The 56317-nt window shown below is 51.4% G+C and carries 55 protein-coding genes, 1 tRNA gene and 4 pseudogenes (2 of these 60 cut by a window edge); 27 read left to right on the top strand and 33 right to left on the bottom strand.

All coding sequences use genetic code 11. From position 1 onward, the window contains the following. From ACLJNW_RS12240 to glxK, 5 genes are all read left to right on the top strand, one after another. Window positions 1-554, top strand: partial view of an MFS transporter gene (locus ACLJNW_RS12240; protein ID WP_024154514.1) — the 3' end only. The gene continues 694 nt to the left of window position 1, outside the view; the window shows 554 of its 1248 coding nt (coding positions 695-1248); the start codon falls outside the window, past its left edge; its stop codon occupies window positions 552-554. Window positions 555-649: 95 nt separating this feature from the next. Then, complete coding sequence (locus tag ACLJNW_RS12235) at window positions 650-2104, top strand: allantoin transporter (protein ID WP_017441717.1); 1455 nt, start codon at window positions 650-652, stop codon at window positions 2102-2104. Between the two features lie 78 nt (window positions 2105-2182). After that, window positions 2183-3544, top strand: a complete 1362-nt coding sequence (gene allB / locus ACLJNW_RS12230; protein WP_000006865.1) for an allantoinase AllB — start codon at window positions 2183-2185, stop codon at window positions 3542-3544. A 58-nt stretch (window positions 3545-3602) separates the two neighbouring features. After that, entirely contained in the window at window positions 3603-4901 is a 1299-nt protein-coding gene (locus tag ACLJNW_RS12225; protein WP_000484505.1) for a uracil/xanthine transporter, read from the top strand. 22 nt (window positions 4902-4923) lie between these two features. Continuing rightward, the gene (glxK, locus tag ACLJNW_RS12220; RefSeq protein ID WP_000706331.1) at window positions 4924-6072 is read left to right on the top strand and encodes a glycerate 3-kinase; all 1149 of its coding nucleotides are present in this window, start codon (window positions 4924-4926) and stop codon (window positions 6070-6072) included. A 79-nt stretch (window positions 6073-6151) separates the two neighbouring features. Here glxK and allE read toward each other — a convergent pair whose 3' ends face one another. The 3 genes from allE to allD are packed head-to-tail and all read right to left on the bottom strand — an operon-like array spanning window position 6152 to window position 9254. Next, a complete protein-coding gene (allE, locus tag ACLJNW_RS12215; protein ID WP_000540981.1) occupies window positions 6152-6937 on the bottom strand; it encodes a (S)-ureidoglycine aminohydrolase in 786 nt (261 codons plus the stop codon). A gap of 10 nt (window positions 6938-6947) precedes the next feature. Then, a complete protein-coding gene (gene allC, locus ACLJNW_RS12210; protein WP_000589769.1) occupies window positions 6948-8183 on the bottom strand; it encodes an allantoate deiminase in 1236 nt (411 codons plus the stop codon). A gap of 21 nt (window positions 8184-8204) precedes the next feature. Then, window positions 8205-9254, bottom strand: coding sequence for an ureidoglycolate dehydrogenase AllD (allD, locus tag ACLJNW_RS12205; protein WP_024154513.1), 1050 nt, complete (start codon window positions 9252-9254; stop codon window positions 8205-8207). Between the two features lie 315 nt (window positions 9255-9569). On the opposite strand from allD, the gene ACLJNW_RS12200 reads away from it, so the two are divergent. The 4 genes from ACLJNW_RS12200 to ACLJNW_RS12185 are packed head-to-tail and all read left to right on the top strand — an operon-like array spanning window position 9570 to window position 14221. Further along, a complete protein-coding gene (locus ACLJNW_RS12200) occupies window positions 9570-11234 on the top strand; it encodes an acyl-CoA synthetase FdrA (protein WP_134938888.1) in 1665 nt (554 codons plus the stop codon). Window positions 11235-11243: 9 nt separating this feature from the next. Next, a complete protein-coding gene (locus tag ACLJNW_RS12195) occupies window positions 11244-12503 on the top strand; it encodes a DUF1116 domain-containing protein (RefSeq protein WP_000495330.1) in 1260 nt (419 codons plus the stop codon). 11 nt (window positions 12504-12514) lie between these two features. Beyond that, on the top strand, window positions 12515-13324 hold the full coding sequence (locus ACLJNW_RS12190) for a DUF2877 domain-containing protein (RefSeq protein WP_000821192.1): 810 nt from the start codon (window positions 12515-12517) through the stop codon (window positions 13322-13324). Window positions 13325-13327: 3 nt separating this feature from the next. Further along, window positions 13328-14221: a carbamate kinase gene (locus ACLJNW_RS12185; protein ID WP_000855337.1), complete on the top strand. Its 894-nt coding sequence runs from the start codon at window positions 13328-13330 to the stop codon at window positions 14219-14221. 40 nt (window positions 14222-14261) lie between these two features. Here the strand turns inward: ACLJNW_RS12185 and purK are convergent, their stop codons facing one another. From purK to ppiB, 4 genes are all read right to left on the bottom strand, one after another. Next, the gene (gene purK / locus ACLJNW_RS12180; protein ID WP_000815601.1) at window positions 14262-15329 is read right to left on the bottom strand and encodes a 5-(carboxyamino)imidazole ribonucleotide synthase; all 1068 of its coding nucleotides are present in this window, start codon (window positions 15327-15329) and stop codon (window positions 14262-14264) included. Then, window positions 15326-15835 (bottom strand): 5-(carboxyamino)imidazole ribonucleotide mutase, encoded by a 510-nt coding sequence (gene purE, locus ACLJNW_RS12175; RefSeq protein ID WP_000098736.1) that lies wholly within the window; start codon window positions 15833-15835, stop codon window positions 15326-15328. The genes purK and purE overlap by 4 nt, the downstream gene beginning before the upstream one ends. Window positions 15836-15952: 117 nt before the next feature. After that, window positions 15953-16675 carry a UDP-2,3-diacylglucosamine diphosphatase gene (gene lpxH, locus ACLJNW_RS12170; RefSeq protein WP_000212284.1) on the bottom strand — a complete coding sequence of 241 codons (723 nt, stop codon included), beginning with the start codon at window positions 16673-16675 and terminating at the stop codon, window positions 15953-15955. A 2-nt stretch (window positions 16676-16677) separates the two neighbouring features. Further along, entirely contained in the window at window positions 16678-17172 is a 495-nt protein-coding gene (gene ppiB, locus ACLJNW_RS12165) for a peptidylprolyl isomerase B (protein WP_000255991.1), read from the bottom strand. Between the two features lie 172 nt (window positions 17173-17344). Here ppiB and cysS point away from each other — a divergent pair, with 172 nt between their 5' ends. Then, complete coding sequence (cysS, locus tag ACLJNW_RS12160; protein ID WP_000912377.1) at window positions 17345-18730, top strand: cysteine--tRNA ligase; 1386 nt, start codon at window positions 17345-17347, stop codon at window positions 18728-18730. A gap of 43 nt (window positions 18731-18773) precedes the next feature. Here the strand turns inward: cysS and ACLJNW_RS12155 are convergent, their stop codons facing one another. The 5 genes from ACLJNW_RS12155 to folD form a co-directional block, all read right to left on the bottom strand. Continuing rightward, window positions 18774-19598 (bottom strand): DUF2145 domain-containing protein, encoded by an 825-nt coding sequence (locus tag ACLJNW_RS12155; RefSeq protein ID WP_023203763.1) that lies wholly within the window; start codon window positions 19596-19598, stop codon window positions 18774-18776. Next, the gene (locus ACLJNW_RS12150; protein WP_001038574.1) at window positions 19595-20032 is read right to left on the bottom strand and encodes an STM0539 family protein; all 438 of its coding nucleotides are present in this window, start codon (window positions 20030-20032) and stop codon (window positions 19595-19597) included. The genes ACLJNW_RS12155 and ACLJNW_RS12150 overlap by 4 nt, the downstream gene beginning before the upstream one ends. Further along, the gene (locus tag ACLJNW_RS12145) at window positions 20025-20570 is read right to left on the bottom strand and encodes a metal-dependent hydrolase (RefSeq protein ID WP_001143571.1); all 546 of its coding nucleotides are present in this window, start codon (window positions 20568-20570) and stop codon (window positions 20025-20027) included. The genes ACLJNW_RS12150 and ACLJNW_RS12145 overlap by 8 nt, the downstream gene beginning before the upstream one ends. A gap of 126 nt (window positions 20571-20696) precedes the next feature. Next, the gene (ybcJ, locus tag ACLJNW_RS12140) at window positions 20697-20909 is read right to left on the bottom strand and encodes a ribosome-associated protein YbcJ (RefSeq protein ID WP_000190280.1); all 213 of its coding nucleotides are present in this window, start codon (window positions 20907-20909) and stop codon (window positions 20697-20699) included. 1 nt (window position 20910) lies between these two features. Further along, complete coding sequence (folD, locus tag ACLJNW_RS12135; RefSeq protein WP_000729165.1) at window positions 20911-21777, bottom strand: bifunctional methylenetetrahydrofolate dehydrogenase/methenyltetrahydrofolate cyclohydrolase FolD; 867 nt, start codon at window positions 21775-21777, stop codon at window positions 20911-20913. Window positions 21778-22323: 546 nt separating this feature from the next. Between folD and fimA the strand changes: the two genes are divergently transcribed. From fimA to sfmF, 6 genes are all read left to right on the top strand, one after another. Next, a complete protein-coding gene (gene fimA / locus ACLJNW_RS12130; RefSeq protein WP_023238705.1) occupies window positions 22324-22878 on the top strand; it encodes a type 1 fimbrial protein subunit FimA in 555 nt (184 codons plus the stop codon). 74 nt (window positions 22879-22952) lie between these two features. Further along, window positions 22953-23486, top strand: coding sequence for a type 1 fimbrial protein subunit FimI (gene fimI / locus ACLJNW_RS12125; RefSeq protein ID WP_023203762.1), 534 nt, complete (start codon window positions 22953-22955; stop codon window positions 23484-23486). A 43-nt stretch (window positions 23487-23529) separates the two neighbouring features. Then, the gene (fimC, locus tag ACLJNW_RS12120) at window positions 23530-24222 is read left to right on the top strand and encodes a type 1 fimbria chaperone FimC (RefSeq protein WP_001519112.1); all 693 of its coding nucleotides are present in this window, start codon (window positions 23530-23532) and stop codon (window positions 24220-24222) included. 30 nt (window positions 24223-24252) lie between these two features. Then, a complete protein-coding gene (locus ACLJNW_RS12115; protein ID WP_024154511.1) occupies window positions 24253-26859 on the top strand; it encodes a fimbrial biogenesis usher protein in 2607 nt (868 codons plus the stop codon). Between the two features lie 14 nt (window positions 26860-26873). Beyond that, window positions 26874-27881, top strand: a complete 1008-nt coding sequence (gene fimH / locus ACLJNW_RS12110; RefSeq protein WP_023203759.1) for a type 1 fimbria D-mannose specific adhesin FimH — start codon at window positions 26874-26876, stop codon at window positions 27879-27881. 9 nt (window positions 27882-27890) lie between these two features. Next, the gene (sfmF, locus tag ACLJNW_RS12105) at window positions 27891-28409 is read left to right on the top strand and encodes a fimbria assembly protein (RefSeq protein ID WP_000603405.1); all 519 of its coding nucleotides are present in this window, start codon (window positions 27891-27893) and stop codon (window positions 28407-28409) included. A gap of 45 nt (window positions 28410-28454) precedes the next feature. On the opposite strand, the gene fimZ is transcribed toward sfmF, so the two are convergent. The 4 genes from fimZ to fimW all read right to left on the bottom strand — a co-directional run bounded on the left by fimZ (window position 28455) and on the right by fimW (window position 31501). Further along, window positions 28455-29087: a fimbria biosynthesis transcriptional regulator FimZ gene (gene fimZ, locus ACLJNW_RS12100; RefSeq protein WP_000801273.1), complete on the bottom strand. Its 633-nt coding sequence runs from the start codon at window positions 29085-29087 to the stop codon at window positions 28455-28457. 603 nt (window positions 29088-29690) lie between these two features. After that, complete coding sequence (gene fimY, locus ACLJNW_RS12095) at window positions 29691-30413, bottom strand: fimbria biosynthesis regulator FimY (RefSeq protein WP_001258119.1); 723 nt, start codon at window positions 30411-30413, stop codon at window positions 29691-29693. A gap of 18 nt (window positions 30414-30431) precedes the next feature. Then, window positions 30432-30743, bottom strand: coding sequence for a hypothetical protein (locus ACLJNW_RS12090; protein WP_000226492.1), 312 nt, complete (start codon window positions 30741-30743; stop codon window positions 30432-30434). 161 nt (window positions 30744-30904) lie between these two features. Next, window positions 30905-31501, bottom strand: a complete 597-nt coding sequence (gene fimW / locus ACLJNW_RS12085; protein WP_000948629.1) for a fimbria biosynthesis transcriptional regulator FimW — start codon at window positions 31499-31501, stop codon at window positions 30905-30907. 254 nt (window positions 31502-31755) lie between these two features. Between fimW and ACLJNW_RS12080 the strand changes: the two genes are divergently transcribed. Further along, window positions 31756-31832: transfer RNA gene (locus ACLJNW_RS12080), tRNA-Arg, on the top strand. 21 nt (window positions 31833-31853) lie between these two features. Here the strand turns inward: ACLJNW_RS12080 and ACLJNW_RS12075 are convergent. The 7 genes and pseudogenes from ACLJNW_RS12075 to ACLJNW_RS12045 form a co-directional block, all read right to left on the bottom strand. Beyond that, window positions 31854-31979 (bottom strand): annotated as a pseudogene (locus ACLJNW_RS12075) (integrase); the annotation flags it as partial. Beyond that, a pseudogene (locus ACLJNW_RS12070) lies at window positions 31948-32362 on the bottom strand (IS3 family transposase); the annotation flags it as partial. The pseudogenes ACLJNW_RS12070 and ACLJNW_RS12075, both read right to left, overlap by 32 nt. A gap of 34 nt (window positions 32363-32396) precedes the next feature. Then, window positions 32397-32615 carry an IS3 family transposase gene (locus ACLJNW_RS12065; protein ID WP_001541675.1) on the bottom strand — a complete coding sequence of 73 codons (219 nt, stop codon included), beginning with the start codon at window positions 32613-32615 and terminating at the stop codon, window positions 32397-32399. A 386-nt stretch (window positions 32616-33001) separates the two neighbouring features. Next, entirely contained in the window at window positions 33002-34654 is a 1653-nt protein-coding gene (gene gtrC1, locus ACLJNW_RS12060) for a putative glucosyltransferase GtrC1 (protein ID WP_077910351.1), read from the bottom strand. Next, window positions 34635-35561, bottom strand: a complete 927-nt coding sequence (locus ACLJNW_RS12055; RefSeq protein WP_023193457.1) for a glycosyltransferase family 2 protein — start codon at window positions 35559-35561, stop codon at window positions 34635-34637. The genes gtrC1 and ACLJNW_RS12055 overlap by 20 nt, the downstream gene beginning before the upstream one ends. Further along, window positions 35558-35920, bottom strand: a complete 363-nt coding sequence (locus tag ACLJNW_RS12050; RefSeq protein WP_000915524.1) for a GtrA family protein — start codon at window positions 35918-35920, stop codon at window positions 35558-35560. The genes ACLJNW_RS12055 and ACLJNW_RS12050 overlap by 4 nt, the downstream gene beginning before the upstream one ends. 867 nt (window positions 35921-36787) lie before the next feature. After that, a pseudogene (locus tag ACLJNW_RS12045) lies at window positions 36788-37207 on the bottom strand (ATP-binding protein); the annotation flags it as partial. On the opposite strand from ACLJNW_RS12045, the pseudogene ACLJNW_RS12040 reads away from it, so the two are divergent. After that, a pseudogene (locus ACLJNW_RS12040) lies at window positions 37166-37405 on the top strand (efflux RND transporter permease subunit); the annotation flags it as partial. The pseudogenes ACLJNW_RS12045 and ACLJNW_RS12040 overlap by 42 nt on opposite strands. 50 nt (window positions 37406-37455) lie before the next feature. Here ACLJNW_RS12040 and rclR read toward each other — a convergent pair. Continuing rightward, on the bottom strand, window positions 37456-38310 hold the full coding sequence (gene rclR / locus ACLJNW_RS12035) for a reactive chlorine-specific transcriptional regulator RclR (RefSeq protein ID WP_000339621.1): 855 nt from the start codon (window positions 38308-38310) through the stop codon (window positions 37456-37458). A 215-nt stretch (window positions 38311-38525) separates the two neighbouring features. On the opposite strand from rclR, the gene rclA reads away from it, so the two are divergent. The 3 genes from rclA (at window position 38526) to rclC (ending at window position 40817) form a co-directional block, all read left to right on the top strand. Continuing rightward, window positions 38526-39851, top strand: coding sequence for a reactive chlorine resistance oxidoreductase RclA (gene rclA / locus ACLJNW_RS12030; protein ID WP_000195929.1), 1326 nt, complete (start codon window positions 38526-38528; stop codon window positions 39849-39851). Between the two features lie 156 nt (window positions 39852-40007). Further along, window positions 40008-40244 (top strand): reactive chlorine resistance periplasmic protein RclB, encoded by a 237-nt coding sequence (rclB, locus tag ACLJNW_RS12025; RefSeq protein WP_000922170.1) that lies wholly within the window; start codon window positions 40008-40010, stop codon window positions 40242-40244. A gap of 12 nt (window positions 40245-40256) precedes the next feature. Beyond that, window positions 40257-40817 carry a reactive chlorine resistance membrane protein RclC gene (gene rclC, locus ACLJNW_RS12020; protein ID WP_000362181.1) on the top strand — a complete coding sequence of 187 codons (561 nt, stop codon included), beginning with the start codon at window positions 40257-40259 and terminating at the stop codon, window positions 40815-40817. Window positions 40818-40895: 78 nt separating this feature from the next. Here rclC and ACLJNW_RS12015 read toward each other — a convergent pair whose 3' ends face one another. Next, window positions 40896-42071, bottom strand: coding sequence for a DnaJ family molecular chaperone (locus ACLJNW_RS12015; protein WP_001033456.1), 1176 nt, complete (start codon window positions 42069-42071; stop codon window positions 40896-40898). A 325-nt stretch (window positions 42072-42396) separates the two neighbouring features. Here ACLJNW_RS12015 and pheP point away from each other — a divergent pair, with 325 nt between their 5' ends. Continuing rightward, on the top strand, window positions 42397-43791 hold the full coding sequence (gene pheP, locus ACLJNW_RS12010; protein WP_000786288.1) for a phenylalanine transporter: 1395 nt from the start codon (window positions 42397-42399) through the stop codon (window positions 43789-43791). A 41-nt stretch (window positions 43792-43832) separates the two neighbouring features. On the opposite strand, the gene ACLJNW_RS12005 is transcribed toward pheP, so the two are convergent. Further along, entirely contained in the window at window positions 43833-45080 is a 1248-nt protein-coding gene (locus ACLJNW_RS12005; protein WP_001156969.1) for a mechanosensitive ion channel family protein, read from the bottom strand. A gap of 310 nt (window positions 45081-45390) precedes the next feature. On the opposite strand from ACLJNW_RS12005, the gene ACLJNW_RS12000 reads away from it, so the two are divergent. Then, entirely contained in the window at window positions 45391-47358 is a 1968-nt protein-coding gene (locus tag ACLJNW_RS12000; protein WP_071624334.1) for an autotransporter outer membrane beta-barrel domain-containing protein, read from the top strand. Between the two features lie 266 nt (window positions 47359-47624). Here ACLJNW_RS12000 and nfsB read toward each other — a convergent pair whose 3' ends face one another. From nfsB to ACLJNW_RS11985, 3 genes are all read right to left on the bottom strand, one after another. After that, a complete protein-coding gene (gene nfsB, locus ACLJNW_RS11995) occupies window positions 47625-48278 on the bottom strand; it encodes an oxygen-insensitive NAD(P)H nitroreductase (protein WP_000355879.1) in 654 nt (217 codons plus the stop codon). A 96-nt stretch (window positions 48279-48374) separates the two neighbouring features. Continuing rightward, window positions 48375-48743, bottom strand: coding sequence for an MmcQ/YjbR family DNA-binding protein (locus tag ACLJNW_RS11990; RefSeq protein WP_000348989.1), 369 nt, complete (start codon window positions 48741-48743; stop codon window positions 48375-48377). Then, window positions 48743-49324 carry a TetR/AcrR family transcriptional regulator gene (locus tag ACLJNW_RS11985; RefSeq protein ID WP_000113609.1) on the bottom strand — a complete coding sequence of 194 codons (582 nt, stop codon included), beginning with the start codon at window positions 49322-49324 and terminating at the stop codon, window positions 48743-48745. Before ACLJNW_RS11985 ends, ACLJNW_RS11990 begins: the two co-directional genes overlap by 1 nt. A gap of 288 nt (window positions 49325-49612) precedes the next feature. Here ACLJNW_RS11985 and ACLJNW_RS11980 point away from each other — a divergent pair, with 288 nt between their 5' ends. Next, window positions 49613-49954 carry a RamA family antibiotic efflux transcriptional regulator gene (locus tag ACLJNW_RS11980; RefSeq protein WP_000155633.1) on the top strand — a complete coding sequence of 114 codons (342 nt, stop codon included), beginning with the start codon at window positions 49613-49615 and terminating at the stop codon, window positions 49952-49954. Between the two features lie 5 nt (window positions 49955-49959). Here the strand turns inward: ACLJNW_RS11980 and ACLJNW_RS11975 are convergent, their stop codons facing one another. The 4 genes from ACLJNW_RS11975 to ACLJNW_RS11960 form a co-directional block, all read right to left on the bottom strand. Continuing rightward, window positions 49960-50208 carry a DUF1158 family protein gene (locus ACLJNW_RS11975; protein ID WP_000682497.1) on the bottom strand — a complete coding sequence of 83 codons (249 nt, stop codon included), beginning with the start codon at window positions 50206-50208 and terminating at the stop codon, window positions 49960-49962. A 66-nt stretch (window positions 50209-50274) separates the two neighbouring features. After that, entirely contained in the window at window positions 50275-51393 is a 1119-nt protein-coding gene (locus ACLJNW_RS11970; RefSeq protein ID WP_001196918.1) for a YbdK family carboxylate-amine ligase, read from the bottom strand. 11 nt (window positions 51394-51404) lie between these two features. Next, on the bottom strand, window positions 51405-52109 hold the full coding sequence (gene entD, locus ACLJNW_RS11965; protein ID WP_023204211.1) for an enterobactin synthase subunit EntD: 705 nt from the start codon (window positions 52107-52109) through the stop codon (window positions 51405-51407). A 45-nt stretch (window positions 52110-52154) separates the two neighbouring features. Beyond that, a complete protein-coding gene (locus ACLJNW_RS11960) occupies window positions 52155-54410 on the bottom strand; it encodes a TonB-dependent siderophore receptor (protein ID WP_001034949.1) in 2256 nt (751 codons plus the stop codon). Window positions 54411-54598: 188 nt separating this feature from the next. Here ACLJNW_RS11960 and fes point away from each other — a divergent pair, with 188 nt between their 5' ends. The 3 genes in view from fes to entF are tightly spaced (at most 30 nt apart) and all read left to right on the top strand, a layout consistent with a single transcriptional unit that may run on beyond the window. Continuing rightward, on the top strand, window positions 54599-55813 hold the full coding sequence (fes, locus tag ACLJNW_RS11955) for an enterochelin esterase (RefSeq protein WP_023204212.1): 1215 nt from the start codon (window positions 54599-54601) through the stop codon (window positions 55811-55813). A 30-nt stretch (window positions 55814-55843) separates the two neighbouring features. Continuing rightward, entirely contained in the window at window positions 55844-56062 is a 219-nt protein-coding gene (locus ACLJNW_RS11950; protein ID WP_000396006.1) for an MbtH family protein, read from the top strand. Continuing rightward, window positions 56059-56317 carry the start of an enterobactin non-ribosomal peptide synthetase EntF gene (gene entF / locus ACLJNW_RS11945; RefSeq protein WP_023204213.1) on the top strand. Its footprint extends 3626 nt past the window's final position, so 259 of the gene's 3885 nt are visible here — the first part of the coding sequence; its start codon is at window positions 56059-56061; its stop codon lies beyond the right edge, outside the window. Before ACLJNW_RS11950 ends, entF begins: the two co-directional genes overlap by 4 nt.

The following is a 56317-nucleotide window of genomic DNA, read 5'->3' as shown; positions in this document are numbered from 1 at the left end:
TCTGTACCTGCTACGGTTATTATTTGATAGTGACCTGGCTGCCCTCTTATCTACAGACTGAAAGAGGATTTGATGGCGGAGCTATCGGGCTGGCATCAGCGCTGGTGGCGGTGGTTGGCGTACCGGGGGCGTTATTTTTTAGCCATCTGTCAGATAAATTCCGTAACAGTAAAGTTAAGGTTATTCTCGGTCTGGAAATTGTGGCGGCAGCAATGTTGGCGTTTACGGTTTTGTTCCCGAATACCACGATGCTGATGGTCAGCCTGACGCTATACGGCTTGCTGGGGAAAATGGCGGTAGACCCGATCCTGATCTCCTTTGTATCTGAACAGGCTTCGGCAAAAAGTCTGGGAAGAGCTTTCAGCCTTTTTAATTTCTTTGGCATGAGCTCGGCGGTTGTCGCCCCAACGTTGACCGGATTTATTTCGGATGTAACGGGGTCGAAGGAGATCAGTTTTGTGATTTCAGCATGTTTAGTGGTCACCGGAACGCTGATCTTTGCTGTCGTCACTTTATATAAAAAGAAAGCAACGCAACGTATTGCTTCAGCTTAAAAATAATTATATCTACTAATTCTTTATTTTATATTTATTTGTTCCTCATAGCTAAACCCATAACAACGTTATCCGATGCGTGAAAAGAGGGATTTATGGAACATCAAAGAGAGCTATACCAGCAGCGCGGTTATAGCGAAGACTTATTACCTAAAACAGAAACCCAACGAAACTGGAAGGCATTTAACTATTTCACCTTATGGATGGGATCTGTACATAACGTGCCAAATTACGTTATGGTCGGCGGTTTTTTTATACTGGGGCTATCAACATTTAATATCATGTTGGCCATTATTATCAGCGCATTATTTATTGCGGCGGCGATGGTAATGAATGGCGCGGCAGGCAGCAAATATGGCGTTCCTTTTGCTATGATATTGCGAGGTTCTTACGGTGTCCGCGGCGCGCTATTCCCTGGATTATTGCGAGGGGGAATCGCGGCAATTATGTGGTTCGGCTTACAGTGTTACGCGGGATCGCTGGCATTTCTTATTTTGATTGGGAAGATCTGGCCAGGATTTCTGACATTAGGCGGAGATTTCAAGCTGCTGGGTCTTTCACTGCCAGGACTAATTACTTTTCTAATTTTTTGGATTATTAACGTTGGCATCGGTTTTGGCGGTGGTAAAGTATTAAATAAATTTACCGCTATCCTCAATCCATGTATTTACATTGTCTTTGGCGGCATGGCTATTTGGGCAATATCGCTGGTCGGCATTGGCCCGATTCTGGACTATCTGCCTTCAGGCGTGCAAAAAGCAGAGCACAGCGGCTTTCTGTTCCTGGTGGTGATTAACGCCGTAGTCGCCGTCTGGGCTGCGCCAGCGGTAAGCGCGTCCGATTTCACGCAAAACGCGCATTCATTTCGCGCTCAGGCATTGGGACAAACACTGGGGCTTATCGTAGCGTATATATTATTCGCCGTAGCCAGCGTGTGCATTATTGCCGGAGCCAGTATTCATTATGGTATGGATACCTGGAACGTGCTGGATATTGTGCAGCGCTGGGACAGCCTGTTTGCTTCATTCTTTGCGGTGCTGGTGATTCTGATGACGACAATTTCAACCAACGCCACCGGTAATATTATACCTGCGGGGTATCAAATTGCGGCGCTTGCCCCGACAAAGCTTAACTATAAAAATGGCGTAATGATTGCCAGTATTATCAGTCTACTGATTTGCCCATGGAAATTAATGGAGAATCAGGACAGTATTTATCTGTTCCTCGATATTATCGGCGGTATGCTTGGCCCGGTAATCGGCGTAATGTTAGCTCATTATTTTGTGGTAATGCGTGGAAAAATTAATCTTGATGAGCTGTACACCGCCAGCGGTGATTACAAATATTATGATAATGGATTTAACCTGACTGCATTTTCAGTCACCCTGGTCGCAGTCATTCTGTCATTAGGCGGCAAGTTTATACCATTTATGGAGCCTTTATCCCGCGTGTCCTGGTTTGTAGGCGTAATAGTTGCGTTCGTTGCTTATGCGCTATTGAAGAAACGCACGGGTTTTGAAAATACAGGAGAGCAAAAACTCGTAGGTTAAATATTGAAAAAGCATTAAGCGTATTTAATGAAGTGTGCGCTATTTAAAAACTATCTGTATCCATACAAGGAGTTTGTTATGTCTTTTGATTTAATTATTAAGAACGGTACTGTCATCTTAGAAAACGAAGCGAGAGTTATCGATATCGCCGTCCAGGGCGGAAAAATCGCCGCGATTGGCGAGAACCTGGGGGAAGCGAAAAATGTGCTGGATGCGACGGGATTGATCGTTTCGCCGGGCATGGTTGACGCGCATACCCACATTTCTGAACCGGGCCGTACCCACTGGGAAGGCTATGAAACCGGTACGCGCGCGGCGGCGAAAGGCGGTATTACCACGATGATTGAGATGCCGCTCAATCAGCTGCCGGCGACGGTCGATCGTGAGACGATTGAACTCAAGTTTGACGCGGCAAAAGGTAAATTGACCATCGACGCCGCGCAGTTGGGCGGTTTGGTTTCTTATAACCTGGATCGGCTGCATGAGCTGGACGAAGTGGGCGTTGTCGGCTTCAAGTGCTTTGTCGCCACCTGCGGCGATCGTGGCATCGATAATGATTTTCGCGACGTTAATGACTGGCAGTTTTACAAAGGCGCGCAAAAACTGGGGGAAATGGACCAGACGGTACTGGTACATTGCGAAAATGCTCTGATTTGCGATGAGCTGGGCGAGGAAGCTAAACGCGAAGGTCGCGTAACGGCGCATGATTATGTCGCCTCACGTCCGGTATTTACTGAAGTGGAAGCCATTCGTCGCGTGCTGTATCTGGCGAAAGCGGCAGGTTGCCGTCTGCACGTTTGCCATATCAGCAGCCCGGAGGGGGTAGAGGAAGTAACGCGCGCGCGTCAGGAAGGTCAGGATGTCACCTGTGAATCGTGCCCGCACTATTTTGTCCTCGATACCGATCAGTTCGAAGAGATTGGCACCCTGGCAAAATGTTCTCCGCCAATTCGCGACCAGGAAAACCAGAAAGGGATGTGGGAAAAACTGTTTAACGGCGAAATCGACTGCCTGGTATCCGACCACTCTCCATGCCCTCCGGAAATGAAAGCAGGCAATATCATGCAAGCATGGGGTGGAATTGCCGGACTGCAAAACTGCATGGACGTCATGTTTGATGAAGCGGTGCAAAAACGCGGTATGTCGTTGCCGATGTTTGGCAAATTAATGGCGACCAACGCTGCCGATATTTTTGGTCTGAAACATAAAGGACGTATTGCCCCCGGCAAAGATGCTGACCTGGTCTTTATTCAGCCTGACAGCAGCTATGTTCTGAAAAATGAAGATCTGGAATATCGCCATAAAGTCAGTCCGTATGTTGGCCGTACTATTGGCGCGCGTATTACCAAAACGATTTTGCGCGGCGATGTTATTTATGACATCGAGCATGGCTTCCCTGTGCCGCCAAAAGGTCAGTTTATCCTTAAACATCAGCAGTAATCCGGTGTGATTTAATGCCCGTCGTCACGACGGGCATTCTCTATTTTAAGGTGTGGATATGTTCCCTGTTATTAACCGCGAAAGTGTATTGTCCGGCTTTCAGTGGTTTTTCTTTATTTTCTGTAACACGGTTGTGGTTCCCCCTACCTTGCTGTCCGCTTTTCATCTTCCCGCTGATAACCTGTTAATGCTCACACAATACGCTTTTTTGACCACCGCGTTGGCCTGCCTGGTTCAGGCATTTTGCGGCCATCGCCGGGCCATTATGGAAGGGCCGACAGGGCTGTGGTGGGGCGCTATTCTTACGATTACGCTTGGCGAGGCGTCTCGCGGCACGCCGCTGAACGATATCGCCTCCAGCCTGTCGGTCGGGATCGCGATCTCCGCAATGGTGACGATATTTATCGGCATTAGCGGCTTAGGACACCGTCTGGCTCGCCTGTTTACTCCGGCGGTAATGGTTTTTTTCATGCTGCTTTTGGGCGCGCAGCTGACCTCAATATTTTTTAAAGGCATGCTGGGGCTGCCTTTTGGCATTGCCGATACCAGCGCCAGAATCAAATTGGCCCCCTTTGGGCTGGCGGTCGCGGTGATGTGTTTTATCCTCGCGATGATTATTTTCCTGCAGCAGCGTATCTCCCGTTACGCGTTACTGGTAGGGACCGTGGTCGGGTGGGGGCTATGGCGGTTATGCTTTCCTTCATCACACTTACCGCCGGGTGAATTAAGCTGGCGATGGTTTCCGCTGGGCAGCCACGGCACGCTGATGCCGGGTATTATTGTGACGGCGGTGATGACGGGGTTAGTCAACATCAGCAACACTTACGGCGCCATCCGCGGTACCGATATCTTTTATCTGCATCAAGGGTCGGGCAGTTCTCGTTATCGCCGAAGCTTTATGATTTCCGGACTGATGACGTTAGTGACGGTGCCTTTTGCGGTCGTGCCTTTTTCGCCTTTTGTATCTTCCATTGGTTTATTAACGCAAACCGGCGACAGTTCTCGCAAATCCTTTATCTGCGGTAGCGCGCTGTGTCTGCTGGTTGCCATTATAACGCCGTTAACCCGCTTATTTTGCGCTATTCCACTGGCGATCAGCAGCGCCGTTATGCTGGTCTCTTATTTACCTTTACTTTATTCCGGTTTGGTTTTTAGCCAGCAAATTACGTTTACCGCGCGGAATATTTATCGCCTGGCATTACCGCTTTTTGTCGGCATTTTTTTGATGGGGCTTCCTCCGGTCTATTTACAGGATCTTCCACTGATGATTCGTCCTCTGCTTAGTAACGGATTACTGGTGGGAATCTTACTGGCAGTACTTATGGAAAATCTTATTCCGTGGGAACGCATTAAATAACGTGAGAAAACAAGGAGACATGATGAAGATTGTAATTGCGCCAGATTCATTTAAAGAGAGCTTAAGCGCTGATAAATGCTGTCAGGCTATTAAAGCGGGATTTTCAACCGTATTTCCTGATGCGCGCTATGTTTGTTTACCGATCGCCGATGGTGGAGAAGGAACCGTGGACGCGATGGTGGCAGCGACCGGCGGGAAACGGGTTTCTGTGGACGTTAGCGGGCCGATGGGGGAAAAAGTAAACGGATTTTATGGCCTGACCGGCGACGGCAAAACGGCGATTATTGAAATGGCGGCGGCGAGCGGATTGATGCTGGTGGCGCCCGAGGCGCGTAATCCGCTGCTGGCATCCAGTTTCGGCACCGGCGAATTGATTCGTCACGCCCTGGACGCGGGGATTCGCCATATTATTCTGGGTATCGGCGGCAGCGCCACGGTGGATGGCGGAATGGGAGTAGCGCAGGCGCTCGGTGTGCGTTTTCTGGACGCGCAGGGAACGCCGCTTGGCGCCGGAGGGGGCAATTTATCGCGCCTGGCGAGCATTGACCTGCAGGGGTGCGATCCGCGAATTTCAGAGTGTCGTATTGAGGTCGCCTGTGATGTTGATAACCCGTTGGTGGGGCCACGCGGCGCGGCGGCGGTATTCGGTCCGCAGAAAGGGGCGACGCCTGAAATGGTTGAGACGCTGGAAAATGGATTACGTAATTATGCCCGTGTTTTACATGCCCTGACCGGACGCGACATGTCTCAAATACCGGGCGGTGGAGCGGCCGGAGGAATGGGGATTGCTGCTATCGTCTTCCTGGAAGCGGAAATGAAGCCCGGTATTGAGATTGTTATGCAGGCGGTGAAGCTGGAGGAGGCGGTAAAAGAGGCCTCGCTGGTGATTACCGGAGAAGGGCGAATCGACTCGCAAACGGCGGGAGGAAAAGCGCCGATAGGCGTTGCGTCAGTGGCGAAACGGCATCACGTCCCGGTTATCGGCATTGCCGGCGTACTGGGCGACGGCGTGGAAGTGGTCCATCGCCACGGTATTGATGCCGTATTCAGTATTTTGCCGCGGCTGGCGCCTTTGCCGGAAGTTCTGGCGAACGGTGAACAAAATCTCTACCACAGCGCCTGTAATATTGCCCGCGTCATCAAACTTGGCCAGGATATCGGGACTCGTTAAGCATAAAAAAAGCCACGGTTCTCACCGTGGCAAAATCCAACATAGCTAAATTAAAAATAATCAGGAGGGCTGCCCGCCGTTAAATCATAACGTCGCGGTTACAGTCTTTGGAGTAGATGTAGCTGAATGCTTCGCCACGACCTACACCGTATCCGGCCTGCAGGGAATAAGCGCCCATGAAGATGTAGTCGCCTTTTTTCACCGGCACCCAGTTGTTGTCGAGGTTATAAACTCCCTGGCCGGAAAGGATATAAGCGCCATGTTCCTGGACGTGGGTTTCAATATAGCCGTGGCTGGCGCCCGGTTCGAACGACAGAATATGCATATTCATATCGAAGCCCAGCTCTTTAGGCAGGAAATCCAGCAGAATAACATCTTCCATGCCTTCATAATGAATACGCTCCAGCTGGCTGGCATTGCCGGAAACCAACCACGGGGCATGCCCCTCGACAGGAGTATAGCGGCGTTTATATAAAAATAGCTGGCTGTCTTCCGTTTGAGCGTTGCTAAAGGTCATCATCTCGCCCGGTGGACAATAGAGGTATCCGCCCTGGGTTAAAGAGAATGTTTTTCCTTCTGCTTTAGCTTCAATATTTCCCGCAATGACATAGAGAAAAGTTTCAATCCCCTCGCCGCCAAAGCCCTGCTGGTTGCCGCCATTCTGATGTAAGGTGACCAGATAATCGACGAAAGAAGCACCCAGCTTCGGCGTCGAAAGGATGGTGACGTCACAGTTTTCAAAGCCGGGAATAATATTTTTCACCAGACCGTCCGGCGTTAAGAGCGCATAGTTACCGTGTTTCACAATGGCGCGGTTCGCCAGTAAATCATCGCGGTAACCCGTGACGTTATTCAGATATCCCATTGATGGCTCCTTATTTTTGCCAGGCAAGTTGATGCAGCATTAATGCCAGAGTTTTGACCCCTTCAGCAAGGTCATTAATGTTGGTACGTTCCGCCGGGTTATGGCTGATACCATTAATGCTGGGGACGAAAATCATACAGGTAGGGACGCGCGGCGCGAAAATTTGCGCGTCATGACCTGCGCCGCTATGCATTATGCGATAGTTCAGTTGTTCGGTTTCACACAGCCTGGTGAGGGCCGCGACCAGTTCGGCGTTCATCGGCACCGGCGCTTCGTCCATCCACAAATCGATATCGATGCTGATATCCATTTCATCGCAGATGGCGCGCATATCGTTTTCCAACTGTTCGGTAAATTCACGAAGTACGGCGGCGTCCGTATGCCGGCAATCGATTGTAAATGTGGTTTTTCCAGGGACTACATTGACCGTATTCGGCTGCGGCTCAACTTTGCCGAACGTTAATACCAGGGGATCGCCATGCTGTTTGGCTTTTTCAATGGACTGACTGCAAATACGACTGAAGGCGTGCACCGTATCGCGACGATAGCCCATTGGCGTTGTGCCTGCATGGTTGGACTCGCCGTTGAGCGTCACCGTGTAGCGACGTTGCCCGACGATGGCGTTGACGACGCCAATCGACTGTCCGTTGCTCTCCAGAACGCAGCCTTGCTCAATATGCAATTCAACAAAGGCGCGGATATCGGTTCGCGCAGCGAGCGGCGCGGCGGGAAGGGTAAATCCGCACGCCTGCATAGCGTCGACAAAGCCTGTGCCTTTGGCGTCCTGGATATGGCGTACCTCTTCAGGATTCGCCAGGCCAAAAATGTTCTTGCTGCCCCAAAAAACGTAAGGGAAACGGCTGCCTTCTTCCTCTGCCATTGACACTACCTCGACGGTGCGCAGCGGCGCGCCGTAGGTCGCTTTTAGCCAGTCGAGCGCCAGCCAGGCGGCAAGCGCGCCAAATTGCCCGTCCAGATTGCCGCCGTTGACGACCGTATCAATATGCGAACCGCTTAAAATCACCTGCTCCGGAAATTGTGTGCCGCAAAGGCGGCCATATAAATTTCCGACGTCATCAAAGCGTGTTTCCAGACCGCTTTCTGCCATTCGCTTTTTAAACTGCTGCTGTGTTTCCAGCCACTCAGGCGAATAAAGTAAACGCGTCATTCCACCCGTTGGATCGGCTCCAATGGAAGAGAGCCAGGGCAATGTTTCTTCTATCGCGTGGCGAAAATGCTTTATCATAGAAAATTCCTGTTTCAATAATTATTGGGCAAAGGGATTTTTTGTTTCGTATGACTTGAGATAGAGGGCATCGGAAATCAGATATTGATAAATATCATCAACAATATCGATACCATTCATATCGGCATTTTTCTGTTTAATATCCTGATCCTGTCCAGGATAATAAACCTGTTTAAAACCGGGAGCGGGCTTCACGGAATTGAGTTCCTGCATAGTCTGACTAATATGTTTGCGGAATAATTCACAGGAAGAAAAGAACGCCGGATTAATGACCAGATGAAGTTGTCCTAAATTGCGTCCGGCGTGTAAATCTTCATACATCGAACTGACCTGGCGGCCAAACGGCAGCCCCAGCAGAATGCCGGACAAAATATCGATCATCATCATCAGGCCGTAACCTTTCGGGCCTGCGGCGGGTAATAACGCATTGACGGCAAAAGGATCATGTGTCGGCGCGCCGTTTTTATCGACGGCCCAACTCTCCGGAATGGACTCATTGCGAGACCGTGCATCGAGGACTTTTCCCCAGGCCTGCACGGTGGTGGCCATATCAAAGGTAATGATGTCATCGCCTTCGCCCGGCGCGGCAAAGGCCAGCGGATTAGTGCCATAGTAAATATCCGCCCCGCCAAACGGCACGACCATAGGATCGGACTGACAGATAGACAGACCGATCAGGCTTTCGCGAGCAGCCTGGCGGACGAAATAAGAGATGGCGCCGCTATGGCCCATTCTGCTAATGCCGACAACCGCGACGCCATTTTTTTTGGCTATTTCAATAGCATGCTCCATTCCCATTTTGGCTGCGACCTGTCCGGCAGCATTATCGGCATGCAGTATCGCCGTACAGGGACCGGTATTCTCAATGCGGAACGTAGGCTCCCGGTTGGTGCCGCCTTTTGAAATTCGTTCGGCATAATATTCAACACGTACGGCGCCATGTGAGTGAATACCTCTGGCATCTGCATAAACCAGTACGTCGGCGACGATGGCGGCGTGCTCACGTTTTAGTCCGGCTTTATAAAGCTTATTTTCGATAAGCTGATGGAGTGTTTCCCGACTGATTTTCATCTGTCTTCCTTTTTAACGACGGTGTGAAGCATGACTGCGATTAACATACCGGGAAAATAAAATGATTATGTGATCCAGACAGGCAAAAAAATATAATTAGAATTTATTTGATAATCAGGCGGGTTTTATCTTTTTGCTTAAATAAAAAGCTTTTTTAGAAAATCATAACTAATCCTTTAGCCGTTGTTTGAATTCTTTTGTTAATAAATTTGATGTGACGTTAATCACTCTATTTACCCTCCCGGATATATACCGTGAAGCGCACATTAACACTGCTCGTGCAATTGCAATGGGTGCAATTATTAAGGAGTTGTTATGATCCACGCCTTTATTAAAAAAGGGTGTTTTCAGGACTCTGTCAGCTTAATGATTATTTCTCGAAAGCTGAGTGAGTCCGAAAATGTTGATGATGTATCGGTAATGATGGGAACGCCTGCGAATAAGTCGCTGCTGGAAACTACCGGTTTCTGGCATGACGATTTTCATGGCGCTACGCCCAATGACATTTGTGTGGCGATTCGTACCGAAGCGGTAGATGACGGCATTACGCAAGTGATTGTGCAACAGCTCGAAGAAGCATTGCAGCAGTTGGCGCAGGGAAGCAGCGGCAGCCAGTCGTTAATCCAGGTCAGACGCTGGGAAAGCGCCTGTCAGAAACTGCCAGAGGCGAATCTGGCGCTGGTATCGGTGGCCGGCGAATATGCGGCGGAACTGGCGGAGCAGGCGCTGGATCGTTCGTTGAACGTGATGATCTTCTCCGATAATGTCACGCTGGACGATGAAATCAGACTAAAACGCCGGGCGCGTGATAAAGGACTGCTGGTCATGGGGCCGGATTGCGGCACCGCTATGATCGCCAATACGCCGCTGGCTTTCGCTAACGTCATGCCAGAGGGCAACATCGGGGTGATTGGCGCTTCCGGCACCGGTATTCAGGAGCTCTGTTCACAGATTGCGCTGGCGGGGGAAGGGATTACCCATGCCATCGGGCTTGGCGGACGCGATTTGAGCGCCGAGGTCGGCGGGATCAGCGCGCTAACGGCACTGGAGATACTCAGCGCGGATGAAAAGAGCCAGGTGCTGGCCTTTGTCTCCAAACCGCCTGCCGATGCGGTTCGTCAGCATATTATCGCGGCGATGAAAGCCACCGGGAAACCCGTTGTAGCGCTGTTCTTAGGGTTTTCCTCTCCCGTTGCGCGTGAGGGAAACGTCTGGTTTGCCTCGACGCTGGATGAAGCCGCCCGCCTGGCATGTTTATTGTCTCGCGTGACGTCGCAGCGTAAAGAAATGGTTTCAACAGGCGGCGTGATTCGTGGCCTCTATACCGGCGGAACGCTGGCGGCGGAAGCGGCGGGGCTGCTGGCCGGCTATCTGGGCGTCGCGGCGGATACGGAACATCACCATGGCATGATGCTTGACGCTGACGGCCACCAGATTATCGATCTGGGCGATGACTTTTATACCGTTGGGCGACCACATCCGATGATCGACCCGGCGTTACGTAATCAGCTTATCGCCGGGCTTGGCACGCAGCCGCAGGTACGCGTGTTATTAGTGGACGTCGTTATTGGTTTTGGCGCGACCGCCGATCCCGCCGCATCGCTGATTCAGGCCTGGCAGAAGGCATGTGCCGCATGCGCCAGCGATCAGCCGCTGTTCGCCATCGCAACCGTCACCGGAACGGAACGCGATCCTCAGTGCCGCTCGCAACAAATCGCCGCGCTCGAAGATGTCGGCATCACGGTAGTGGATTCTCTTCCCGAAGCCACTCTGTTGGCCGCGGAACTGATTCGACCCACTCTCTCTTCTACTCATCCATCAGCTCCCCGGTTACTGGAAGCGGTAGCGGTGATTAATGCCGGGTTACGTAGCTTTGCACTGGATTTACAGGCTGCCGGTATGCCCGTGGTGCACTACCAGTGGGCGCCTGTCGCTGGCGGTAATAAAAAACTGGCTCGTCTGTTAGAACGTTTGCAATAAGGGGTTCCCATGTTTACATCAGTGGCGCAAGCCAACGCTGCAGTCATCGAACAAATTCGTCGCGCACGTCCGCACTGGCTGGATGTGAAGCCAGCTTCTTCATTAATTAGCGTGCTCAATCAAGGGAAAACGCTTCTTCATGCCGGCCCGCCGATGCGCTGGCAAGAGATGACCGGCCCGATGAAAGGCGCCTGTATCGGCGCATGCCTGTTTGAAGGATGGGCCAAAGATGAAATGAGCGCGCTCGCGCTGTTAGAGCAGGGAAAGGTCAACTTTATTCCCTGCCATCACGTTAACGCCGTGGGGCCGATGGGCGGTATTACCTCAGCCAGTATGCCGATGCTGGTCGTGGAAAATATCACCGACGGCAATCGCGCGTACTGCAATCTCAACGAAGGGATCGGCAAAGTGATGCGTTTCGGCGCCTATGGCGAGGATGTTCAGCAACGTTTGCGCTGGATGCGTGATGTGCTGATGCCGGTATTAAGCGCGGCGCTGGGACGTCTGGAGCGGGGGCTCGACCTGACCGCAATGATGGCGCAGGGCATTACGATGGGAGATGAATTCCACCAGCGCAATATCGCCTCTTCCGCATTGCTGATGCGCACGTTGGCGCCGCATATCGCCCGTCTGGAACACGATAAGCAGCAGATAGCGGAAGTGATGGATTTTCTGAGCGTCACCGATCAATTCTTCCTTAATCTGGCGATGGCCTACTGTAAAGCCGCCATGGACGCGGGCGCGCAGATTCGCGCCGGCAGTATTGTGACGGCGATGACCCGTAATGGCGATATGTTTGGCATTCGGGTTAGCGGTCTGGGCGACCGTTGGTTCACCGCGCCTGTTAATACGCCGCAGGGGCTATTTTTTACCGGTTTTTCGCAGGATCAGGCCAACCCGGACATGGGCGACAGCGCCATTACTGAAACGTTTGGTATTGGCGGCGCTGCGATGATTGCCGCGCCTGGCGTAACGCGTTTTGTCGGTGCCGGGGGAATGGAAGCGGCGAAATCTGTTTCTGAAGAGATGGCTGAAATTTATCTCGAACGCAACATGCAGCTACAAATCCCCGGCTGGGATTTTCAGGGGGCCTGTCTGGGACTGGATATCCGCCGCGTGGTCGAGACCGGAATTACGCCGCTGATTAACACGGGTATTGCGCATAAAGAGGCGGGGATTGGACAGATTGGCGCGGGAACCGTCCGTGCGCCGCTGGCCTGTTTCGAGCAGGCGCTGGAAGCGCTGGCGGAAAGCATGGGCGTAAGTTAAGAGAGCGTCTCATGAAACGTATCCATCCTCTTATGGCAAGCCGACAATCGGCGGATTATCGGCAACCCTGGCAGATGTCAGGGGTATGGCGTCGCTCTATTAATTTTGTGGCGAAAAGCGGTGAGTTATTAACGCTTCACCGTCGGGGGAGCGGCTTCAGTCCGGGAGGGTGGATACTGCGCGGCGGCGATTTTGACGCCTTGCGCGATGTGCTCACCGATGGCGAAAAACCGCAGTCAACCGCTGCCGGTATTCAGATTGGCGAGTTTCTTTTATGCGAGCCGGAGAGGCGCTGTTCGCTGCGGGTTCCACGCTATCTTGCGTCGCCGCGTCTTAACGCGACGTACATGCAGCGTAGTGAGGAGACGGGACTGTTTGGGCCGTTAACCGTCGCCGCAGCTCAGCCTCTATGTCCGGAACTTCGCCAGTTTTGTCACTGCTTTCAGTCGGCGCTTGCAGGTGCTGCGACTGACTGGCGGCTATGGCTGGGTAAAGGGCCGGGCTTAACGCCCAGTCATGACGACACGCTGACAGGAATGTTGCTGGCGGCCTGGTATTTTGGCGCCATAGATGAACGCGCCGGGCGTAATTTTTTTGCCCAATCCGGCAGCCTTGATCGGGCGACGACGCTCGTGAGCGTTAGCTATTTACGCTATGCGGCTATGGGTTATTTCGCGTCGCCTTTACTCCACTTTATTCATGCGCTGCGACGAGATGTTCGCACAGAAACGGCGATTGACGGACTGCTGGCGCTGGGGCACACCTCTGGCGCGGATACGCTGCTGGGGTTCTGGCTTGGACAACAAATAGTAAAAGGATAGGGAATGAAAACGTTGGTAGTTGCTCTTGGCGGCAACGCATTATTGCAGCGCGGAGAAGCGCTAACGGCAGAGAATCAATATCGTAATATTGCCGACGCGGTGCCTGCGCTGGCGCGACTTGCCCGCTCGTATCGGCTGGCGATAGTACATGGCAACGGCCCCCAGGTCGGCCTGTTGGCTTTACAGAACCTTGCCTGGAAAGCCGTTGAGCCTTATCCGCTGGATGTGCTGGTAGCGGAGAGTCAGGGAATGATCGGCTATATGCTGGCGCAACGTCTGGCGCTTGAACCCGATATGCCGCCGGTGACTGCGGTATTAACGCGAATAAAGGTATCGGCGGACGATCCTGCTTTTCTTGAACCGGAAAAGTTTATCGGTCCCGTTTATTCGCCAGAAGAGCAAATGGCGCTGGAAGCGACTTATGGCTGGCATATGAAACGTGATGGAAAATATCTGCGCCGTGTCGTCGCTTCCCCGGCGCCGCGTCAGATTATCGAAAGCGCCGCTATTGAGTTATTGCTAAAAGAGGGCCATGTGGTGATTTGCAGCGGCGGTGGCGGGGTACCTGTTGCCGGCGAAGGCGAAGGGGTCGAGGCGGTGATAGATAAAGACCTGGCGGCGGCATTGCTGGCGGAGCAGATAGCGGCCGATGGTCTGATCATTTTGACGGATGCGGATGCGGTGTATGAACATTGGGGAACGCCGCAGCAGCGCGCTATTCGTCAGGCTTCGCCCGATGAGCTGGCGCCGTTTGCCAAAGCCGATGGCGCGATGGGACCGAAGGTGACCGCGGTAAGCGGGTATGTGAAGCGGTGCGGAAAGCCGGCATGGATTGGCGCGCTGTCGCGTATTGACGATACCCTGGCGGGCAGGGCGGGAACCTGCATCTGTCTGTGATCGCGACGGGCGGCAACAGAGAATGCGCCGCCCACGCTGTTTATTTAAGCTTACTTTGCGCCCAGATAATGCCGCTGGCGTATTCGCCCGGCAGGAGCGGAGAGAGCGCTTCCAGGGTGGCGCTAAGACGTGACGTATCGCTGTCGGTCAGATTCAGATGGCCGACTTTTCGCCCCGGACGTACCGCTTTATCATACCAGTGCAGATGTACCAGCGGCAGCTTCAGCCAGTCGTAATTCAGCTCGCTGCCGATCAGGTTGATCATCACCGACGGGGCGTTAATCACCGGCGCGGGCAACGGCAGGCCGGTAATCGCGCGCAAATGCAATTCAAACTGACTGATGCTGGCGCCATTTTGCGTCCAGTGTCCGCTGTTATGCACGCGCGGCGCCAGTTCATTGATTAACAGGCCTTCCGGCGTGATAAAACATTCCATCGCCATTACGCCGACGTAGTTCAGCGCCTGCATAATTGCTGACAGCATCGATTCCGCCTGCTCCTGCTGTTCGGCGTTCGCCTGTGGGAACGCGACGCTGGTCCGCAAGATGCCGTCCTGATGCAAATTGTGCGTTAGCGGGTAAAACACGGTACTGCCGTCATGAGCGCGCGCGCCGACTAACGACACTTCGCCGGAAAAATGGATACCGCGCTCAACAATACATTCGCCATAGCAGTCATCCGGCAGTTGCCCGGTTTCGTCCGCGCGTAGACGCCACTGCCCGCGACCGTCGTAGCCGCCAACGCGACGCTTAATAATCGCCAGTTCGCCCAGGCGGTCAAAGATGCCGGACCACTCGTCGGCGCTGGTCAGCAGCTGCCACGGCGCGGTCGCGAGTCCCAGTTTATCGAAAAGCTGTTTTTGTGTCAGACGGTCGGCGATGATCGGAAATACATCGCGATTGACGAAGGCCGGGTGGCGCGCCAGCTCGCGGGTAAGCGCGGTTTCCGGCCAGCGCTCAATCTCTGCGGTAATGACGCTCTGCTGTACCGGCACGGCGGTAGGCTCTGCATCCAGGCCAACCGGCCAGACGGCGATACCCAGCGGTTCTCCCGCCTGGCGCAGCATTCGGCCCAGTTGTCCGTTGCCGAGAACGCAAACTTGCTTCATAGCGTCCCCCGCGGATCGGGATTTTCCAGAACTTCATCGGTTTGCGCTTTGCGCCAGTCGGCAATGCGCTGATGCAGTTCCGCGTCGTGTTGCGCCAGAATCTGCGCGGCGAGCAGGGCGGCGTTAGCGGCACCGGCTTTACCGATCGCCAGCGTACCCACCGGAATGCCGCGCGGCATCTGCACGATGGAGTAGAGGCTATCCACGCCGCTTAGCGCAGCGCTTTGTACCGGCACGCCGAGTACCGGGACCAGCGTTTTTGCCGCAATCATTCCCGGCAGGTGCGCCGCGCCGCCCGCGCCGGCAATAATCACTTGATATCCGTTCTCTTCCGCCGTTTCGGCGAAGCTGAACAGTTTATCGGGGGTGCGATGGGCGGAAACCACTTCTACATGGTGCGGGACATCCAGAATTTCAAAAATTTCGGCGGCGAATTGCATGGTAGCCCAGTCGCTTTTGGACCCCATCACGATGGCGACACGCGCCGGATTATTGCGGGAAGACATGCGTCTTAAAACTCCTGTGGTGCGGGACACGCTGCTTTTGAGGTGTCAGAGAATAGCATGATAATCAGGTAAGGAAAACGGTTGCGTGCGCGCCGTAACGGACGATTCGACGAACATTTACAGGGGGAAGGCGATTAACTCCACGTTATCCGGCGTGACTTTTACCATTGAACCTTCATGATGCCATGCGCCTAACACCACGCGGAATGCGGGCTGGTCGTTGGCGGAAAGTTCATGCACCGCCGGGCGGTGGGTATGACCGTGAATCAGCCACTGTACGCGGTGTTTTTCCATTTCGGCGACGACGGTCTGCGCATTGACGTCCATAATATCCAGCGATTTGCTGCTGTTGGCGGCTTTACTGCCGGCGCGCATTCTGGCGGCGATACGGCGGCGGATAAACAGCGGCAGGGTAAGGAATAGTCGTTGAACCCACGGATTATGGACTTTGGCGCGAAACGCCTGATATCCGGCATCATCGGTACAGAGCGTATCGCCGTGCATAATCAACACATTGCGGCCATACAGGTCGAGCACTTTTTCCTGCGGCAGTAGAATCATGCCGCTTTCGCGGGCAAAGCGTTTGCCAATCAGGAAGTCGCGATTACCATGAATAAAGAAGCAGGGGACGCCGGAATCAACCAGCGATTTAATGGCAACGGCCATTTCACGATGTAGCGGGTTGGGGTCGTCGTCGCCAATCCAGGCCTCGAAGAGATCGCCAAGAATATACAGCGCGTCAGCCTGACGGGCTTCTACGGCTAAAAAACGCAGAAAACCGGCGACGATCGCCGGTTCTTCCGTTTGCAGATGCAAGTCTGCAATAAACAGTGTCGCCACGATTACTCGCTGACGGTCACGTTTTCAATGATGACGTCTTCTTTTGGTACGTCCTGGTGCATACCGCTACGGCCAGTGGCGACGCCTTTGATTTTATCTACCACGTCCATACCTTCTACGACTTCCGCAAAGACGCAGTAGCCCCAGCCCTGCAGACTTTCGCCGGAGAAGTTCAGGAAGTCGTTGTCTGCCACGTTGATGAAGAATTGCGCGGTAGCCGAGTGTGGTGCCTGAGTACGCGCCATCGCCAGCGTACCACGGGTATTTTTCAGACCATTGTTGGCTTCGTTTTTGATCGCCTCTTTGGTGGCTTTCTGTTTCATGCCCGGCTCAAAGCCGCCGCCCTGAATCATAAAACCGTTAATCACACGGTGGAAAATGGTGTTGTTGTAAAAACCTTCGCGGCAGTAGTCCAGGAAGTTTTTAACTGTTTCAGGCGCTTTATCATCAAAGGTTTTGATTACGATATCGCCGTGATTAGTGTGGAAAGTAACCATTTTTGCATCCTGTTCCAAGAGAGTGGTGCTTTAGCCCGCAATGTGGCACATATAGGGGCTTGTTATAGCATAACCGTAAGCTGCGATCACCTTGCAAAGTGTGCTGCTTCGATTACGAATAATATGTATCATACAGAGATTATTACCCACACACGTCTATACGGAATCTTCGATGTTAAAAATTTTTAATACACTGACGCGCCAAAAAGAGGAATTCAAACCCATTCATGCCGGGGAAGTCGGCATGTACGTGTGTGGTATCACCGTTTACGATCTCTGCCACATTGGCCACGGACGCACGTTTGTCGCTTTTGACGTTGTCGCGCGCTATTTGCGTTTTCTCGGTTATAAGCTGAAGTATGTGCGTAACATTACCGATATCGACGATAAAATTATTAAACGCGCCAATGAAAATGGCGAAAGTTTTGTCGCGCTGGTCGACAGAATGATTGCGGAAATGCATCAGGACTTCGACGCGCTGAATATTCTGCGTCCGGACAGCGAGCCGCGTGCGACGCACCATATTCAGGAAATTATCGAGCTCACCCGCACCTTAATCGAGAAAGGACACGCCTATGTGGCGGATAACGGCGATGTGATGTTCGATGTACCGACCGATCCGACTTATGGGCAGCTTTCCCGTCAGGATCTTGAGCAGCTTCAGGCGGGCGCGCGCGTGGATGTCGTTGACGTGAAGCGTAACCCGATGGACTTCGTGCTGTGGAAAATGTCGAAAGAGGGCGAGCCGAGCTGGCCGTCGCCGTGGGGCGAAGGGCGTCCGGGCTGGCACATTGAATGTTCGGCGATGAACTGCAAGCAGTTGGGCAACCATTTTGATATTCACGGCGGCGGTTCCGATCTGATGTTCCCGCACCATGAAAACGAGATTGCCCAGTCTACCTGCGCGCATGACGGCGAATACGTCAACTACTGGATGCACTCCGGTATGGTGATGGTGGATCGCGAGAAGATGTCCAAATCGCTGGGCAACTTCTTTACCGTGCGCGACGTGCTGAAATACTACGATGCGGAAACCGTGCGCTACTTCCTGATGTCCGGGCATTACCGTAGCCAACTGAACTACAGCGAAGAGAACCTCAAGCAGGCGCGCGCCTCGCTGGAGCGGTTATACACCGCATTGCGTGGAACGGATAAATCAGCGGCCCCGGCGGGCGGCGAGGCGTTTGAGGCGCGTTTCGTGGAGGCGATGAATGACGATTTCAACACGCCGGAAGCCTACTCCGTCCTGTTTGATATGGCGCGTGAAGTCAACCGTCTGAAGGGCGAAGATATGACCGCCGCGAATGCGATGGCGTCTCATCTGCGGAAGATTTCCGGCGTGCTGGGACTGCTGGAGCAGGAGCCGGATGTTTTCCTGCAAAGCGGCGCGCAGGCGGATGACGGTGAAGTTGCGGAAATTGAAGCCTTGATTCAACAGCGTCTGGATGCCCGTAAAGCGAAAGACTGGGCGGCGGCGGACGCGGCGCGCGATCGTCTCACTGAAATGGGTATTATTCTGGAAGATGGCCCGCAGGGCACCACCTGGCGGCGTAAGTAAGCGCTTTTACAGGCCGCTCTATTTGCATAGAACGGCCTGTTTTTTATTTTTTCGCACCGGGCGAAAGATAAACACACACCGACTCCCCCAGATTCTGATGTTCACACCCGGGTATTGCCCGGCTGTAACGGGCAATAAAGCGGATGACGCTGTCGCCGCTGTTTAGCCCCACATTTCCTTTTCGCAGCAATTCTGCTGGCTGATCGTCGGTGAAAACGTTGGGGGTGAACAGTTTTGCGCCTAATCGTTCAAAAGTGCCAGCACTAACGATAGAGGGTTGATAACCCTGAAGCTGCAACCAGCGGCGGGCATCATTACGTGACCAAACCTGCGCATCGTTTGCTCGCGCAAACACTTCGAGAAGCCAGCCATTCGAATTCTGATAAGGGCCGGAAAAAGGCCACGCAATCAGGTTATAGCGGGGACTGTGGAAGAGATTGAGTTTGATAGCGCTATGTAAGAGCGTTTGTAATGCCGTCGCGATATCTGAACGCGGGCGCAAAACGGCAATGCTCTGATTCACCAGGTCATCAGCCAGAAACTCATACAGACCTTGTATATAGAGCGCTGATTCAGCGGTTCCGCAAGTATTCAGATTATGGTAAACCCGCCAGTCTCCGTTTGGCTGGCGCATGGCATAGCCAGCATGTGACCAGGTTAAATGTCGGCTCGACATATCTTGCCCCTGGCGAACCAGAATGACGACCGGATCGGGTTGACTGTTAAGCTGCTGTTTGAGTTGTAACGCCTGATCCATTGTCGCTGCGATGCTCTCCGGCGTGTTTGCTTTTTGGTGACAGTTAGCACTGTCTGCATAAGCGTTGAGCGAGATTGCGCTGAGCCACAGGGCAAACGCGAACCGCTTCATTTGGCCGGTACCGTCTGGTTGCTGGAAAGTCCTGCGTCGTCCTGATTTACCATATGGGCAAGGACCTTGCCCTCTTTTTTCAAATAAGCGCCGGTGCCTTCCTGCGTTTTTTCCAGAGTGACTTTATCACCTGCTTTGAGGTTGCCTTCTTTGACGACATTTAGAGGAACTTGCATTTTAATGTCTTTGTTATCGGGGGACTTAGTGGTTAACAGCGCGGTTTTTTGCTTTTTATTTTCGACAACAGATCCAATGCTCAGGTTGAGCGGCAGCAGTACGGGGGAGAGTATAATTCCGCTAACCAGTGCGGAACTGCCCACGCTGACAACCGCAGACGATGCCGCATACCAGCCAGTGGCAGACATTTCTTCGCTATAGCTGGCGTGGGAAAATGAGAAACAGATGACCGCGGCGGCGAATGTCATTTTATTCATATTGATTCCTTTTAATATGCGTTTTAAGTACCCATAGAAATAACACTAAAATACTTCCCGGCAACCACACCCACAGCAATTCTGAGAGAATGACCTGGTGTCCATACGGCGTGATGTAGCTTGAAAGCGCAAACGGCGCGACTTTAATCACCTGCCAGGGCGCAAAGAAACGTTCATCCGACCACGGCCACAGCCAGCCGACGCCTTTCCCACCCGTGGTTATCGAATCCAGCAGGCTGTGCGACAGCAATGAAACGGTTAAAAACAGCCAGCAGCGCACCTGCCCCGCTCGAAACCATCGTCGTCCCGCGAGTACGCACAACAGGGGGAGGACGAATGCGAAAAGTAAAGAATGGGTAAATCCACGATGGCCGAACACGTTGCCGTAGGCGACGCCAAATTTAAAGGCCAGCACGTCGGCATCGGGGAGCATCGCCAGCACAACACCGGCAAACAGCAGGCGAGGAGGGATAACTTTCAGGCCTAAGCCTGCGCCAAGACACAGAGGAACGGCGGCGTGGGTGATAACGGTAGGCATAGCGATGGTTCACAGGGAAATAGCCATGCTAGCAGTTGGAACGCAGAGGATTAAGTGGATGATTATCTGAAAAGACAGCGTAATCAGGCCGGATAAGACGCTTTGCGTCGCTATCCGGCACTTGTATCAGGCCACGACGTTCACACTTTGGCCTTCAAAGCTAACGGTTTGCCCGGCGACAATTTTGCAGCGCTTACGCGTTTCAACCGTGCCATCAACCTTCACCAACCCGTCGGCAATGGCGATTTTCGCCTGCGCGCCGCTTTCGCTCCAGCCTTCCAGCTTGAGCAGATCGCACAGCTCGACGTGCGGGTGCTTGCCTAAAGAGAATGTCGCCATGTTATTTTCCTTGTGGATCGTGATATTCAATGCACGCCTGCAGCGTGTTTTCGATAAGCGTGGCGACCGTCATCGGGCCGACGCCGCCCGGTACTGGCGTGATGTATGACGCGCGCGCCGCGGCTTCGTCAAACACGACGTCGCCAACGACCTTGCCATTTTCCAGACGGTTAATACCGACATCAATCACAATTGCGCCTTCTTTAATCCATTCGCCGGGAATAAAGCCCGGTTTACCTACGGCGACAATGAGCAAATCAGCATGCTCGACATGGTGACGCAGATCTTTGGTAAAGCGGTGCGTAACGGTAGTCGTACAGCCAGCCAGCAGCAGCTCCATGCTCATTGGGCGTCCAACGATATTGGACGCGCCAATGACCACCGCATTCAAGCCGTAGGTATCAATGTTGTAACGCTCAAGCAGGGTCACTATACCGCGGGGCGTACAGGGACGCAGGCGCGGCGCACGCTGGCACAGACGACCGACATTATAAGGATGAAAACCGTCTACGTCTTTATCTGGCGCGATACGCTCCAGCACTTTAACGTTGTCGATGCCTGCCGGTAAAGGCAACTGCACCAGAATACCGTCGATCGTGTTATCTGCATTCAGAGTATCGATAAGCGCCAGCAGTTCGGCTTCGCTGGTGGTTTCTGGCAAGTCATAGGAGCGGGAGACGAATCCCACTTCGTCGCACGCTTTACGTTTGCTTGCGACATAAATCTGTGAGGCCGGATTGCTGCCGACCAACACCACAGCCAGGCCGGGAGCGCGAAGTCCTGCTGCGACGCGTGCCTGAACTTTTTGAGCAACCTCAGATCGCACCTGCTGCGCAATCGTTTTACCGTCAATAATCTTTGCTGCCATCAGAGAGAAGATTCCATCTGTTACTTCAAGTCAAAGGGGATAACGCTATTTTGTCAGAAGCGGGCCTCGCTGTCAGTTAACGTTTGTGTTTCCGATGCAAACGCGACGTCTCCCCCGTTCGTTGCCGATGCTGAGACGTGACCAGTAAGCGCGCCATGATTAACCAAAAAGAAACAATTCATCACCCTGGCTATGGTTACCGTAATCCCTCGCCGTTAATAGCATCGGGCGGCATAATGCGACATTTTATACAAAATAAGATTAGACCCTTCTTATATCCCAATAAGAATTAGCTTAGGTCATTAAAAGAGTTTGCGGCTATTTTTTATTTAGCGAAATGTTTAATTTATTACCGTGACGAAATGTCATATTCGCAAAGATTAATTACTGCGTCTGATACTCAGGGGAGAAACAGAAAGCTAATTAATCTGCGATATCTATCTTTACAGGATGCAGAGATAACTTTTCTGACATGCTATGTCGATAATAATTCAAACGGAGCCGACAGGATGCCGAAACCGGGTGTGTGTAATTCAAGGGGAATCCATGAAATATAAATTAATGACCTCTACTATTGCGAGTCTGATGTTTGTCGCTGGCGCAGCGGTTGCGGCTGATCCTACTCCGGTGAGCGTGAGTGGCGGTACTATTCATTTCGAAGGTAAACTGGTTAATGCAGCCTGTGCCGTCAGCACTAAATCCGCCGATCAAACGGTGACGCTGGGTCAATACCGTACCGCCAGCTTTACGGCGATTGGTAATACGACTGCGCAGGTGCCTTTCTCCATCGTCCTGAATGACTGCGATCCGAAAGTGGCGGCCACCGCTGCCGTGGCTTTCTCTGGTCAGGCAGATAACACCAACCCTAATTTGCTGGCTGTCTCCTCTGCGGACAATAGCACTACCGCAACCGGCGTCGGGATTGAGATTCTTGATAACACCTCCTCACCGTTGAAGCCGGACGGCGCGACCTTCTCGGCGAAGCAGGCGCTGGTTGAAGGCACCAATACGCTGCGTTTTACCGCACGCTATAAGGCAACCGCCGCCGCGACGCCAGGCCAGGCTAATGCCGACGCCACCTTTATCATGAAATACGAATAATCCCGTCAGGGAACGCCAGGGAAGGGAGGCGCCTCAACGGAAGAGGCTATCGGGGATAAAAGAGAACATAGCAGATGATAAGGAAAGGCGCGGCGCTAGTGGGGCTTACTTTGATGTCGCCCGTTATTGCGCAGCCGGTAATGGTGGAGAGCGGGCGTGTTCACCTGCGCGGACAACTGGTCAATGGCGGCTGCGCTGTCGCCACAGAAAGCCAGGATTTGCGCGTACTGATGGGACAGTACCGCACGAATGCGTTTACCGGTCCTGGCAGCTTCGCTCCCGTCAGCGTTCCATTTTCGTTACGGTTAATCTCCTGTAGCGCGGAGGTCTGGCGTCATGTCGGCATTGCGTTTGCCGGCGTTACGCCTGCGGAAGATCCCCATGTTTTTCTGGCCAGCGGCGAGGGTATCGGTAATGCCGGAATCGGCCTGGCATTATTTGATGACCAGCAGCGGCAAATCATACCTAACACGTTACCGCTTCATTACACGCCCATTTTAACGTCAGAAATGACTTTGCATTTTACTGCCCGCTATCGGGCAATTTCAGAAAATATGACGCCGGGACGAATTCATTCAGAAGTGTGGTTTACGCTGGTTTACCCATGAATTTTCTTGCCGACGTGACTCAATGCAAAAGGTATTTTTTACCATGCTGAATAGTATAAAATTAGGCTTTATTGTTCTTCTCACGTTATTTACTTCGCTGAACGTACAGGCGGCGGGGGGGATTGCATTAGGCGCCACGCGCGTTATTTATCCCTCGGCGGCGAAACAGACTTCTCTGGCAATCAGTAATAGCGATACTCAAGAACGTTACCTCGTCAATTCATGGATCGAAAATAGCGCCGGGCAGAAAGAAAAAACGTTTATCGTTACGCCGCCTTTATTCGTCAGCGAACCCAAAAGCGAAAACACGCTGCGTATTATCTACGCCGGGCAACCGCTACCCGGGGATCGGGAGTCGTTATTCTGGATGAACGTGAAAGCCATTCCGTCGGTCGATAAAAGTCATATTGAAGGAAAAAACGTTCTGCAACTGGCGATTCTGTCGCGCATCAAACTGTTCGTGCGTCCGGCGAATTTGCCGCAGACGCCGGAAGACGCGCCGACCTTGCTGAAATTTTCCCGTGTCGGCAACCATCTCAAGATAACCAACCCATCTGCTTATTACCTCACGCTGGTCAATATCAGCGTGGGCGCGAAAAAGATTGATAACGTGATGATCGCGCCAAAAAGCGACATGCAAATTCCCTTACCGACTGGCGCGCAGGGCAGCGTGACATTTCAGACCGTCAATGATTACGGCGCATTGACGTCGGCGACAACGGCCAGTCTCGGTTAAGCAGAGAGCGTGAAGCCACACGAGAACACGATGAAGAAGACAACCTGGTTTGCAGGGCGATTTCCCGGCTATGTATCACCGTTAAGCGGCGTGGCGCTGTCGGTGCTGGCGGCGCTGTGTCCGCTGACGAGCCGCGGCGAAAGTTATTTCAACCCTGCGTTTTTGTCGGCGGATACCGCATCCGTGGCGGATTTATCTCGCTTTGAAAAAGGTAATCATCAGCCGCCCGGTATTTACCGGGTGGATATCTGGCGTAACGACGAATTCGTAGCGACGCAGGATATTCGTTTTGAGGCGGGCGCCGTGGGCACCGGCGATAAATCCGGCGGCCTGATGCCTTGTTTTACACCGGAGTGGATTAAACGGCTGGGCGTGAATACCGCGGCGTTCCCTGTCTCAGATAAAGGCGTCGATACCACGTGTATTCACCTTCCTGAGAAAATCCCGGGCGCGGAGGTCGCGTTCGATTTCGCGTCGATGCGCTTAAACATTAGCTTGCCGCAGGCGTCATTGCTCAACAGCGCGCGTGGCTATATCCCGCCGGAAGAGTGGGATGAAGGGATACCTGCCGCACTCATTAATTACAGTTTTACCGGTAGCCGCGGAACAGACAGCGATAGCTATTTTTTGAGTCTGCTGAGCGGCTTGAACTATGGCCCCTGGCGGTTGCGTAATAACGGAGCCTGGAACTATTCGAAAGGGGACGGCTATCATTCGCAACGCTGGAACAACATTGGCACCTGGGTACAGCGCGCCATCATTCCGCTAAAAAGCGAACTGGTCATGGGGGACAGCAATACCGGGAACGATGTTTTCGATAGTGTCGGCTTTCGCGGAGCGCGGCTGTACTCTTCTGACAATATGTATCCCGATAGCCTGCAGGGCTACGCCCCCACGGTCAGAGGGATCGCCCGGACGGCGGCAAAGCTGACGATACGACAGAACGGGTATGTTATCTACCAAAGCTATGTGTCGCCGGGCGCGTTTGCGATTACCGATCTTAATCCTACCTCTTCCAGCGGCGACCTTGAGGTGACGGTAGATGAAAAAGACGGTAGCCAACAACGTTACACGGTGCCTTACTCTACCGTTCCGCTATTGCAGCGTGAGGGCAGGGTGAAGTATGACCTGGTGGCCGGGGATTTTCACAGCGGCAATAGTCAGCAGTCTTCGCCATTCTTTTTCCAGGGAACGGTGATTGCTGGCCTGCCTGCGGGGCTGACGGCTTACGGCGGTACGCAACTTGCCGATCGTTACCGTGCCGTGGTGGTCGGGGCGGGGCGAAATTTGGGCGACTGGGGAGCCGTGTCGGTCGATGTCACACATGCGCGTAGCCAACTGGCAGATGACAGCACCCATCAGGGGCAATCGTTGCGTTTTCTGTACGCCAAATCGCTGAATAATTACGGGACTAATTTTCAATTGCTGGGTTACCGCTATTCCACGCGCGGATTTTACACCCTGGATGATGTGGCATACCGCAGTATGGAAGGGTACGACTACGAATACGATAGCGACGGACGCCGCCATAAAGTGCCGGTGGCGCAGAGCTACCACAATCTCCGCTACAGCAAAAAAGGCCGCTTTCAGGTCAATATTTCGCAAAACCTGGGGGATTACGGGTCACTGTATCTTTCCGGTAGTCAACAAAATTACTGGAATACGCCGGATACCAATACCTGGTATCAACTGGGATACGCCAGTGGATGGCAAGGCATAAGTTATTCGCTGTCATGGTCGTGGAACGAGTCGGTGGGGATCTCAGGCGCCGACCGCATTCTGGCATTCAATATGTCCGTTCCGTTTAGCGTTCTGACCGGACGGCGTTATGCGCGCGACACTCTTCTTGATCGTACTTATGCCACGTTTAACGCCAACCGCAACCGCGACAATAGCTGGCAGACCGGAGTGGGCGGCACGCTTCTGGAAGGACGTAATCTGAGCTACAGCGTGACGCAGGGTCGTAGCAGTACCAATGGTTATAGCGGCAGCGCCAGCGCTAGCTGGCAGGCGACGTATGGCACGCTGGGCGTGGGATATAACTACGATCGCGATCAGCATGACTATAACTGGCAACTTTCCGGCGGCGTGGTCGGTCATGCGGATGGTATTACGTTTAGCCAACCGTTGGGCGATACCAATGTCTTGATTAAAGCGCCGGGAGCGAAAGGCGTGCGCATCGAAAACCAGACCGGCGTGAAAACGGACTGGCGGGGCTATGCGGTAATGCCCTACGCCACGGTATATCGCTATAACCGCGTCGCGTTAGATACCAACACGATGGACAACCATACCGATGTCGAAAATAACGTCAGCAGCGTAGTGCCGACAGAGGGCGCGCTGGTGCGGGCTGCTTTTGATACGCGGATAGGCGTAAGGGCAATCATTACCGCGAGGCTTGGCGGACGTCCGTTACCGTTTGGCGCGATAGTACGAGAAACCGCCAGCGGCATTACCAGTATGGTCGGCGATGACGGGCAAATTTATCTGAGCGGCTTGCCGCTAAAAGGTGAACTGTTCATCCAGTGGGGAGAGGGGAAAAACGCGCGTTGTATCGCCCCTTACGCTCTGGCGGAGGATAGCCTGAAGCAGGCGATTACGATAGCCAGCGCGACCTGTATCCGTCCGGCGTCATAAAAGGAAAAATAGAGATGAAAATATACTCAGCGCTATTGCTGGCGGGGACCGCGCTCTTTTTCTCCCATCCCGCGCTGGCGACGGTTTGCCGTAATTCAAACGGGACGGCGACCGATATCTTTTACGACCTGTCAGATGTTTTCACCAGCGGCAATAATCAGCCGGGACAGGTGGTTACGCTGCCGGAAAAATCAGGTTGGGTCGGCGTAAACGCGACGTGCCCGGCGGGGACAACGGTGAATTATACCTACCGAAGCTATGTATCAGAATTACCGGTACAAAGCACCGAAGGAAATTTTAAATACCTCAAGCTGAATGACTACCTTCTGGGCGCGATGAGCATCACCGATAGTGTCGCTGGCGTATTTTATCCGCCCCGTAACTATATTCTCATGGGCGTCGACTATAACGTGTCGCAGCAAAAGCCGTTTGGCGTGCAGGACTCAAAGCTGGTTTTTAAATTAAAAGTGATACGGCCTTTTATTAATATGGTGACGATCCCTCGCCAGACAATGTTTACCGTCTATGTGACGACCTCTACCGGCGACGCGTTGAGCACGCCGGTATATACCATTAGCTACAGCGGCAAAGTGGAAGTGCCGCAAAACTGTGAAGTGAATGCCGGACAGGTCGTGGAGTTTGATTTCGGCGATATCGGCGCGTCGTTATTTAGTCAGGCGGGGGCGGGTAATCGTCCGCAAGGCGTCACGCCGCAAACGAAAACCATTGCTATCAAATGTACCAACGTCGCGGCGCAGGCCTATTTATCGATGCGGCTTGAAGCCGAAAAGGCCTCAGGGCAGGCGATGGTGTCCGATAATCCGGATTTAGGCTTTGTGGTTGCTAATAGCAACGGTACGCCGCTTACACCCAATAATTTGTCGAGTAAAATTCCGTTTCATCTTGATGATAACGCCGCCGCTCGCGTAGGTATTCGCGCCTGGCCAATCAGCGTGACGGGGATTAAACCGGCGGAAGGGCCGTTTACTGCGCGCGGCTATCTACGAGTCGATTATGATTAAGGAGGCATAATGATCCTTCGGCGCGTTTTCATCGCTATCGGTTGTGTTTTGTTCAGCCCGCTGAGTCAGGCCAACTCATCTCTGGGCGAAGTGAATATTGAACTGCGCGGTAACGTGGTGGATTTTACCTGTGCCGTGGTTGCGGGCGACAGTAACAAATCGGTTAACCTCGGCACCTGGCCGACAAAACAGCTTCACGCCGCCGGTGACGCTACGCAACCGGTAGCCTTTAGCCTAAAACTTGAAGGTTGCCCGCCGGGGTCGGCGTCTATAACGTTTTCCGGGACGCCAGCGCCCGGCACGGCATTACTGGCGCTTGCTGATACGGCAATGGCGCAAAAACTGGCGATTGAAATTCGCGATGGCGATCAACGTCGATTGCCACTTGAACAGGCCAGCAAGGCCGTCGATATTGACAACAATGGCAATGCTACCCTGAAATTCTATGCGAACTATATCGCCTTAGCCGATGGCGTGCAGCCCGGACTTGCTAACGCGGATGCGACCTTCCTGATCAATTACAATTAGTGTCCGTTATTGTGGCTCCCGAACGATAATTCGCCGGGAGTACCTTTACAATAATTCGTGTGATTTGGCGTAATCGATAAGCTCAACGATAGAGTGAAGGCCAAGTTTAGAAAATATATTGGCCTTATGCGCGCTGATAGTCTTGTTACTCAATAAAAGTTGCTCGGCAATTTCTTTGTTAGACATTCCATTGGCCAGATAGCGCAGCACGGTAACTTCGCGGTTAGATAGTGGCATATCATGGTGCCCACCTTTGGGGGTACGGGTATTACTGATGAAATTAAGCGTCTCAGATGGGAAAAAAGAATAGCCGGATAAAATCATTTTTACCGCATTATAAATATCATTGAGGTCTTTGCGTTTACTTACAAATCCGTTTGCGCCCGCTCTTATTGCTCTTCCGGCATAAAAAGCCTCTGATTTCGACGATAAAAAAAGTATCCGGGTATGTTCCTGGATAGATTTGATTCGTTTAAGTAAGGTAAAGCCGTCGGTGCCCGGTAATTCAATATCCAGAATGACAAGGTCAACAGGATAAGTGCGCAGATACTCTATCGCTGTTCGGCTATCATCCGTTTTCAGGACAACCTGAATATTGCTATTTTTACCGAGTAAAACTTCGATCGACATTCTTACAATAGGGTGTTCGTCCATAATGATAACAGATGCAGGTTTCATTGTTGTATGCCTCAGACTGTTATGCGTCCTTCGTTTTAGAATAAGCGTCAGACACCTTAAAGATTGTGAAATAGCCAGGTCTACGCACCACACAGTGGAGCAATAATAAAGAATGAGACCTCCCTGTTGACTGGCTATTTTGCGTAAGAGTAATAAATATGTGGAATATCCATTTCGCACCAACAAAAAAGAAATTTCTGATTAAGTAAAAACAATATGGATTATACCTGGTCTGATTTCTCGGAAAAGTCTTGCGAAATGCGAATTATGGATAGCGGGTAGGATGTTCTGTGGCGTTATAGAAAATTTGTTCGTGGTGGAGCTATTTTCTTTAGAGTTGACATTGAGTAGTTTAAACTGTTGTTTTTAAGTATAAAAATAATATGAAAGACTAATTGTTTAGTATTTGTTATGTAATAACAGAAAGATGTTGACGCTGGAGACCTCAAAAAACGAGGAGGGACAGGGGGCGATGTAAGAAAAAAATTTTTATCGCTTACCAGGACGAGTTGTAAATATTAATTTTATGTGAAATATTTACATTTAATGGAAGTGAAAATAAGTAATTTCTTAAAAAATCTTATTCACCAAAACGTTAGTTCGTTAAAAAATGTCGTGGAAAGTAACGTTTAACTGCTGGATCAGCCGAAGAAAACTTTGTCTGTGGGGAAGGTTAAGGAGGGTGATAAGTTGTTTAAGCCGGTAAACTACACGATGATAAGGTACGCTTTGCTGACGTGCTATTTCTTTTAAAGAGGCACCTTGCGCTAAAGTTTCAATCATCAACCAGTCAGTACGGCTAAAGCTTTCCGATAAGCGAGGTTTGGCGGCTGATAACAAGGCTTCGCGTACTGAGGCCAGGTTTTGTTGTCGTGACAGAACAAAAAAACGCCCAGCCATACGGATAAACTGTGTTATAGCGGGGGTTTTATCTGATACCAGCAGGTAAATCTGGATATCGCTTTGTTGCCAACTGAGCGCGCGTAGCTGGTTAAGCGCCTCAATACAGGAGACAGGTAGCGCCTCCATATCTACAATCAGTTGTCTGAGCGACCCCTTTTCAATCCACAAAGAAATGTCATCTAATGAGCGGAATGCAGCGGTACGTTTTCCGGAAAATAAGTAGTGACTCAGCGAATAGCCGAGGTAGTTGTCAGTTGTAATTATTGCCTGAGAAATGATACCAACCGGCAAGGCATAATTGAGCTGTTGGTTCAGTAACTCAAGGCGATCAAATATCTGCGGCGTTGGAGAGTGATAACGGCAGGCGCAGTCTTTAGCATTTCTTAAACGGCGGTGTCTTTCCCTGCGTGGTACGCTGCGCATCCTGCTTTTTCCATTGCTCTAATATATATCTGGTAATATGGCTGGCCATAAATAACCTTGTTCCATCGTTGCACCAGCGTAAAAAGCAATGCTTCGTTGCTCTGATGTTTCAATGCCTTCCATCAGCATTAACTGCTGAAAAAAAACTTCGCTATCATGTTCTGACGGAAGTTGCGTCAGGACCTCATAGCCGATTAATTGCGCAGTTGAGAGATTAACGATTGGCTCAGATTTTAACAATTCGCTGTTGAGATATGAATGACGTGTGGGCGAAGACGCCAGGTGTGGGGGATTTATCCTTTCCTTTAATAAAGTACCCTGTGCCACCAAACACTCCTCCAGGCATTTATGATGCAGCCATATATTTTCGACCCCTGAATCTATCAGGATATTATGGGCATCATTGTGGCAGCGTTAAAAAAATGCCTGTAGGTATCGTTACTTAATTATTGGTGAGATATTTCGTAAGCCTTGTAAAAAGTTAAGTGGGTTTACTTACTGAGTAAGAAATGAAGGTTAACTCTAATATACTTTAAAAACTGCTGCTCCGTTTTAACATGTAATTTTCGCATAATGCTCCGGCGGAGTGACTTTGTCTGCTCTTCAGAAAGTGAAAGTAAAGCGGCCGTTTCGCTTAAATGATAACCGCTGGCGATCAGTTTTAACAGGTGACGTTCTGTTACTGAAAAATGACGAGTCGTGCAGTAGTGGCAAATGCCAGAAGGGACGCTATGTCGAAGCGCTCGCTTATGTAAGATCAATATCATTTTCCGGGTAATTTCTTCAACATCATCTTCCCGATAAATATGCGGCAGCATATACAGACATGGTCTGAACATGAGCTTTTCTTTATCGCATTTATTACAAATAATTACCCGTAGCTGATGTTGGGTATGCATAGGTATCTGGTAACAGCCTGCGCTGAACCAATCATCATCCAGGGCCAGAAAAGCGATATCGGCATTATCTATCTCTTCTGGCGGCAGAAAGTCAATTTTCTGCTGCCATTGATTCGCCAGACGCGTCATGATGATTTTCAACCCATGCTCAAAGTGACTGTTTTGTTCCTTAATAGCGATACTCAGCATAAAAAATATCCTACACGGCAGGTGAATCATGGTGAAATATTAAAGAAACTGATTGATTATCTAAATACTGGCGGCCTTAATTCCCACTTTATGCGTGCTGAGATGTGTCCAGGCGATTTCCTGGAACCTGGCATTGCGCCAGAAAAGACGATATTCGTACACTTAGTCAGCAACCAGAACAAAAGCCATTGACTCAGGAGTGCCTGACCGTATAATTCTCGCGTTTCGTCTACACGAAGTCTTCACTTCACAAGGCGCCCTTAGCTCAGTTGGATAGAGCAACGGCCTTCTAAGCCGTGGGTCGCAGGTTCGAATCCTGCAGGGCGCGCCACTTATAAATCAACGTGTTACGCTTCTTTATTTCCTCCTTATTTTCCATATGGGACATATTTGGGACATCATCACCAAAAATGTCGTCTATTTTCCTCGCGTGTTCCGTTAAATGATTAGGCGCAAGGTGAGCATATCTGTGAATCACCACGGATAACCTGGACACTTCTGAGTCGTTGATGATATAGGTTTTCATATTCAGCCGGTGGCATCTGCTCGCTCGAACCATGCCGGCGTCTACTGTTATAAAACATTTCTATGTAATCAAAAATATCGCTTCTGGCTTCGTCTCTCGTTCCGTAGATCTTTTCCTTTATCCGTTCACGCTTCAGTAGCTGGAAAAAGCTTTCTGCAACCGCATTGTCATGACAGTTGCCACGACGGCTCATTCTGCTCTCCAGTCCGTGCGGTTTCAGGAGCGACTGCCATTCATAGCGGGTGATTACGTCGCCACACGGCCATCAGAAGCGCATTCAGGACTCTATCTTTTGTCATTCATGGTTGCAGTGACCAATTGAATCTATTGCGGCTTTTTTTTATATGTCCCGCTCGTCAGTAACCCGCTTCAACTCTTTCGGGAGTCGGCGGATTCCGGTCTGATCATCTGACTGCTCTTTATTTCTTTATTGGTGGAGGAGTTCGACCCGTACTTCTTTATCCTGGCGTAAAGACTGTGGGTAGTAATATCGAGATGTGTTGCGGCGCTGGAAACAGAATGGCCACGCTCAACGACCTGTCTTACCGCTTCAATTTTAAACTCTTCGGGATAACGTTTACCGCTCATAGGCACCTCTCTTTAAGTCATCTTAAATGGCTCTGAGGTGTCTGTTAAACCTGTGGCGATTCACATTGACCGCAGATTGTCAGGTTCCTTTACCCGGTAGTGAAACCAGTAGGGGGCAGTTTATCCGCACTAAAAGACGGTGTTCCTGCATCTGTGGTGGAGTTGAACCGGATGGGCTTTGGGCACATGCGTATCCTTGCGTGTATTGGTCAGTTGCCGGAGTCTGGATTAATGCACTATGGCTCCGTTGGGTTCTTTTTTGGGACTGATGGTGCATTGCGACTTCTTGCTAAGAAACCTGATGGGGCATTTGTGACATACGATATGTAGGAATCCCCGCCGCCCGTTACCCATTGGTGGCGGGGAACATTAATTATACATGAATGTTATTTAATTATTTCCGTAATATTCTCATTTGTCCTCGCCCCTGTTCTAACGTCCCATGTCCCAGATGTAATTGATTCTAATTCATTTGAATCTATGCCGTTAATCGCCCGCCCGGAAAGCCATCTTCCGTCTATTTGGAATGTCTTCTTGTCGACATCTGCATTTATAATTTTCCCATCCTTTGTTTTAAAGCTAATGAACATCGCTGTATTCTCATCAAGAGAATCAGCAGGATTTTTATTAAACTCAAATATTACAAAGGTTTTAATGCCCATTTGCTGTTTATATATCCATAATGATTTTATATAAACGTTGTTACATATTTTTGCGTTAATATTAAGAGGCTTGAAATTAAAGGCTTGTGAATAGTCGAAAAATCCTGGAGCAGTTATTTTCAAATCAATCCCGTAGTATCTAGACATTGCTTCACTGTTAAACGTATCAAGACTTGGGCCTGCATGCAGTACCGGTGGAAAGTAATAATCAGGAATTATCGCTTGATCTTGTTTGTTATGTTTCGCCCTGTCTATTATTTCTTCCCTAATCTCCGTTTGTTTGCTTATTGATTTAATTGATGAGTAATAGAGGATGTATGATGGGATGAAATATAAAAAAGCCATTGCATATGTAGTAACAGATAAATAAATGGAAGCCTTGTTAAATTTCGTAAATGCAGAATGAGCAACAAAGGAAATCGAAAGAATCATAAAGCAGAGTGCTCCATTGAGAGCCCTGCTGGGCATTGCAGGAGATGCAAGGAACGCAACATTTGCAGCAATTGCACCCAGCATGAATAAAAAGCTTCCAAACATAAGTTTGCTGCTACTATTCCTTGATAACACTACAGAGATTAGTAGTATTATAAATGCAATATAGACCTGCCAATATGCCCCCATTGCTGATGGCAGCCTTTCTGAAAAGTGCTCAAGAACCCTCCATGCAAGTGGTTGATTGTACCAGTCTTGTATTGTAGACGCACGGGATAGGTTTCCCGGAGCCAGCAGGAGAACCCCCGCGCCTATTGCAGATCCGAATACGCCAATCAGTAAATATTTATTTCTATTCATTATAAAGAAATATGCTACAGAAATTAATACAACTACAAGAGATGTATTTTCATTTGAGCAACCTGCAAATATCGATGATATGGCATATACAAAGAGTATTAAATTGGATTTTTTACCATTGCTTAAATATATAGAAATTAGTATATAAATGGCAATGAACATGTTGGTCCATAAGTAATTTGCTGACCCAACAAGCCAGAAGTTAGTTTGACCGAGGGCTGGATTTGCAACGAAGTATAAGAAAAATAAGAAAATCATCACATATGGGGACGGTGACGACTTTGTTAATGTAGCTGGGATCATTGTCCAGCACAACACCATTAATGTTAGCGCTGCTGAGTTTATTGCATTGTAAATATGCGGGGAGAAAAACTTTAATAGAGATGTGCTGATCGTATCTGACACAACCCTTCCGCTCCATCCCAAATAGTGCATTTTTACGCTAGAAAGCGAAAGCTCTCTTAGGGCATAAGTATAGTCATCAGAGTTCATTGGTGTGATAAATCCTATTGAATACACCAACGAGAAAACTATAAGGATAGCGATTACCATTTTTAATCTATTGTTAACCATTTTTCTTCTCATTCTTAATTATGTACTTAGGCCTTTTTTTTGTTTCTATGTAAATCCTGCCAATATATTCCCCAAGAATACCTATTCCTATCAATTGAACGCCACCCAGAAAAAGTACAGAAACAAGAAGAGACGGGTAGCCAGGAACATTATTTCCAAATATTAATTTATCAATAATCATCCATGCACCGTAAAGGAATGACATACCTGCAATAAACAATCCAATGTAAGTCCATATGCGGAGCGGAAATGTTGAGAAAGAAGTTATTCCTTCCAGCGCCAGATTCCATAATTTCCAGCCATTGAATTTTGAATCGCCGGCAACACGCTCAGCGCGGGCGTATTCAACTACATCAGTCTTGCCGCCCACCCATGACAGAACGCCTTTCATAAACAGATTACGTTCTGGCATCTGTTTAATATTTTCGACAACTTCACGGCTCATTAACCGGAAATCACCGACGTTCTCTTCAATTTTCGGATTGCTGATTTTATTGTGCAGCTTATAAAACCATTCAGCTGTCTTACGCTTCATGCGCCCGTCAGTTGAGCGGTCTGAGCGCTTAGCCAGCACCATATCCGCGCCAGCCTGCCACTTCTCAATGAGATGGGGGATAACTTCTATCGGATCCTGTAAATCGACATCAATAGGAATGACCGCATCCCCGGTTGCATGGTCGAGACCCGCGAAAAGAGCAGGTTCTTTACCGAAGTTTCGCGTAAACGAAAGCGGAATAACGAGCGGATCAGATGCAGCTATTTTGTTAATTATTGATTCAGTCGCATCTTTGCTTCCGTCGTTGATGAAAACAATCTCAACTTCATACGGTTTTAGCTCTTCAAACTCGCGAACCGTTTTATAGAAAATAGGTATCGTGGCTTCTTCATTGAAGACCGGAACGACTAACGAGACTTTCATTTCGCATCCCTAAAGACAATGAAATTTGAATAAATGAATCCGCATATCAGGCTGATAGCTGAAAAGGTGACAAGAGTAAGGAGTGGCGGCAGGGAACATTTGTCAGCCATCCAGCCAACAACGGCGCTCAGTGTTCCCATAAACCCCACGTACATCATGTAGCGAAGCGTGGTGGTGCTGGCGTTAAAGGTGAAGCGCGCATTGGCATAGAAGCTGAACGATACAGCGATAACAAAACCGGAAAAGTTCGCCAACGCCTGATGCGTATGCATCCCATACACACAAAAAGCAAATACGCCCCAATGAATAAGCGTGTTAAGAACACCGATCGATGTGTACTTAGCGAATAACTTCAACATTATGAAAATCAGCGGATTCGGAAAGGTCTGGAGTGTAGCACTACAAATTGATTTGATCGATATAAACGATCAATAATGTGATATTTGATAGTTTAAACTTATTGTTATATTATTAATTGATCGTTGTTATCGATCGATTGAGGCTACTGATTGCTGAGTGGGTTGGGACAAAAACGGTACACACAAAGCTTTGCATCGGCTTGCAAAGCTTTGCATGTTTTTCGAAGATGGGGCGAGTGAGCGCCGTGGTAATGGGATAACTTGTTGTTAGCTCAGGTAGTTCCAGGAACATCTAAGCCGTGGGTCGCAGGTTCGAATCCTGCAGGGCGCGCCATTTAACCTCTCAAAATTATGTTAATCCGTAAGCTTCTGCGGGGGCGACGTTGTGCCATCCGCAGTACGTGACGCTAATATGCAAATAACTAATTGTGTTTAATCTGTTTATGGTGCTCCTCAGCCTGGATCTCATGGGCGAAAGAATGGGCATTATTCATCGATTGATGGATGACCATTGCTTTTTCATAGTCGTCCATTTCAGAAAAGGGTGTCGCATTTTCCACAGGAGTCGGGGCGCTGGTTTTCTGTGTCTAAGCCATTTGCTGGTGCGCGAAGGCGTCACCGTTATTCATCATTTCATGCGCGGTGGCGGATAATTGGCGGGATTCCATTTTCTCTGCGACTTTTACGCCAGCTGAAATAAAAAAACGACAGCTAAAAGGGATGTAAACTTATTCAACTTATTTCTCCGGTGTGGGTTAATAAGAGAAATAATAAAACAGTCGTTGAGTCTGGCGCGTGACGGGATAATGACGATGATGTCAGATTATTTTGCTGGTTAGCGATAGCGCCTTTCACTATCGCTACAGTTCAACGGAGGTGTTTGGGTAATGTCAAAATAAAACGAGTAGCGCGCGTATCGGAGGTGACAGAAACTTTTCCCCGGTGCGCAGTGACGATGGATTTTACAATTGCCAGGCCTATACCGCTGCCTTCCCCTTTACGCTGGCGGGAGGGATCAATGCGATAAAAACAATCGAAAAGGCGCGGCAAATGTTCCGGCGCGATTGGCGTACCGGGGTTTTCAACAATAATATGTATCTGGTCGTCCGCTTCTTTTATCTGAAGAGTAATGGTTTTACCCGGCGGCGTATAGCGCATCGTATTAGAGAGTCAATTACTGATGGCTCTGCGCAGCATGATGGGATCGCCGGTGATCCAGCAGGCGCGGCCTTCAAAGCGCAAGCTCCCAACACCTTTTCGGCAGAAAAACTCGATGAGGCGCTTCACCACGGGGCGGTGCTCCGGGTGCGGCCAAAAGCCATGACGGTAGCGGTGATTATCGCCGGTCTGCTACCTGTTTTATGGGGGACCGGCGCGGGTTCTGAGGTGATGAGCCGTATTACCGCGCCGCTGCTGTCGCTGTTCATCATTCCGGCAGCCTACAAGCTGATGTGGCTGCGCAGGCATCGTCGCCTTGCGGCATAACGTGTGCACCCCGCCTGCGGCGTCAAACTGTAGGCGGGTTCAGCCTACGTTTATCGTCCGAGCGCGTTGACCCGTTTGCGGTACTCGCCTGGTGTACAACCGAATTCACGGACAAACGCTTTGTGAAAAGAAGATTCGCTCGCATAACCTACCGACTCGGCAATCACCATCACCGGCAGCGCTTCACGCGACAGGGTCTGGGCGGCGATTTGCAGGCGCAGCGTTGTTAACACGGCTAAGGGCGTTGTAGCGGACACGTCGCGAAATAGCTGGGCGAAACTCGCCCGCGACATGTGTACCCGTTGCGCCAGCGTTTCGACCGTCCAGGGATGCGCCGGTGTTTCCAGCATGTGAAGGATCACGCGGCCCAGCCGGGGATGCAGCAATAAATTGAGCACGCTTTTCGCCGTGCCAGCCTGCGATAGCCAGTCGCGAACGGCGAGGGTAAACAGCGTGGCGCACTGCTGACTGTATAAGACATCAGCGCCGGGTAAATGGTGTTCTGACTCCTGCTGTAACAGCAAAATGGCGGCGTTAAGCCAGATACTGGCGGGGCTATGCGGCGGCGGGGCAAGACATAACACTTCCGGCAACGCGGTAAGGAAATAACGTGACGTCGTGTGCAGACGTAGACTACCGCACACGATATGTGTCGGTGCTTCGCCAGACTGGCGCAAACGGTGGGCGGAGTTTTGCGGCAGAATCACCACCTTTCCCGGCGTAAGCGTCATGGCGTCGCCGGTAGGCATTTCCAGTTGCGCTTCGCCCTGCGTAACGGTATGCCAGCGAATCACCGATAGTTCGCCAGCGGCGTGCGGCAACTGCCAGTCGCCGCCTAACGGGCAATTCTTGTCGATTGAGCCCTGAGGGGCGTTAAGCGTCAATAGCCGACTAAGCGCATCCATATAGACTCCAGAACAGATTTATTTTCAAAAATAGGGATCACCATTTCTGTCTCTGTTCACTATATTTCTGACTCAATGTCATTTCTACTCTTGTTTTTGCTAACCGCTAATTTAGACGATAAGACAAAAATTGGCGCGTTACGGATAACCCTGTCTTTTTTGACGTTATTTATACTTGTCCTGACAAACAGATGGTGATTTGGCGGAGAAAGAAGATGACACAGTATCAGGCGCTCATTATTGGTTTTGGCAAGGCAGGAAAAACGTTGGCGGCAACTCTGGCGAAGACGGGATGGCGCGTGGCGATTATCGAACAGTCCGCCAGTATGTTCGGCGGAACCTGCATCAACATTGGCTGTATTCCAACGAAAACGCTGGTGCATGACGCGGAACGTGAGGGCGATTTTTCTGTCGCCATGCAACGCAAAGCGGCGGTCGTAAATTTTTTACGCGACAAAAATTTTCATAATCTTGCCGACCTGGACAATGTCGATGTGATTGAGGGAAGGGCGGAGTTTATTGATAACCATACCTTACGGGTATTTCAGGCGGACGGCGAGCGGGTGTTACGGGGAGAAAAGATCTTTATTAATACTGGCGCAGAGTCGGTGATCCCGGCTATTACGGGCTTAACAACGACGGCAGGGGTGTTCGATAGCACCGGGCTACTCAGCCTGAGCCAGCGTCCGGCGCGGCTGGGGATTTTAGGCGGTGGTTATATTGGCCTTGAATTTGCCTCAATGTTCGCCAACTTTGGTACGAAGGTCACTATCTTTGAAGCAGCGCCGCAATTCCTGCCTCGTGAAGATCGGGATATCGCGCAGGCAATTACCCGTATTTTACAGGAAAAGGGCGTCGAGCTGATTTTAAACGCCAACGTACAGGCCGTATCCTCAAAGGAGGGCGCGGTACAAGTAGAAACGCCGGAAGGCGCGCATCTTGTGGATGCCCTGCTGGTGGCGTCGGGGCGAAAACCGGCGACGGCTGGCTTACAGTTGCAGAACGCCGGTGTGGCGGTGAACGAACGCGGCGGGATCATCGTGGATGATTACCTGCGTACCACGGCGGACAATATCTGGGCGATGGGCGATGTTACCGGTGGGTTGCAGTTTACCTATATTTCACTGGATGATTTTCGTATTGTACGCGACGGGTTATTGGGAGATGGCAAACGCAGTACCCGCGATCGCCAGAACGTTCCGTATTCCGTCTTTATGACGCCGCCGCTCTCTCGTGTCGGGCTGACGGAAGAACAAGCGCGGGCAAGCGGCGCAACGGTGCAGGTGGTGACATTACCGGTGGCGGCGATCCCTCGCGCCCGTGTTATGAACGATACTCGTGGCGTACTAAAAGCGGTAGTGGACGTGAATACGCAGCGTATTGTAGGGGTGTCATTGTTATGCGTCGATTCTCATGAAATGATTAATATCGTTAAAACCGTTATGGATGCAGATTTACCTTATACGGTGTTACGCGACCAGATATTTACCCATCCTACAATGAGTGAGTCTTTAAACGATCTCTTCTCTCTCATTAAGTAAAACATAAATAATGTAGCCCTGTTAATCAGGGCTTTTTTTTGCCTGTCAGACCATAAAAATACGCCAGGACAAATATGCTGGCGTCTGAAAGAAAAGGCTTTAGCCAGGCATAACGTATTATAACACCATTGAAATAACCCACGACTGGAAATCTCGATGTTAAAAGTTACCACGCTTATTGCTTCATTATTGGCTGCGCCGCTGGCGTTTTCCGCCTCCGCCCAGCCGCTAACTGACGTTGAATATATCAGCGTTTCTGCGGTGTCAGCAACGCCGTCAATGCTTGAAGACGCTATTGCCAGACTGGCGCAAAGTAAACAGGCGTCGTCATGGAAAATTACGTCAATGCGTATTGATAATACGGGTTACGCCACTGCGATATTATATAAATAAGGAGAGCCTGAGATGGATAAATATCTTCGTCTGTTAAGTCAGGGGGATCGGCTTGGATTAACATTAATTCGCCTGAGTATCGCCATCGTTTTTATCTGGATTGGACTACTAAAATTTGTGCCCTATGAGGCAGACAGTATTACCCCGTTTGTGGCGAACAGCCCGTTTATGTCTTTTTTCTATGAACATCCTGAAGAATATCGTCAGCATCTGACGCATGAGGGCGAACTAAAACCGGAGGAGCGCGCCTGGCAAACGGCCAATAATACGTATGCGTTTTCGGATGGTCTGGGCGTGGTGGAATTGATTATCGCGGTGCTGGTACTGGCTAACCCTGTCAGCCGCTGGTTAGGGCTGGCGGGCGGCGTGCTGGCATTCCTGACGCCATTTGTCACGCTGTCGTTTTTAATCACCACGCCGGAGGCCTGGGTTATGCCGCTGGGCGATGCGCATTATGGTTTCCCGTATTTATCGGGCGCCGGGCGGCTGGTATTAAAAGATACGTTAATGCTGGCAGGGGCGGTGATGATCATGGCGGACTCCGCCCGTTCGTTACTTTTACAGCGCCAGTAGCGACCCTCTTACCCTCTTTATGCCGCGATTCGTCGGGTGGCGCTTGCGCCATCCGACAATGTGTTGATGAATGATGGACTACCCTGCCAGAAGTTCCTGTTCCACCTGTTGAACCTGCGCCTCCAGCGTATTGCGAATTTCGGTTAGCGCCCGTTCCTGCTCGGAGAAATAGGCTTCCTTATCCGCAACGGAAGAGGCGAGCCGCCAGGCGTTTTCCGTTTCCAGCTGCGTTATCTCTTTCAACAGCGCGTCGATTTGCGTGCGGAGCTGGCGTATTTTATGGCGCAGATGTTCCAGGTTATTGAGCCTGTCGCTTGCCATCATCGGTTCCAGACCGCTTTGCAGCTGCGTCAATAACGCGCGAATTGCCGCCAGATCGGCATTCTGCCGCGCCTGATTAAGTTGTACCATCATCTGGTGCGCTTTTTCTTTTAATTCATCGGCGACCACATCCGGGTGACACAGGCGGCTGGCCTGACGCCACAAACGTTTTAATTCACTGCGTTCGTCTGCCGACAAACGTTGATCGCGGGCGTAGCGGAATTGCGCTTCCTGCTGCTGCTCCCGGTACTGGTGATAGTCCTGTTCCGCATTTTCCTGCGCCTGGCGGAATGCGCTGTCGTCCTGATGGGAAAAATCTGCTTCCAGCTCGCGAATTTCCGCCAGCAACGCGGTGATTAACTCCGTCTGCTGCTGGATTCGCTGACGGATGCCCACCGCTTCGCGCGAGGCGGCATTCAATCCTGTCCACTGCTGTTTTAGCGTTGCCAGTTGATCCACGGCCTGGGAAATAAATTGCAGGCAGGATTGATAATCCTTTTCCCGGCGTTTTATTTCGGCTTCTTGCTTACGCTGCATACTCACCGCGAGCTGTTTACGCAACTCCAGAATACGGCTCATCAACGGCCCGAGACGCAGATGATAGAGGTCGTTGAAATCGTCGAGGATTTGTACCCGCGCATTTCGTTTGTCAATCAGATCGCGAAGTTGGGCTTCAAGCGCTTTCAGCTCCAGCTTACTGGCGGCAATAGAGGGATCTTGCCACGTCGAGAGCGCCCGTTGAGCCTGTAGCCAGGCGGCGATCTCTTGCATGGCGTCACTGAATCGACGAGCTTCAATCGCCTGGGCAATCGCGCTGATTACGGCATCCTGCGGCTCATTTTTCAGGTAGATGAGCTGCTGACGGATAATCTCTTCGTCCTCAAGTTCGATGGCGCTTTTGATGATCTCTAAACGTTTGATGATCTTATTCATGACGTTGATGCCTGGCGTGGCTCAAAAACGGATAACAGATACCAAGTCTGATTCACCTTTTTGAAAATACTGAAAAAATACTAAATGTATTCTGTAGGGTGTCGTACTTTTCGTCCAGAGTTATTCACATATTTTATACTCGGCGTCTGTCACCCGTAACGTTCTATATCGGCGCGCACTCTTTTCTTTTTACTCCCCGCGACATCTTTTTTTACACGATAACGTTAACGTCCGGAGTTGAGCCTTGACAAACGATTGCGCCTTGCGGCAGCGAGAGCGAAATGTTAAAAGGTGCCCCTCAATAAAAACGATACAGGGGTAGGACGTGAAAAACGCGTCAACTGCATCCGGCGCCAGCGTGTCGGATGCAGCGTCGAAGAATGAACCGACGCTTCAGCGGGGGTTGCAAAACCGCCATATTCAGCTAATTGCGCTGGGCGGCGCCATTGGCACCGGACTGTTTCTGGGCATCGGCCCGGCGATTCAAATGGCGGGGCCGGCTGTTTTGTTGGGCTATGGCGTTGCCGGGATTATCGCTTTTCTCATTATGCGCCAGTTGGGTGAAATGGTCGTGGAAGAGCCGGTTTCCGGATCGTTTGCCCACTTCGCCTGGAAATATTGGGGGCCGTTTGCGGGCTTTTTGTCGGGCTGGAACTATTGGGTCATGTTTGTGTTGGTCGGGATGGCGGAGTTGACCGCGGCGGGCATCTATATGCAGTACTGGCTGCCTGACGTACCAACATGGGTATGGGCGGCGGCGTTTTTTATTATCATTAATGCCGTGAATCTGGTGAACGTTCGTCTGTATGGCGAAACGGAATTCTGGTTCGCGCTGATTAAAGTGCTGGCGATTATCGGCATGATAGGTTTTGGTCTGTGGCTGCTGTTCTCCGGCCACGGCGGCGAACATGCCAGCATTGATAACCTCTGGCGTTATAACGGTTTCTTCGCTACCGGTTGGCATGGTTTGCTTCTGTCGCTGGCGGTGATTATGTTTTCTTTTGGCGGACTGGAGCTGATCGGCATTACTGCGGCGGAAGCGCGCGATCCGCAAAAAAGCATCCCGAAAGCGGTGAATCAGGTGGTATACCGTATTTTGCTGTTCTACATCGGTTCGCTGGTGGTGTTGCTGGCGCTCTATCCGTGGGTAGAGGTGAAATCCAATAGCAGCCCTTTTGTGATGATCTTCCATAACCTGGACAGTAATGTGGTGGCTTCGGCGCTGAATTTCGTTATTCTGGTCGCGTCGCTTTCGGTATATAACAGCGGCGTTTATTCGAATAGCCGAATGCTGTTCGGCCTGTCCGTACAAGGCAACGCGCCGAAATTTTTAACCCGCGTCAGCCATCGCGGCGTACCGGTGAACTCGCTGATACTTTCCGGAGCGATTACCTCGCTGGTGGTGCTGATCAACTATCTGTTGCCGCAAAAAGCGTTTAGCCTGTTGATGGCGCTGGTTGTCGCGACGCTATTGCTAAACTGGATAATGATCTGTCTCGCGCATTTACGTTTTCGCGCGGCGATGCGTCGTAAAGGGCGCGAGACGCAATTTAAGGCGCTGTTCTATCCCGCCGGAAACTATTTGTGCATTGCGTTTCTGGCGCTGATCCTGGTGTTAATGTGTACGATGGACGATATGCGATTGTCGGCGATTTTGCTGCCGGTATGGATTGTATTCCTGTTTATCGCGTTTACAGTTTTGCGCCGTAAGGCTCATTAACTTTTTTGCCCGATCCCATGCTCATGCGATCGGGCAATCCATTAATGGCGCAATGTCCCTGACAGCGCGCGAATATCGCTGCCGGTCGGCGTCTGATGAATACGCAAGCCGAACTCTTCCACCACGGCAAAAATATGGTCGAAAATATCGGCCTGAATGCTCTCATATTCCAGCCATATGACGGTATTGGTAAAGGCGTAGATCTCTATCGGCAAACCATGATCGTCAGGCGCCAGTTGGCGTACCATCAGCGTCATATCTTTACGGATGCGCGGATGGTGGCGTAAATATTCGTTCAGATAGGCGCGAAATGTCCCGATATTGGTCATTCGGCGGTGATTTAAGGCTGATTCCGGCGCATCCAGTTGTTTATTCCATTCATCGATTTCCTGATGACGGCTGGTAAGGTACGGCTTTAACAGTTGCGCGGTTAACAGCCGCTGTTTTTCATCATCATCCAGAAAATGGATACTGGTCGCGTCAATATTAATGCTGCGTTTAATCCGGCGTCCGCCGGACGCAGACATGCCGCTCCAGTTTTTGAACGAATCGGAAACCAGCGACCAGGTGGGAATGGTGGTGATGGTATTATCCCAGTTGCGTACTTTTACCGTGGTTAAGCCAATATCAATGACCGCGCCATCTGCGCCATATTTTGGCATCTCCAGCCAGTCGCCTAGTTTGAGCATATCGTTGGCGGAAAGCTGGATACCGGCAACCAGGCCAAGAATCGGGTCTTTAAAGACCAGCATTAATACCGCGGCCATCGCGCCCAGCCCGCTGATTAAAATTGCTGGTGACTGGCCAATCAGCAGTGAGATCATCAGAATGCCGACGATAATTGCGCCGATGAGCTTAATACCCTGAAATATTCCTTTTAGCGGTAACTGAGAGGCGGCGGGCCATTTTTGCGATAGATTGAAAATCACGTCCAGCAAGGAAAATAACGACAGCAGGGCGTAGGTCATAATCCATAACTGCGCGCAGGTCGTCAGGATATCCGCAGCCTCACTGCCTTTTTGTAGCCAGAGCGCGGCCTGAATATTGACAATGATGCCTTGCAGCGTAAAAGCCAGACGATGGAATAATTTATTCTGGGTAATAATTTGCAGCCACAGGCGGGAACTGGCGCTGGCACGTTTTTCGAAAGCGCGCAGTACTATCCAGTGCAAAATAATATGCACGACAACTGCTGTCAGAAAAATAATACCAAATATCACCACCAGCGACGTGGTGTGATTCATTTCAATTCCCGCTAAATCTTCTACCTGGGATATCAATTCCTGCATAATCTCTCCTTTATAAACAGCAGCCTATGATGACTGCTGAATGGCATTTATGCAAATCAGGACGCCTGCGCTTCAGGCATAATCAGCAACAGACGGGTAAAAGCGCCTCTGGGGTTATCCATACGCTATATTTTATCCAGCGCCCTATAAACGTCGTTATTTTACGCGGTTCCCTCTTTTTGAACAGGCGCCAGTCCGTCAACAATGAATGAAAACTTTTTAACCAGAATGTTTAAAACGATTGCAATATCTCTGTCGGATAATGATTAGCACCGTCGTACCTATCAACAATAACATTAAGGAACATCGGATGACCCAAAATACCCTGCTAAAATACGGCATACTCTCGCTGGCGCTGGCCGCGCCATTATCTGCCTGTGCGTTTGACTCTCTTACGGTAATTGGCGATAGCCTTAGCGATACCGGAAATAACGGTCGCTGGACCTGGGATAGTGGTCAAAATAAGCTCTACGACGAACAGTTGGCCGAACTATATGGGCTGGCATTAAGCCCTTCCAGCAATGGCGGCTCTAATTATGCCGCCGGCGGCGCGACGGCGACCCCGGAATTAAACCCGCAGGATAATACCGCCGATCAGGTACGGCAGTGGCTTGCCAAAACGGGGGGAAAAGCCGACCACAACGGTTTGTATATTCACTGGGTCGGCGGAAACGATCTGGCGGCGGCCATCGCGCAACCAACCATGGCACAGCAAATAGCCGGTAATAGCGCCACTAGCGCGGCGGCGCAGGTAGGGCTGTTACTGGATGCCGGCGCCGGGCTGGTCGTGGTGCCAAACGTACCGGATATTAGTGCGACGCCAATGCTTCTGGAGGCGGTAATCACCGCCGGGCTGGGCGCAGCGGCGCCCCCGGCGCTAAAAGCGGCGTTAGATGCGCTGGCGGAGGGAGCTACGCCCGATTTCGCCAGTCGGCAACAGGCGATCCGCAAGGCGTTGCTGGCGGCGGCTGCAACGGTAAGCAGCAATCCGTTTATTCAGCAACTGCTCGTTGAGCAACTGCTGGCGGGCTATGAAAAGGCGGCAGGGCAGGCGTCAGCTCTGACCGATTACTATAATCAGATGGAAGAGAAGGGGCTGGAGCAACACGGCGGCAATATAGCCCGTGCCGATATCAACGGCCTTTTTAAGGAAATTCTTGCCAACCCGCAGGCGTTTGGTCTGACAAATACCGTAGGTATGGCCTGCCCGCCGGGCGTATCCGCTTCGGCGTGCTCCTCGGCAATGCCAGGATTTAATGCGTCGCAGGACTATCTGTTTGCCGATCATTTACATCCCGGTCCGCAGGTCCATACCATTATTGCGCAATATATTCAGTCGATCATTGCCGCGCCGGTACAGGCGACATACCTGAACCAAAGCATTCAGTCGATGGCGCAAGGCAGTCGTACCACGCTTGACAGCCGTTATCAGCAGCTTCGCCAGGGGGAAAACCCTGTCGGTTCGCTGGGCATGTTCGGCGGATACAGCGGGGGATATCAACGTTATGATAATAATGAGGCCGACGGGAACGGTAATCATAATAATCTGACGGTTGGCGTCGATTATCAGCTTAACGAGCAGGTTCTGCTGGGAGGGCTGATAGCCGGTTCTCTGGATAAGCAACATCCTGACGATAATTATCGTTATGATGCCCGCGGTTTTCAGGCCGCCGTATTCAGCCATTTACGCGCCGGTCAGGCGTGGCTGGATAGCGATTTACACTTTCTGTCCGCTAAATTCAGTAACATTCAGCGCAGTATAACGCTCGGTGCGCTAAGACGGGTGGAAGAGGGCGAAACCAACGGTCGGCTGTGGGGCGCGAGGTTAACCAGCGGTTATGATTTTGTCATGGTGCCGTGGTTAACGACCGGACCGATGCTGCAATATGCATGGGATTACAGCCACGTTAATGGTTATAGCGAGAAGCTCAATACCAGTACATCAATGCGTTTTGGTGACCAAAACGCCCATTCGCAGGTGGGTAGCGCGGGTTGGCGTCTGGATCTTCGCCACAGCATCATTCACTCCCGGGCGCAGATTAATTATCGCCGTCAGTTTGGCGATGATACGTATGTGGCGAACGGCGGCCTTAAATCGACCGCTCTGACGTTTAGCCGCGACGGAAAAACGCAGGATAAAAACTGGGTTGATATCTCGATTGGCGCAGATTTTCCGCTGTCGGCAACGGTGTCCGCTTTCGCCGGGCTGTCGCAAACGGCAGGGTTAAGCGATGGCAATCAAACCCGTTATAACGTTGGGTTTAGCGCCCGATTTTGATGACACGCCAGGGAGGGCCAACTCCGTGGTGACAATATCGCCATCGTAGGCGCAAACCGGTGTCACGCCGTTTTCTCCTTCATCCAGATAGGGGGTATCCAGATATGGCAAACGGCGTGCCAGTTTTAAATATTATTTATTTTCAATAGGTTGAAAGAGGAAGTTAACACTAGCGATGTAAAACCTGGCACTTCGCGCCATTGATCATTGAGGAACCTGGCAGAAAGGTGAAAAAAGCCGGACGGGCGTCCGGCTTAGGCAGGGGATTAGACTTCCGTCAGTGTGGTTTCAAGCGGCAGACGTGATTTCGGCAGCCCGGCGTTGAAATCCTCGACGCTATGATGGCCGACCGGCACCACGACCAGACTGGTATAGCCTTTTTCTTTCAGACCAAATTCAGCGTCGAGCACCTCGGCGTCGAAACCTTCAATGGGGACGGCGTCGAGACCCATCGCGGCGACGCCCAGCAGAAAGTTGCCGACGTTCAGATAGACCTGTTTCGCCATCCACTGGTGGTCATCTTTCAGCGAGACGCGGTGCATATCGGCGAAAAAGCGGCGACCTTTATCATTTGCCGCTTTAGCTTCCGGCGTAGCGAAACGGCCATCAGCATCTTCCTGATCGACGACGCGCTCAAGCCATGCGTCATCCATTGCGGTTTTGGCGCAGAAGACCACCACATGGGAGGCGTCCAGCATTTTGCGTTCGTTGAACGTGTAGTTTCCGGCAGCGGATTTTGCTACGCGCGCTTTGCCTTCTTCCGTACTGGCGACAATAAAGTGCCACGGCTGGGAATTGGTGCTGGAGGGGCTGTACTGTAGTAGTGTTTTTATTTTATCCGCTTCTTCGGCGGTCAGTTTTTTGCTGGGATCGAACGCCTTGGTGGAGTAGCGCTGTAAGGCGACAGAAACGATATCCATAAATGCTCCTGGTTGGTTTAGTACCCTTTTGTATCAGCAGGGTACCGGGTTATCGGTAAAAAGATAAGGGAGGAAAATGCGGAAACGGTTATTGCATCAGCGCGGTCGCAGGCGCAGTTGCTCTCTTTTAGGCAACCCGTCTACGACCAGATTCCATGAGTCATTTATCAAATCGTTGAGTAGCGAGACGGTGATATCCTCGCCCGCATAGACTGAAATCCAGTGTTTCTTATTCATGTGATAGCCAGGCGCAATGCTGGGGTAAATTTGTTGATTTACCAGAGATTTTTGGGGATCCGACTTCAGGTTCACCACTGGGCGACAGTGATGTTCAGTGAAAAGCATGAATATTTTGCCGCCGACTTTAAACACATCGTACTGTGGGCCGAAAGGCCAGCAGTGTTCGGTAAAAGGCAGTTCCAGCGCAAAGCGTTTTGCACAGGCGTGCAGTGTTTGACCGTCCATTATTGCTCCTCGCGAGTCAGCGCGCGCCACATGGCTTCGAATCCCAGCGCAATATATTCGCCAGCGCGAGCGGGATCGCGCGCGGCGAAATCCATTGTTGTTTCAGCCAGCGCCAGAAAAAGGCCGTCGCCGAAGGCGCGGTACTCATCCGACATAAATACCATCAAAACGGAACGATGACATAAATCGCGCAATTCGGGGAACATATCGTCGGCCCGTTGTTCCGTCTCTTTGGTGAGCTTTTCGCTGACGGCCAGTTGACGGATCGCCCGATGGCGCGCGGGATGGTTCAGACCCCAACTGATGTAACTGTTCCAGATAAAACGAGTCATCATTTTGGCATCGGTAATGGATCGATCCAGCTCCATTATCATTGACTGGCAGAGATCCTGCTTTAAATGCAAATACAACGTGTTAATCAGCTCATCTTTGGTCGCGAAATAGCGAAACAATGTTCCTTCTGCAACACCTGCGTTACGCGCAATCACCGCCGTTGAGGCGGCGATACCGGATTGCGCTATCGCCTGGGTTGCCGCTTCCAGTAATGCTTGTTTTTTGTCTTCACTCTTCGGACGAGCCACTACACGTTACCCTTATGTCTGGAAAAACATGATTGAATCATGCCCGTTGTCGCGTCGCAACGGTGAATGTCAACCTTTGAAAAGTACCTTGACGGCGTATCTTTGCTTTCTATAATGAGTGCTTACTCACTCATAATCAAGAGCTGCCGCATGAAGTGGTAGAAAAGCATATTGCAGGCTATGCGATAAGCCGTCTCACAATTTATGTGGTTATTACTATGCTTATTGCTGTTGCCGTAAATGTGCGGTGCGGGAGCCGCTGACGAGTTTGATAGAGGGGAGAGCACGATGACCATTTCCGCTCAGGTTATCGACACGATTGTCGAGTGGATTGATGATAATTTGAATCAGCCGTTACGTATTGATGATATTGCCCGTCATGCGGGATATTCCAAGTGGCACCTGCAGCGCCTTTTTATGCAGTACAAAGGGGAGAGTCTGGGGCGCTACGTGCGTGAACGGAAGCTAAAACTGGCGGCGCGCGACCTGCGCGACACCGACCAGAAGGTGTATGATATTTGTCTCAAGTATGGTTTTGATTCGCAGCAAACCTTTACGCGCATTTTTACCCGCACGTTCAACCTGCCGCCAGGCGCTTATCGTAAAGAAAAGCATGGCCGTACGCATTGAAATGTTTAATCGGCCAGCGAAAACCAGCGCCGCCAGATAAAGCGAATAACATAATATTCCAGCGCGCCGAGCAACAGAAACCATAAACAAAACAACAAAGTATAAAGCTGGTTGAGATCCATAAGATGAAAGATCCCGACCAGTTTTTGCGCCAGCGCAAGGCCGAGCGAAGGGGCGGGCAGCAGCAGGCTGGAGAGCAACGCCATCAGCAAAATACCGGCAGCGGTCATCAATGATTCAAGCGGGTGTTTCATGGCTTTGTTAAACGTAAGTTAAAACGCCATTGTCCGGGATATCGCCTGGTAAGGCAAATATGCTGTCTATTGTCCCGCCCAGATTTCACAATGTTTTTGTACCAGGCCTATCAGCGATCCGCCGTCGGCAATAAACTCCCGCATATATTGCGCTTCGTTACCGCCTTTTTTCACCTGCAGACGTAGCGCGTCAATGGCGCTGTCGGCGCCCAGCTTGCGCGCTGAGGGGGTAACGTTATCCAGCAGACGCAGCGTATCATCTGCCAGGCGACGGCGGTCGCCGGTATAGACATCGGTTAGCACGCCCTCCAGACCATAGCGGCAAGCCTGAAAACGGTTGAATTTATATAACAGATAGTCTTGTTCCTGCGGTTTAAAGGGACGCTCGGTCAGCAGCCAGTGCGCGGTCGCCTGAATCAACCCTGCCATATTGATGGCATGATCAAGGGTGAGCGGCGTATCCATCACCCGAACTTCTACCGTGCCAAAGGCCGGGCTGGGGCGGATATCCCAGTGCAAATCTTTGATGCTGTCGATCATCGTGGTGTAAGACAGACGGCGAAATAGTCCGGCAAACTCTTGCCAGTTACTGACCCACGGCATGGGACCGTTATCGGGAAAAGCGGAAAAAATATTCAGGCGCGCGCAGGCAAAACGGGTGTCAGATCCTTGCATATAGGGAGACGCGGCGGAGAGCGCAATAAAGTGCGGCACAAAATGCGACAGCCCGTGTAAAAGATAAATCGCATCGTCGCCATTCGCGCAGCCGACGTGGACATGCTGGCCGAAAACCGTCGCCTGTTGAATTAAGTAGCCGAAATTTTCCAGCGTACGTTGATAGCGCTCATTATCACAGACCTCCTGACGCTGCCATTTTTGAAAAGGGTGCGTACCGCCGCCGCAAATGCCGAGATGGTGTTCCGACGCCGCCTGTAAAATAACGTGCTGCATGGCAGAAAGTTGGGCCGCCGCCTGGTCAATATCGCGGCAGACGCCCGTGGCCATCTCCAGCATACTTTCGGTGATATCGTGCTTAATTTCTCCCGCAGTAAGTTGGGGCTTAACGGTGTCGATCAGCGTAGAAGAGTCCTGGCTTAAATCGTAGCCAGGTGGATTGATCACCTGCATCTCCAGCTCAATACCAAGCGTATAAGGTTCAGAAACGTGAAAATCATTCAGCGCCATAGCGATCTCATTTATCGGGGGATTGCGCTAAGTATAGAAGCGGGAGCGCTCCTGTCGTGGGGAAAGCGCGTTATTGCAGAAACAAGAGTAATAACGCTATTGTCACGTTGAAACCATTCTGTACGGACGGTACGTTCAGCCATCGTGGCGGCAAAGGCTGGCAGCAGATGTAACGAGATGTGCGTGGCGGTAAGCGAGGTAACTTTTGCGCTATTGAATCCCGGGAGCGTGACGCGGTCTGAAAAGGCTTTATAAACGCTCTCTTTGGCGGAGAAAGCCAGCGTCAGGGCAAGCGGAAAAGGGAGCGAGCTCGCCTGCAGAATTTGGCGCTCATCGCTATCAATAATGGACGGCGCCAGCTCTGTCGCCGTGTGCTGACTCATGATTTTTTCTATATCAATGCCGATACGCTGTCGGGATATGACGGCCAGCGCCGTTGTCGCACAGTGGCTGATGCTGCCAAATAGGCCGTCCGGCCATAGCGGCTGTCGCTTCTCGCCAATACCGGGCACTGTCCTGACGCCCACCTCGCGTAGCGCATGAACGGCGGCGATGCGGCCTGCCAGATGTTCAGCTTTACGCTTGCGTCCGGCAGACCGGAGCCGATCGTGATGAGGAAGCCATAGCAGGTCGTGTTCGTGAAAGCTGCTCGCATCAAAGTCGACGATATGCAGCCTGTGTCCGGCAAAGGGAAGGGGAAAATGAGATGTCAGCATCGTTTTTGCCAATTCCCTCCCCGAATGAGGGAGGGAAGGTTGCCATCAGAAATGGGTATTAATGCTCATATACCACGTACGCCCCGGTTCGTTATAGGTGTACGCGCCAGCGCCCGCCATATAAGCGCCAGTTTGAGTATCCCTGACGGTTTGCGCGTTACCTTCACGCCACAGACGTTTGTCAAAGAGGTTATCCACGCCACCGGTCAGGCTGACATTTTTGGTCACGTCCCAGGTCGCGCTCAGGCCAACAATACTGTATGGGCTGACCGCTTGCTTATCTGTTCCGGTAACGGGGTTACCCTGATAATCATATTTCTTTGGCTCTTGTTTGCCGTACCAGGTGAAGGTCGATTGCAGAGAAACGTCCTGACGTACCTGCCAGCTCAGGGTTGAGTTAAGCGTGTACTGTGGAATAATCGACAGGCGTTCGCCGGTCTCTTTGTTTTTACTCTGCAGCATATACGTAACGTTATTCGTCCAGTTGACGGTGTCGCTAACCGGTACGTTTAACGTGCCTTCCAGACCTTCAACGACCGCTTTCGGCACGTTCTCCCACTGATAAACATCCGTTTTGCCGTTGTTGATACGCTGCAACGGCACCGTACCCGCTTCAATCTTATTGCGGTAATCATTGCGGAACCAGGTGATGCCGGCCAGCCAGCCATCGCGTTTAAATTCCAGACCGATCTCTTTATTGATGCTGGTTTCGGCTTTCAGATCATCGTTACCCATCATATAGCAGCCGATGCCGGTACCCGCGCCAGTCGCGTAGCAACCCTGACCTTTACTGTACAAAATATAGTTTGGGTTAGTCTGGTACAGACTCGGGGCTTTATAAGCGCGGGCGATTCCCATTTTCAGGGTAAAGTCATCCCCCAGACCTTGCGACAGGTTCAGCGACGGGCTCCAGTTATCCCCCACAATACTGTGATGATCGAAACGTAGCCCCGGCGTCAGCATGGTGCTGTCGGTCAGTTCCATGTTGTTTTCAGCAAACAGAGAGAAAATTTCCGCTTTTGAATAGGGGCTACGATTGGTACTGCTGTAACCCGGGATATTTCCCCCCATAAAGGTTTGCGAGTTGGAGAGCTCGTCTTTCATACGCTGTTGGGCCCATTCGGTACCCAGCGTCAGGTTTTGATTGACCAGCAGATCGAAAGGAAGGCTCACTTCGCTGTGTAGGGTGACGTCATTCAAATCGGCATCGGCATATTTTTGCGATGCTTTGGGATCGAAAATTCCTTCGGTGCCGCCTGCCAAGCCTTCCGGCATCCGGGAGTTACGGGTATGTTCGTATTGCACCCAGTTACTGGTGGTTACGCCATTATCCCAGCCGCCGTTCCAGGTCAGAGAGTAGTTCTGCCGATAGAGGCGGTTCGTCTCTTTTCCGTAATTATCTTTCACCAGTTGGTTCGTATTGGTGTTCTGAGTATCGCCGGCATAGAGATTGCCCTGGCGACTGTATCCGGCCTCCAGCTCCAGAGACTGAAGCGGAGCAAAATCCCAACGAACCACGCCGTTGATATCTTTGTTAATGACCCCCTCGCGTCCTGCTGGTAGCGTGTCGGCGTAACTCCCGGTACGTTCAGACTGATGCCCCTGGTTAATATTACGCGCATCCGCCTGCGTTTTGTCGAGGTTGCCATACAGGCGGAAGCTGAAATCCCCGCCCAGCGGGCCGTTCAGGCTAAAGTTAGTGCGTTTGGTCGCGCCTTCGTCTTTATGTTCCGGCGCGTTGAAATAGGTATTCCAGGAACCGTGCCACTCGCTACCGCCTTTTTTGGTAATGATATTGACCACGCCACCCGCCGCGCCGTTACCGTAGCGTGCGGCGGCAGGGCCACGCAGCACTTCAATGCGTTCGATCATCTCCGGCGGCACCCACGCGGTATCGCCACGGGTATCGCGTTCGCCGCGCCAGCCCAGGCGCACCGAGTTACGGCTGGTGACGGGTTTACCGTCTATCAGGATAAGGGTGTTTTCCGGCCCCATGCCGCGAATATCGATTTGGCGGTTATTCCCGCGCTGACCGCTGGTGGAGTTGCCGGTCAGGTTCACGCCCGGCATGGTGCGGATGATTTCTGACACGTCGCGCGCGGGCGGATTTTTGCGGATCTCATCGGCGGTGATAGTGGATACGCCAGGCGCCTGTAGGTTTTGCTGGGCAGCGGTCACCACGATGGTGTCTTCATTGGTGAGCGCAGCGCTATCGGTTTTGTCTTCCGCCATCACGGGCAGAGCGGCCCCGTAAATCCCTAAATTGACCAGTAAGGTCAGGGAATGAATCTTCTTGTTCATTGTATATCCTGCTTTTCTTTAGCCACATAAGCCAAAGCGCCCGTCAAAGGCATTGGCCGGGTGGTGAAATTGTGTTCGCGCGTCCCATAGCGCGACAATACGCTATTGCAAATGCAAATAGTTATCAATAATATTATCAATATATTTCACCTTTTATATACAAAATTCATAATAAACAAAGGGTTATAATGAAAGAGGCGCTGGCAACGGGAAGTGAGGCCTGGTGGAGGACGAAAACCGGGCCGGAATGGATACGGGAAAAAGACGGAAATTATCGGGTCACTTTTTGGTGGCGCGACCCGCAGGGAAACGAAACACACTCCCCGATACGGCGTGTCTGGGTCTACATCACTGGCGTAACCGATCATCATCAAAACGCGCAGCCTCAGACGATGGCGCGTATTGCCGGAACGGATGTCTGGCGCTGGAGTACGGCGCTTAGCGCTAACTGGCGCGGCTGCTACTGTTTTATTCCTACCGAACGCGATGACGTTTTTGCCGCTTTTGCGCCGGGCGAAACGCCCGATCGGAACGCGCTGCGTGAAGGCTGGCGACAGCTATTACCGCAGGCGATTGCCGACCCGCTTAATTCGCGAAGCTGGCGGGGAGGACGTGGTCATGCGGTTTCAGCGCTGGAAATGCCGGATGCGCCCCTTCAGCCGGGATGGGATCGTCCTGAAACGCCGTACTCGCCGCCTTTGATGATGCAGTGGCATAGCGCACGTCTGGGTAACTCCCGCCGCGTATGGATATTGACGACCGGAGACGAGGCGCCGGAGGAAAGACCGTTGGCTATTCTGCTGGACGGTCAATTCTGGGCGGAAAATATGCCCGTCTGGCCCGCGCTCGCCTCGCTGACTCATCAACGCCTGCTTCCTGGGGCCGTCTACCTGCTGATTGACGCGATTGATACTCAACACCGCAGCCAGGAGTTGCCCTGCAATGCCGACTTCTGGCTGGCGGTGCAGCAGGAACTGTTGCCGCAAGTCAGAGCCGTGACGCCTTTTAGCGATGATGCCGGGCGAACGGTGGTCGCCGGACAGAGTTTTGGCGGCCTGTCGGCGCTGTATGCCGGCCTGAACTGGCCGACGCGTTTTGGCTGTGTACTAAGCCAGTCAGGATCGTTCTGGTGGCCCCATCGCATCACCCCGCCGGAGGGGGAAGTCATTACCCGGCTGAAAACCGGCGCATTATGCGCGCGCGGACTGCGTATCGTACTGGAAGCCGGCGTGCGTGAGCCGATCGTGTTTCAGGCAAATCAGGCGCTTTATGCCCAACTGAATACCTCGCAGCAGTCCATTTTCTGGCGTCAGGTTGACGGCGGACACGATGCGCTTTGCTGGCGCGGCGGGCTAACGCAAGGGCTGATGCTGCTTTGGCAGCCGCTTATCGACACGCTTTAACCGGGCACATGTCCATGACAGGAGTTGAGTATGGAGTTCAGTAATCCCTTCGATAATCCGCAGGGACAGTTTTACATCCTGCAAAATGCGCAGCGTCAATTCAGCCTTTGGCCAGCGGCGTGCGCGCTTCCCGCAGGCTGGGACGTGGTATGCGAACCGCAATCGCAGGACGCGTGCCAGCAGTGGCTTAATACGCGCTGGACAACACTGAATCCGGCGCATTATGCCGATAAGCAGGAGGCGAAATGACGCAGCGTTTACCGTTAGTCGCCGCCCAGCCGGGGATCTGGATGGCGGAAAAACTCTCTGATTTACCCTCCGCCTGGAGCGTGGCGCACTACGTGGAACTGAATGGCGAGCTGGATGCCCCCTTGCTGGCAAAAGCGGTAGCGGTAGGGATGCAACAGGCGGATACGCTACGGATGCGTTTTACCGAAGAGAACGGCGAGGTCTGGCAATGGATAGATCCTGAGCACACCTTCGGCGAGCCCCCGATTGCCGATT

The sequence above is a fragment of the Salmonella sp. SAL4457 genome (genome assembly GCF_046548235.1).
GTDB lineage: Bacteria > Pseudomonadota > Gammaproteobacteria > Enterobacterales > Enterobacteriaceae > Salmonella > Salmonella enterica.
The sequence above is the reverse complement of the archived record's forward strand: the minus strand, read 5'-3'. Positions and strand labels throughout refer to the sequence as shown.

Bases quoted from the DNA above. Each gene is read 5' to 3' on its own strand.
- ACLJNW_RS12005 (WP_001156969.1), bottom strand. From the start codon at position 45,080: ATGCAGGAATTGATATCCCAGGTAGAAGATTTAGCGGGAATTGAAATG.
- ACLJNW_RS11970 (WP_001196918.1), bottom strand. From the start codon at position 51,393: ATGGCGCTGAATGATTTTCACGTTTCTGAACCTTATACGCTTGGTATT.
- ACLJNW_RS12145 (WP_001143571.1), bottom strand. From the start codon at position 20,570: ATGCCTACCGTTATCACCCACGCCGCCGTTCCTCTGTGTCTTGGCGCA.
- allC (WP_000589769.1), bottom strand. From the start codon at position 8,183: ATGATAAAGCATTTTCGCCACGCGATAGAAGAAACATTGCCCTGGCTC.
- ACLJNW_RS12190 (WP_000821192.1), top strand. From the start codon at position 12,515: ATGAAACGTATCCATCCTCTTATGGCAAGCCGACAATCGGCGGATTAT.
- ACLJNW_RS12235 (WP_017441717.1), top strand. From the start codon at position 650: ATGGAACATCAAAGAGAGCTATACCAGCAGCGCGGTTATAGCGAAGAC.
- ACLJNW_RS12050 (WP_000915524.1), bottom strand. From the start codon at position 35,920: ATGTTGAAGTTATTCGCTAAGTACACATCGATCGGTGTTCTTAACACG.
- purK (WP_000815601.1), bottom strand. From the start codon at position 15,329: ATGAAGCAAGTTTGCGTTCTCGGCAACGGACAACTGGGCCGAATGCTG.
- fimC (WP_001519112.1), top strand. From the start codon at position 23,530: ATGCTGAATAGTATAAAATTAGGCTTTATTGTTCTTCTCACGTTATTT.
- purE (WP_000098736.1), bottom strand. From the start codon at position 15,835: ATGTCTTCCCGCAATAATCCGGCGCGTGTCGCCATCGTGATGGGGTCC.
- ACLJNW_RS12115 (WP_024154511.1), top strand. From the start codon at position 24,253: ATGAAGAAGACAACCTGGTTTGCAGGGCGATTTCCCGGCTATGTATCA.
- ACLJNW_RS12055 (WP_023193457.1), bottom strand. From the start codon at position 35,561: ATGAAAGTCTCGTTAGTCGTTCCGGTCTTCAATGAAGAAGCCACGATA.
- ACLJNW_RS11990 (WP_000348989.1), bottom strand. From the start codon at position 48,743: ATGGACGGTCAAACACTGCACGCCTGTGCAAAACGCTTTGCGCTGGAA.
- entD (WP_023204211.1), bottom strand. From the start codon at position 52,109: ATGCTGACATCTCATTTTCCCCTTCCCTTTGCCGGACACAGGCTGCAT.
- ACLJNW_RS12150 (WP_001038574.1), bottom strand. From the start codon at position 20,032: ATGAATAAAATGACATTCGCCGCCGCGGTCATCTGTTTCTCATTTTCC.
- ACLJNW_RS12195 (WP_000495330.1), top strand. From the start codon at position 11,244: ATGTTTACATCAGTGGCGCAAGCCAACGCTGCAGTCATCGAACAAATT.
- rclA (WP_000195929.1), top strand. From the start codon at position 38,526: ATGACACAGTATCAGGCGCTCATTATTGGTTTTGGCAAGGCAGGAAAA.
- ACLJNW_RS12065 (WP_001541675.1), bottom strand. From the start codon at position 32,615: ATGAGCGGTAAACGTTATCCCGAAGAGTTTAAAATTGAAGCGGTAAGA.
- allE (WP_000540981.1), bottom strand. From the start codon at position 6,937: ATGGGATATCTGAATAACGTCACGGGTTACCGCGATGATTTACTGGCG.
- gtrC1 (WP_077910351.1), bottom strand. From the start codon at position 34,654: ATGAGAAGAAAAATGGTTAACAATAGATTAAAAATGGTAATCGCTATC.
- fes (WP_023204212.1), top strand. From the start codon at position 54,599: ATGAAAGAGGCGCTGGCAACGGGAAGTGAGGCCTGGTGGAGGACGAAA.
- sfmF (WP_000603405.1), top strand. From the start codon at position 27,891: ATGATCCTTCGGCGCGTTTTCATCGCTATCGGTTGTGTTTTGTTCAGC.
- folD (WP_000729165.1), bottom strand. From the start codon at position 21,777: ATGGCAGCAAAGATTATTGACGGTAAAACGATTGCGCAGCAGGTGCGA.
- glxK (WP_000706331.1), top strand. From the start codon at position 4,924: ATGAAGATTGTAATTGCGCCAGATTCATTTAAAGAGAGCTTAAGCGCT.
- ACLJNW_RS11950 (WP_000396006.1), top strand. From the start codon at position 55,844: ATGGAGTTCAGTAATCCCTTCGATAATCCGCAGGGACAGTTTTACATC.
- allB (WP_000006865.1), top strand. From the start codon at position 2,183: ATGTCTTTTGATTTAATTATTAAGAACGGTACTGTCATCTTAGAAAAC.
- allD (WP_024154513.1), bottom strand. From the start codon at position 9,254: ATGAAAATCAGTCGGGAAACACTCCATCAGCTTATCGAAAATAAGCTT.
- cysS (WP_000912377.1), top strand. From the start codon at position 17,345: ATGTTAAAAATTTTTAATACACTGACGCGCCAAAAAGAGGAATTCAAA.
- rclB (WP_000922170.1), top strand. From the start codon at position 40,008: ATGTTAAAAGTTACCACGCTTATTGCTTCATTATTGGCTGCGCCGCTG.
- fimW (WP_000948629.1), bottom strand. From the start codon at position 31,501: ATGCTGAGTATCGCTATTAAGGAACAAAACAGTCACTTTGAGCATGGG.
- fimA (WP_023238705.1), top strand. From the start codon at position 22,324: ATGAAATATAAATTAATGACCTCTACTATTGCGAGTCTGATGTTTGTC.
- ppiB (WP_000255991.1), bottom strand. From the start codon at position 17,172: ATGGTTACTTTCCACACTAATCACGGCGATATCGTAATCAAAACCTTT.
- ACLJNW_RS11960 (WP_001034949.1), bottom strand. From the start codon at position 54,410: ATGAACAAGAAGATTCATTCCCTGACCTTACTGGTCAATTTAGGGATT.
- rclC (WP_000362181.1), top strand. From the start codon at position 40,257: ATGGATAAATATCTTCGTCTGTTAAGTCAGGGGGATCGGCTTGGATTA.
- fimH (WP_023203759.1), top strand. From the start codon at position 26,874: ATGAAAATATACTCAGCGCTATTGCTGGCGGGGACCGCGCTCTTTTTC.
- ACLJNW_RS12225 (WP_000484505.1), top strand. From the start codon at position 3,603: ATGTTCCCTGTTATTAACCGCGAAAGTGTATTGTCCGGCTTTCAGTGG.
- rclR (WP_000339621.1), bottom strand. From the start codon at position 38,310: ATGGATGCGCTTAGTCGGCTATTGACGCTTAACGCCCCTCAGGGCTCA.
- fimZ (WP_000801273.1), bottom strand. From the start codon at position 29,087: ATGAAACCTGCATCTGTTATCATTATGGACGAACACCCTATTGTAAGA.
- ACLJNW_RS12015 (WP_001033456.1), bottom strand. From the start codon at position 42,071: ATGAATAAGATCATCAAACGTTTAGAGATCATCAAAAGCGCCATCGAA.
- nfsB (WP_000355879.1), bottom strand. From the start codon at position 48,278: ATGGATATCGTTTCTGTCGCCTTACAGCGCTACTCCACCAAGGCGTTC.
- ybcJ (WP_000190280.1), bottom strand. From the start codon at position 20,909: ATGGCGACATTCTCTTTAGGCAAGCACCCGCACGTCGAGCTGTGCGAT.
- ACLJNW_RS11975 (WP_000682497.1), bottom strand. From the start codon at position 50,208: ATGAAACACCCGCTTGAATCATTGATGACCGCTGCCGGTATTTTGCTG.
- ACLJNW_RS12155 (WP_023203763.1), bottom strand. From the start codon at position 19,598: ATGAAGCGGTTCGCGTTTGCCCTGTGGCTCAGCGCAATCTCGCTCAAC.
- ACLJNW_RS12200 (WP_134938888.1), top strand. From the start codon at position 9,570: ATGATCCACGCCTTTATTAAAAAAGGGTGTTTTCAGGACTCTGTCAGC.
- ACLJNW_RS12185 (WP_000855337.1), top strand. From the start codon at position 13,328: ATGAAAACGTTGGTAGTTGCTCTTGGCGGCAACGCATTATTGCAGCGC.
- fimY (WP_001258119.1), bottom strand. From the start codon at position 30,413: ATGCGCAGCGTACCACGCAGGGAAAGACACCGCCGTTTAAGAAATGCT.
- ACLJNW_RS11980 (WP_000155633.1), top strand. From the start codon at position 49,613: ATGACCATTTCCGCTCAGGTTATCGACACGATTGTCGAGTGGATTGAT.
- ACLJNW_RS12000 (WP_071624334.1), top strand. From the start codon at position 45,391: ATGACCCAAAATACCCTGCTAAAATACGGCATACTCTCGCTGGCGCTG.
- fimI (WP_023203762.1), top strand. From the start codon at position 22,953: ATGATAAGGAAAGGCGCGGCGCTAGTGGGGCTTACTTTGATGTCGCCC.